Raw genomic sequence first — 57,671 nt, forward strand, 5'->3', positions numbered from 1 at the left:
GAAATGAAGAGGCAGCAAAAGCGATACAGCGGATTCAACAGCCTGCTTATATGATCGAAGCTGCAATGATGGGTTTCGATGGCATCCCGCAATTGACAGAAACCCTGCAGGAACTGCAGGGCTGTGATGAAGTTTTTTGTGGCTATTACGAGGAAGAGATGCTCCTGGGATTCATTTCTTATAAGAAAGAGCGTGGCGTACTCGATATCCACCGGCTCGTGGTGGATCCGGATCATTTCCGTAAAGGAATTGCCCGCAGGCTGATGACATTCATAATGGAGACTTTCAAAGATATGGATTTTACAGTCAGCACAGGCAAGGCGAATCTGCCGGCCCTAAATCTCTATAAAAATTTCGGGTTTATCGAAACGGACGATTTTGAAGTGGCACCGGATATATTTTGTACGCTGCTGGAGAAAAAACGATCAAATTCAGAGACGGAGGAATTTCAGATGGATTATTTGAATCACCCTTTTGCATCTAGACGGCATACTGTATTTTCAAAGAAAGGGATGGTGGCAACCTCTCAGCCGCTGGCAGCCCAGGCAGGACTGGAAATTATGCAAAAAGGCGGCAATGCGATTGATGCCGCGATTGCGACAGCCGCTGCATTGACTGTTGTTGAACCGACTTCGAATGGCATCGGTGGAGATGCATTCGCTTTAGTGTGGATAAAAGATAAACTGCATGGCCTGAACAGTTCAGGGCCAGCACCGCAGAGTATTTCTGCTGAAGCCGTAAAAAAACGCGGACATGATAAGATGCCTGTTCACGGCATGATTCCGATTACCGTTCCGGGTGTCCCGGCAGCATGGGCGGAATTATCGAAGAAGTTCGGGAAGCTGTCTTTGGCTGAAACGCTGAAACCGGCCATCCGCTATGCGGAAGAAGGTTATCCGCTATCGCCAATTCTCGGAAAGTATTGGAAATTGGCCTATAATAAATTCAAGCAGAATTTCACTTCGGAAGAATATCAGGCGTGGTTCGATCTGTTTGCGCCGAACGGAAAAGCGCCGGAAATCGGAGAGATGTGGGCTTCTCCCGGCCATGCCGCTACATTGAAGGACATTGGCGAAACGGACGCACGTTCATTTTACGAAGGGCCGATTGCGGAGAAAATCGATACATATATGAAACAGCATGGCGGTTTCCTGACGAAAGAAGACCTGACTGCCTACAAGCCAGAATGGGTGGAACCGATTTCCACGCATTATAAAGGGTACGATGTATGGGAAATTCCGCCGAATGGCCAGGGCATTGTGGCGCTCATGGCCCTGAATATCTTCAGTAAAATGAAACAGCCCGCGTGGCAGACTGCGGAAACGCTTCATGAGCAGATCGAAGCCATGAAGCTCGCTTTCACTGATGGCAAGGAGTTTGTCACGGAACCGCAGGCGATGCCGGTCGAAGCTGCTCATTTATTGTCAGCTGAATACGCTGGGAAACGTGCCGAAACGATTGGCGATCAGGCATCGGATCCGGTTCCATATGAATTGCCGAAAGGCGGGACGGTGTATCTTGCTGCTGCGGATGAAGAAGGCAATATGATTTCATATATCCAGAGCAATTACATGGGCTTCGGTTCAGGGATCGTCATTCCCGGAACCGGCATCAGCATGCAGAACCGCGGAGCGGATTTTTCATTGGAACCGGATCATCCGAATTTCCTGCAGGGCGGCAAACGGACATATCACACGATCATACCGGGTTTCCTGACGAAAGACGGGAAAGCGGTCGGGCCGTTCGGCGTCATGGGCGGTTATATGCAGCCGCAGGGGCATTTCCAAGTGGTGACGAACACCATCGATTATCTGATGAATCCGCAGGCGGCACTCGACGCCCCGAGATGGCAGTGGATTGAAGGCAAAACGGTGCTGGTGGAACCTGAATTTCCGAATTACCTGGCGCAGGCGCTTGCGAGGAAAGGGCACGCCATTCAAGTTGCCACAGACGGCGGCAATTTCGGACGCGGCCAGATCATTTGGCGCAATCCGGATACCGGCGTCCTGTCGGGCGGGACGGAATCGCGTACTGACGGAGCGATCGCTGCCTGGTGATAACTAGTTGAAAAAGAAAAAGGGGGGCCATATGTGAGTAAGTATACCGATTTGTTTGCCGCTTTTTTCCGCGTCGGCATGCTCGGATTTGGTGGAGGGCCTTCCGCTATTCCCTTATTTGAACAGGAAGCGGTCAAAAAATATAAATGGATGACGAGTGATGAATTTGGGGACACGCTGGCTTTGGCGAATACGATGCCCGGGCCGCTTGCGACAAAAATGGCGGGGTATATCGGCTGGCGGGTGAACGGCCTTCCGGGATGTCTCATCGCGATTTTTGCTTCTGTTGTACCGACCGTTCTGTTGATGATCATTTTGCTGGGGGTATTGCAGCAATACAAAGATGTCGCCTGGGTCAATGGCATGTCAGATGCAGTCGTCCCGGTCGTCGGCGTCATGCTCGCCATCCTCACGCTCGACTTCCTGAAAAAATCCGGCGATTCGCTCGGCTGGCTGCGTGCTGTGATCTACACGGTGATTTCCATCATACTGATGGAGGTGCTCGAGGTCCATCCTGCATTTCTGATCGTCGCCATTCTGGTGCTTGTATTCCTTCCGGTGAAAAAGGAAGGTGGCGCTAAATGATCATTTATTGGCATATTTTTCTGGCCTTCTTTATTCCCGGAATTTTAGGATACGGTGGCGGTCCGGCTTCCATACCATTAGTGGAGAAGGAAGTCGTCGACCGATACGGCTGGATGACGACGCAGGAATTCGGCGAAGTGCTGGCGCTCGGCAATGCTTTGCCAGGACCGGTAGCGACGAAGATGGCAGGTTATATCGGCTATATGGAAGGCGGCATACTTGGATCGGTCATTGCACTCTTCGCTTCTGTAGCTCCGTCACTCGTCCTCATGATCGCGCTGATGGTCACGCTGCTGAAATATAAGGATTCTCCGAAAGTGAAGAACATCACGAAGATGATCCGCCCGGTCATTGCGGTACTTCTGGGGGCGATGACGCTGCAATTCTTCATGACATCCTATGAAGTGTCCGGAAGCATCCAGACAATCGCCTTGATCGCCGTCAGCTACTGGCTGCTTGAAATCCGGAAATGGCATCCGGCCTACGTCATCCTGTTGGCGCTGGCATACGGCGCACTGACAAGCTTTTTCTGAAAGGAACCCTATCCGCGAATTGTGGATGGGGTTTTTGATGTCATAAAATCATTTCGTTGTCGCGACCCAGCTCTTCGGGTCATAAGCCAGCCTAACTGCGCGGTCAGGACCGCTACGTTATTCTGTCTTATGCCTGTCCCTGCTTGACGGGTGCCGTCGCTTTTCCTATAAGCAGATTTATTTACTTTTATTGTCTTACGTCTTAATCTGTATAAAGCTGTACATTGCTTTTGATGGGTTCAATAAACGACAAGTATCCGATGGAACGAATTGCTGGATGCTTGCAGTGAAAGGAAGAAAGAAATTGAGAGATTATTTAATAAAAGCTCTGGCTTTTGATGGCCAGGTTCGCGCATATGCTACAAAAACAACCGAAACAGTGAGTGAAGCGCAACGCCGGCATTACACATGGCCGACCGCTTCAGCGGCACTGGGCCGTTCGATGACTGCCAGTGTCATGATGGGCGCCATGATGAAAGGCGAGGAAAAATTGACGATCCGCATCAACGGCGGCGGACCAATCGGCAATATCCTTGTCGACGCCAATGCAAAAGGTGAAGTGAGAGGGTATGTTTCAAAACCCCAGACTCATTTTGATCTGAATGAAATCGGCAAACTCGATGTAAGGAGAGCGGTCGGCACAGACGGCCTCTTGACGGTATCCAAAGACATCGGCCTGATGCAGCCGTTCGTCGGACAGGTTCCGATCGTATCGGGAGAAATCGGAGAAGATTTTACGCATTATATCGTGACTTCAGAACAGGTGCCTTCATCTGTCGGTGTCGGTGTCATCGTCAATCCGGACAACACCATTCTTGCTTCAGGCGGGTTCATCATCCAATTGATGCCTGGAACACCTGAAGAAATCATCGTCGCTATCGAAGAACGTCTGGCATCCATTCCGACAATTTCCAAAATGATCAGTGAAGGAATGACGCCGGAAGATATCCTTCACGAAGTGCTTGGTAAAGAGAATGTGAAAATTCTCGATGAAATGCCCGTAACCTTCACATGTGAATGTTCACGTGACCGCATTACAAACGCAATCGTAAGCCTCGGACCGACAGAGATCATGGATATGATCGAAACAGACGGCCAGGCAGAAGCGGAATGCCATTTCTGCAATGAAAAATATCATTTCTCCAAAGAAAACCTGGAAGATCTATTGGCACAGACTTAATCACTCAAAGAAGCACCCGCTGGAAATCCGAGGGTGTTTCTTTATTGGAACAAATATTTTGAATTCGAGATAAGTTTCGTTTACGCTTAAGGAGGGAACGTGGAAAACAGAAGAAAATGTCTGGAGGGCTATTGATGAAACATATTTTTAAAGCCGGAAAAGATCCGGAGAAACCGGTACTGCTGCTGCTTCACGGAACAGGCGGAAACGAAAATGACCTGATGCCGCTCGCTGCGCACATCGACCCGGAAGCATCCGTTTTAAGTGTCCGCGGCAATGTATCGGAAAATGGCATGCCGCGCTTTTTCAAACGGCTGGCAGAAGGCGTGTTTGATATGGAAGATTTGGAATTCCGCACAGAAGAGCTCTATAATTTTATCGCTGAGTCAGCGATAACTTATGATTTTGACCGTTCCAATGTCGTCGCTGTAGGCTATTCGAACGGGGCGAATATTGCAGCAAACCTGCTGTTCACTTACAGTGATGCGTTGAAAGCGGCGATTCTGCATCATCCGATGGTGCCGAACCGTCATACGGAATTGCCTGCCTTGGCCGGTGTACCCGTATTCATCGCAGCTGGAACGAACGATCCGATCTGCCCGGCACAGGAATCGGAAGATCTCAAAGACTTTCTCGAAGGTGCAGGAGCAGACGTCAATCTGCACTGGGAAAATCACGGACATCAGCTTACGATGCCGGAAGTGGAAGCAGCCAAAGTTTGGTACGGCAAAATTTAGGGAAACTATCCTCCTGCAGGGCGCAGGAGGGTTTTTTTGTCCGGAATTCAGCGGCCAAGGCCACTTCGCTGATCTGTCTTATGCCTGTCAGGGCTTAACGGGCGCTTACGCTTTTCTTTCGCTTTTCAGTTCTTTTTCAAGCACAATGGAATCAATACATAATCAGTAGGAGGGGATCGTGTGCAAAACAATCCGAAAATTCAGGAACAGCTCGAACATTGGGTCGAAGAAAACAGGGGCCACGTCATACTCGGCACGACAGCCCAGTATATACCTGAACTTGGCAAAGCCGATCCGGCGAAATTAGGGATTTGTATGCTTGACGAAGAAGGGAATTACTATTGTGCGGGTGACACTGATGTGGAATTTACGCTGCAAAGTATTTCAAAGGCTTTGACCTTCATTGCGCTCAGCTGCCATTACGGATTGGATTTCGTTTTGGAGCGTGTGGATGTGGAGCCTACCGGTGAAGCATTCAACTCGATTATCCCATTTGAAATCCACCGGCCGAATAAACCTTTCAATCCCTTCATCAATGCGGGCGCCATCACGATTTCCGCGTTGCTGCCAGGGCAGACCAGCCAGAAAAAATATGAATACCTATTGAAGTTCCTTGAGGAGCTTGTCGGCCGTCCGCTTGAAATGGACCGGGCCGTCTATGATTCCGAATGGAAAGCATCACACCGCAACCGGGCGCTTGCGTATTACCTGAAGGAAGCCAACTTCCTTGAAATTGAAGTGGAAGAAGCACTGGATATCTACATCCGCCAGTGTTCCATCAAAGTCACCACAAAAGATCTGGCATTAATCGGCCTGATTATAGCGTATGACGGTTATAACCCGATAACGAAAGTGAAGCACTTCTCAGATGAAATCGCCCAGGTAGCGAAAGTCCTGATGGTGACATGCGGCATGTACAATTCATCCGGCAACTTCGCGGCGCATGTCGGGATTCCCGCGAAAAGTGGCGTTTCCGGAGGCATTTTAGGGGCAGTGCCGCCGAAGCTGCACTCCCAAACGTATGAATTCAAGGCAGGCGCTGGCATCGGCGTCTATGGGCCGGCGATTGATATCCAAGGCAACAGCGCGGCCGGCACGATGATGCTGCGCCAGATTTCGAAAGAATGGGACCTCAGCATATTTTAATCCGAAACCTTCAGCTAAAGCAGCTGGAGGTTTTTCTTATAAATATATGATTTGTTTGTCAATTTCAGTTTTCTTGAAGCTCCAGCGGGTAGGGTAATAAAAACGGTGAAAATTCACAAAAGGAGTGTAAAGATGGCGAAAAAAACGGATATCAATGAAAACAGCAAAAATGAGCAGCTGGAAAATTTCAGGACAGACGATTCGGGTAAAGCTTTGACGACAAATCAGGGACTGAAAGTGTCGGACGATGAGCATTCACTTAAAGCTGGTGTAAGAGGGCCCACACTAATGGAGGATTTTCACTTCCGGGAAAAAATGACGCATTTCGATCATGAGCGCATACCGGAGCGTGTCGTCCATGCAAGAGGTTACTCTGCCCACGGTGTATTTGAAACTTATGAGTCGATGGCCCATTTGACAAAGGCGAAGTTTCTTTCTGAAAAAGGCAAAAAGACGCCGGTATTCGTCAGGTTTTCCACCGTCCAGGGCTCAAAGGGGTCTCCTGAAACAGTCCGGGATGGCCGCGGCTTTGCGACAAAATTTTATACGGAAGAAGGAAATTATGATTTGGTGGCAAATAATATGCCGGTGTTCTTCATCCAGGATGCCATCAAATTTCCGGATTTGGTCCATTCCCTGAAACCGGAGCCGCACAATGAAATGCCGCAGGCTTCAGGTGCGCATGATACGTTCTGGGATTTTATTGCCAATAATCAGGAATCTGCCCATATGGTGATGTGGCTGATGTCTGACCGCGCTGTGCCACGCAGTTTCCGTATGATGGATGGTTTCGGCGTGCATGCATTCCGGTTTATCAACGAAGAAGGCAAAGCGCATTTCGTCAAATTCAATTGGAAACCGACGCTCGGGGTTCACTCGCTTGTCTGGGATGAAGCACAGAAAATAGCGGGTAAAGATCCTGATTTCAACAGGAAAGATTTATATGAAGCAATCGAAAACGGAGATTACCCTGAATACGAACTTGGGGTGCAAATCATCGCGGAAGAAGATGAACATAAATTTGATTTTGATGTTCTGGATGCCACTAAAATCTGGCCGCAGGAAGAAGTGCCGATGCAGATGATCGGCAAAATGACCTTGAACCGTAATGTCGACAATGTCTTTGCCGAAAATGAGCAGGTCGCATTTCATCCGGGTCATGTGGTGCCGGGCATTGATTTCTCCAACGATCCATTACTGCAGGGACGTCTGTTCTCCTATACCGATACGCAATTGATCCGTCTTGGCGGGCCGAATTTCCATGAATTGCCGATCAATCGGCCAGTATGCCCTTTCCACAACAATCAGCGGGACGGGTACAACCGCATGACAATCAATAAAGGACAGGTTGCCTATCATAAAAACTCCCTGGCGAATAATACCCCTGGTCCGGTAAGTGAGGCAGAAGGCGGATATGGCCATTACCAGGAAAAAGTGGAAGGGCGTAAAGTCAGGGCACGCAGTGAAAGCTTTGATGATCATTTTTCTCAGGCCGCATTGTTCTGGAACAGCATGTCCGAGCCCGAAAAGAAACATATCATCGAAGCATTCAGCTTTGAACTCGGAAAATGTAAGGAATTGACGATCCGAAAGCAAACAGTCGATATGTTTTCAAATGTAGACCTGAAAATGAGCCAGGAAATTGCGAAGAATATCGGCGTCGAACCGCCGAAAAGCGGAGCATCCCTGCCAGGCAAAACTTCACCGGCATTAAGCCAGGAAAACACGATTAAAACAGCTCTTACCCGAAAAGTGGGGATTCTATTGGCGCCGGATTTCAACGGTAAAGATCTGGAGAAAGTGCTGGATGATTTCAAAGAAAAAGGTGTCCAGTTTGAGATTATCAGTGAAATGCAAGGCTTGCTGGTTGGCTCCGACGGGATTACAAAGAAAGTGGATCATACCTTCTCCACTTCAGACCCGGTGTTATATGATGCCATATATGCGGTTGGCGGGCCGGTCATCACCAAGAAATTTGCAAAAGAAGGGGCCCGGTATATTGCAGAAGCATTTGATCACTATAAGCCGGTCGGCGCTACTCATGAAGGAAAGAAATGGCTTCAGAACTCTGAGATGAAAGAGCAACCGGGCGTCATTGCCGGTGATGATCCTGAACAATTCACAGACGAATTTCTGGAAGCCATCCGTGAACACCGTCACTGGAAACGTGTTATATAAAATCTGTTAGAAAGATGGTCTGAAAGTCGTGTTGAAGTTCCCTTATGTTTATGGATAGACTGTTCGGGTAAATCTTAGAGTAGACACACCATATACATCAGAAACATAAAAATTGGAGGAATTGCAAATGGCCAACAATAAATTTATGGGTACTTTTGACACGGAAACCGAAGTTTTACGGAAGATCGAAGAACTGAAATCCACGGGTTCCAGAGAAGAAGATATGTATGTTATGGCACGTGACAAAGATCAGATTTCAATGGTCCGCGGACGTACGGACGTCGATTACAAATCATCTGAAGGAAATTGGATGGATAAATTCATGGGCTTCCTGTCGGGAGACGATTCCACCCGTGAAGCGTTCTCCGGTATGGGACTCGATAAAGACGAATCGGACCGTTATTACAATGAAGTCCAAAATGGCAAGATCCTGTTGTTCGTAGACCGGGAGTTCGGAGCTTCCTATGAAGGCAATGCGCCATACGACAATCAAACCTATGGCAATACGGATGCAGCAGCAAGTTCAAACATGACTGATCCGACAACTCCAGGATATGTGGATACAGGTGTCGTGGCGAAAGACGGCATGACAGTCGATACAAATGATCAAAATGATGTTTATTATAATAGAAGAGATGGCGCTCTTACAGAAGGTGAGTCGTATGACCAGAAAGTGGCAGACGATGAAACTGCCGGAGTCAGCCATGACAGCGGCACGGGATTCGGCCTGGGTTCGCCTACGAAAGGGACCGAATATGCAGATACCGACAGCGACCGCACCGGCGCCGGTTTCACTGATTCGACGACAGGCAGCGACCATACGGAAGAAGAGAAATTACGCCTTCATGAAGAGCGGCTGCATGTCGATAAAGAGCAGGTTAAAACAGGTGAAGTGAATGTCGGCAAACATGTAGTGGAAGAAGAACAATCGATTGAAGTGCCTGTAGAACATGAAGAAGTGTATGTTGAACGGCGTCCGGTAGATGAAACGACGACGGATGCGGCGGATACGGGCTTCAATGAAAATGAAAACATCAATATCCCGGTTTCGGAAGAGCGCGTCAATGTGACTAAGAATGACGTGGTCAGCGAAGAGATTGTCGTCGGCAAACGCAAAGTTGAAGATGTCGAGACCGTACGCGACACGGTCCGCCGTGAAAAAGCGGATATTGATGAAGACACAAATTTGACTGACAGAAGCAAAGACCGCGATAACCGCGATCGTTTCTAAGGGAATAAAGAGAGAAAGGCGGAAAATTTCCGCCTTTTTCTTTGATTGCACTGAAACGGCACGGTGGATGAAAAGATGGTGCAGAATTTTGGGATTTTCGACATGGAGGGAGGACCTGCAGATGACTGAAAAAAAGAATACCGATAACAATGCGCAGGAAAAAGGGTTTAATTCGACAGCTGCCTATGGTGATCCAAAAGACGGAACTCACAAAAAACCGGATGCCGCTGAATTGGGAAGCGGCAAAGACAGTCCGTTCGAAAGGGATGCGGATGGAAATGTGAGGACAGGAGACAGCGGCGAAACAGGAACGGGCATCTATACAGGAAATGATGCAGCTGACATGGCTTCGCCGAATGACAGTTTATCTGATATCGCACATACAGGACGGAACCGCGGAAATGTGCCGCTGATGGACCGTCAAATGGAAGAAGTGCCTGCGAATGATCCGAATGCAGCAGACGCAGGGCCCGCAAATACAGACAGCGGAAGAGAAAACGTACGCACCACCTCTTCCGTGACGGATGATCTTGCCAGCATCGATGTATCCAGGGAAGGGGTCCCCGCGAATGATCAGGCTAAATCGGATATTCCGGAAGATCCGGCAATCAATGATGTGCCGGATGCGGACCGGAGCGTAAGGGAATCACCGGAACATCTGTCGCAGAATGCAGCGGACCGGACACGCCGGGATGACGGCAAAGAATAAGGTATAGGAAAGGCGGGGCACCCCGCCTTTTTTCATTTTCACGATAAAGAGGTATGATAGAGGAAAGAAAGGCGTGATTAGTTTGGACGGAAAGAAAAGAAGCGATATTAAACCGGGCATGGCCGTTAACGTAATCCTCAAGCAGGATCAGCGCAGCGGGAAGAAAACAGAGGGCATTGTCAAAGATCTGTTAACCAATTCCGCGACTCATCCGCACGGCATCAAAGTGCGCCTGGAAGACGGACAGGTCGGGCGTGTCTGTGACATCCTCTAAAGCCTGCGGATATTTATGCTGAATTTATTGCACCTCATCCAGCTCCCATGTTTTCTGCTCTTCAGCCAAGGGTAAAGTAAAGGAAAGCTTTGAGGAGTGATGATGTGGAGAGGAATTTTATCGAAACGTACGACACGGAAGAGGAAGCTTTGAGGCAAATTGAGCAGCTGAAAGATGAAGGGTATTCGGAAAGCGATATGTACATCATGACCCGGAACGATGATCAGCTGTCAATGATTCAAGGGAAGACGAATGTGGATAATTATGCCGAACAGGGCAATTGGATGGACCGCTTCACTTCTTTTTTGACAGGAGATAAACAGATGGAAACCGCGTTTCGCTCGATGCAGCTGAGCCGTCAGGAAGAAGAAAGATATTATAGGGAAGTGAAAGCAGGAAAGCTGCTGCTTTATGTCAATAAAGATTACGAAGCCCGTTTCAGAGAAGCCGGCGGAGATTCGTTCAAGCTTGGTGAAAAAGATAAAACAGAACTGCAGAACAGAAAAAAGCAGTCTGAAAATATTACTCCGTCCCGAATTGGAGAGGAAGAAGCCGTCACACTGGATGATGATAAATATGACGGCGGTAGTCCGGGACCTGTGCAGGGCGGTAAAAATTCGGATGACTGAAGTTTGATGTGAAATAGCGTAAAAGGACCCAGTTCCGTGGGTCCTTTTTTTATTGAGATTCCAGTGCCCGGCTTTTCGGGAGGTAGCGCAACTTTGATGATCTGTCTTAAATCTGTCGGAGCTGAACAGGCACTTCCGCTTTTCCTCTGTGTTAGAATAACAGTATTGAAAAACTCGGAGGAACAAGATATGACTGACTTTTTTGAACGCAAAAAACAGCAGCTCGGCGTGGAATTGAATAAGATTCAGCGGAAAGCGGTGGAACGGACGGAAGGGCCGCTGCTTCTATTGGCATGTCCAGGTTCAGGCAAGACGACGACCATGATCATGCGCACCGGCTACCTGATTGAAGAGAAGGGAGTTGCGCCATACCGGATCAAGGCGATCACTTTCAGTAAAGCTTCGGCTGTCGATATGCGCGAACGCTTTACGCGCTTTTTTCCTGAACTGCCGCCAGTGGATTTCTCCACCATCCACAGCCTTGCGTTCCGCATCACCCGTGAGTATCTGGCGGATTCAAGTTATATGATGATCGAAGGCAATGAAACGAACGGCCTTCATAAAAAGCGCTTGCTGAAGGAAATGTATCAGACGGAAATGGATGAACCTGCAACAGAAGACCAGTTGGATGAACTGATGTCGTTCATCAGTTTTGTCAAAAACAAGATGCTGCCGAGAGAACGCTGGTCCAGTTTAAAGGAGCCATTTTCCGGAGCGGCGGAAATCCTGAAGACTTATGAGGCATTCAAGGAAAATCACGACACACGGCTGGTCGATTTCGATGATATGCTGACACTGGCCAATGAAGCGCTGGAAAATGACCGGGCATTGCTGGCAAAATACCAGAGCAAATGGGATTACATCATGACCGATGAAAGCCAGGATACTTCCATGGTCCAGCATTCGATTGTGGAAAAGCTGGTGGCGCGCCATCAGAATTTATGTGTGGTGGCGGACGATGACCAGTCCATCTACACATGGCGGGCGGCGGAACCGACTTATCTGCTGAAATTCAAAGACGTATACCCCGACGCTTATATCATGAAGATGGAGCGCAATTACCGCTCATCCGGCACGATTGTCAGTGCGTCGAACCTGTTCATCAAAGCCAATAAAAAGCGGCATGATAAAAACATGTTCACTAAACAGCCGGCAGGTCCGCCCATCGTATTGAAACGATTGGCATCCGACGACGCGCAATTGAAATACCTGATGAAGCAATTGACGGAATTAGATCATTTTGGGGATGTGGCAATTTTATACCGGAATAACTCGTCATCAACATTATTGATGAGCGAACTCGATCGTCTCGGCATTCCATTCTATATGAAAGATGCGGATAATCGTTTCTTCTCTCACTGGATAGTCGAAGATATGTTGAACTTCATGCGCTTCAGCTTAAAGCCTGAACGCGTTGATATTTATTCTAAGATTGCTTCTAAAACAAATGCATACTGGTCTGGGAGCCAATTGCGCTTCATGAGCCGGATGAAAGCGGAGAGTACACACGCGCTGGATGAAATTCCGAGACACGTTACGATGAAGGATTATCAGCTGAAAATTGTCGGCGAACAGAAAAAGTGGTTTGAAGCGATGCGTACAATGAAGCCGCTGAAAGTCATCCGGACCATCAGGGCGGAGCTGGGATATGACCAGATGCTTGCAAGCCGGGCGGAAAAATTCGGCATGCGTTTGAAATACCTCTCGCAGATTCTTGTGACACTTGAACAAATCGCCGAGCCGCTGACAACGATGATCGAATTTGCAAAACGCCTGAAGGAACTTGAAACGGTGACGCAGCAGGCGAAAACTGAAAAGACGGATGAGATGCTGACGCTGTCGACTTTCCACAGCGCGAAAGGCCTCGAATTCGAACGGGTCTATATGATCGACCTTGTGGAAGGAGTCATTCCAACAGAAGAAGACGCCGAAAAACCTGGCACACTTGAAGAGGCGCGCCGCCTGTTTTACGTGGGCATGACACGTGCGAAATCCCATCTGGAGCTGATCAGCTACGGCAGCGGCTCCCGTTTTATAGACGAAGTGAATGAAATCATCCTGGCTGAAAAAACGCGGACGGCACCTAAGCGGACAATTGCAAGCACGCCGGTGAAAGTGAAGGTGCCTGATAATCCGAATGCTGTGGATGATCAGGAATTCCTGATTGAAGGGGCGAAAGTGCGGCACCGTGTTTTCGGCATCGGGGAAATTGTAGACCGTGACCATGAACGCATCTCGATCCAGTTCGCCAAAGAACGAAAGGATCTGATGATCGATATCTGCCTCAGCTATAAATTGCTGGAGCTGGTCAGCGGATGATAAAGATGGAAGTGTGACGTAAGAGACTAGAGAACGCGGGGAAACGAAGATGAAGATCAAAGATTGGAACAGAAGTCTGAAAGTGCGCTTAGTGGGCGAATTTTTTATGAATACGAGTTATTGGATGGTATTTCCGTTTCTCGCCATCTATTTTGCTGAAGAGTTCGGAAAAGGGATGGCGGGTCTGCTGCTCGTCATTTCGCAGGTGTTTTCAGTGGCGGCGAATCTGGTCGGCGGTTATCTCGCTGACCGCTACGGCAGACGACGGATGCTGATCATCGCATCGGTTGGCCAGGGCTTTGCGTTCCTGCTCTTTGCGTTGGCCAATTCACCGTGGCTGCAATCCCCTGAACTCGGTTTTGTAGCCTTTACGCTGGCGGGAATGGGCGGTTCGCTCTATTGGCCGGCAAGTCAGGCGATGATCGCAGATGTAATCCCGGAGAAATACCGGAGCGACGTTTTCGCGATTTTCTATACGACATTGAATATCGCGGTTGTGGTCGGCCCTCTGATCGGTGCTGTCTTATTCTTTTCCTACAGATTTGAATTATTGCTCATTGTGGCAGTCATTTCGATGCTGCTTGGTCTGGTGCTCCGGTTGTTTACAGATGAAACGCTGTCGCAGAAAATGGTGGACAAATGGGCGACAGAAGAAGCGGCCGGCTGGGTCGGAGCTGTTTCCAAGCAATTCAAGGAATACGGCATCATTTTCAAAGACCGGGTCTTTCTCTTGTTTGTCATCGCAGGTGTACTGGGCGCACAGACGTTCATGCAGCTCGACCTGCTGATCCCTGTCTATCTCAAGGAAACGATCGACAGCCAGACGATTGCTGCATTTTTCGGCAATGAATGGAAAGTGACCGGTGAAACATCATTCGGTATCCTGCTTGCGGAAAATGGTCTGCTGGTCGCTTTATTTACGGTATTCATCACGCGGTGGATGACGAGATACCCGGAGAAATGGGTGTTTTTCCTGTCAGCGATTCTGTATGGCGCAGCGATGCTGCTGTTCCCGGCCACTTCTTTCTTTTGGATGTTTGTCATTGCGATGGGGATTTTCACTCTGGCGGAATTAATGGTTGTCGGCATCCAGCAGAGCTTCATTTCAAAGCTTGCCCCTGAAGATATGCGCGGGCAGTATTTTGCCGCCGCCAGCATGCGCTATACTATCGGGCGGATGATTGCGCCAGTGGCGATTCCAATGACAGCCTGGTTTGGATTCAATTGGACTTTCGGTATTTTAGGGATCGTCGCCATGCTGAGCGGCGGCGTTTATCTCCTGATGTTCCGTGCTTTTGAAAAACGGCAAAGTGCAGAAGTATAATATAAATTGAAAAAGGGCGCCGGAGATTTTCATCCGGCGCCCTTTGATCTTAAGTTCCTTGATGCTATTCTTTTTGTACCATACGCAGCAGCATGTGGGCGAGCATATGTCTTTCCTCTTTTTCGCCGACTTTCCAAAGCTCCTGAAGAACCTGCTCTTCGCGGTTTTTCGGCTCCTCATTCTTCGCCAGATAGTCTGCTACTTTTTCAGTGATCTGAGCGAGGCGTTCTTCACTGAGACCCATTTTTTCACCGATTTCAACTTTGTCGCTTAAATATTGTTTAAACTGATTGAAATTCGCTAAAATGTCCTCTTTTTTCTCATCATCGAAATTCTTCAGTTTTTCATCAACTTTTTTATTTACGTTCTCCATTTTCCACACTCCTTAAATTTTTTATTGCTAATCCCTGTTTACCACCTGCAGAGAAAGCTAAACTTTTGAAAATTCTGTATTAAAAAATATCTTCAGTTTAAAATGGAAGTGTTGGGGTATTGAGGTATTAAGTAAGGAAATAGGGAGGATGATGAATGCATGACATTATACGATGAGATCCAGGAGTTAAAGAATTTCAAATGTGAAGACCGCTGTGTTTTGAGTGTCTATTTGAACACGAACCCTGCAGATTTAAATGCACAAAATGGCGCTTGGCGGATTCATCTGAAGAATGGCCTTAAAAGGATCGAAGAATATCTGGAAGCATCTGATGATGAAAAAGAAATTTCGAATTATAAGTCATTGAAGAAAAAAGTGGAACGGGAAATAAACGACAATCAGGACGACCTCCAAAAGGGTGTCGTTATTTTTGCATCTCCACATAAGGATCTGTGGTCCGTCCATTATGTGCAAGTACCGGTGAAAACCAGTTTCCACTGGGAAACGGAGCCCGCTCTCGACGAACTGAGATATATGTACAAAGCTTATCCGTATGCCGGTGTCATTCTACCGAGCTTCAAAGGCATCCGGATCCTGGACACTTCAATGGGTATCATCAATGAAGAGATTTTCTATGAGTTTGATCCAGGCTTGGACTTCTGGGTGGAACAAAAAGGTGTCCATTCAGCAAATCATACATCCGGCAGTAATACCGGATCCTTTGGCGGTGCCAGCCACGTTGGAGGGAATTCCGGAAGTGCGACAGACGATTTCCAGTTCCGCATGAAAGAGAACCTGGAGCGATTCTATAAAGACATGGGAAGCAAGATTGAAAAATTGAAGAAAGACCGGCACTGGGATGAAATTCACATCGTCGGCGAAGCGGAACATGCCAAATCGTTCTCGAAAGTTTTGCAGAAGAAACCTGAAAGCTGCGTATTCAAAAATCTGATCAACAGCTCACCTGCAACCATTTTGCACGAAGTATTCGAGAAATGACAGAAAGCCCCGGCCGTTTGCGGCTGGGGCTTTTTGCTGCTTTTATGAAAACCGGTGATGAAATCCAGATCCAGCATCGGTTCGACCCAAGTGGGCTGGCCACATTCTGTTGTCCAACTTACGGCTGCGGACAAAATGTGCATGTATCGAAATGCGGAAGTTCCTTATACAGGCAGCAGGTTTTCCGTAGAGGAGAAGACACCGCCTGTCTGAGAGAAGCGTCGCCAAGGAGACGCGCTGCGTGGGATTTTTTCATGGGCACCCAGTTACCGGCATCCAACAGCCATTCCAAATCTTCCGCGGCCCGCCTCGGATTCCGTTGCTCCAGGCCGGCATAGAACCAAAGAAGGGAACCCAGCACATTGTCCCACAAGATGAGGGGGGATATTTTCACGTGCTGCCGGAAAGAATCCATCAGCTCTGCGGTTTGGCGGTGCAGAATATGATGGAAGGCTTCAAATCGTTCATTTGGGGAAATTTCCTTGAAATAAACAGAGGAAACGTGGGCCTCCAACAGATTGAAGCCGTAATTTTGGACGCGGTTAAAATCCAGTTCTTCACCGGCGCAGTGAAAATAACCGTTATGATACGTAAGCAGCTCAAATTGGGCGGATACGAATAAAGCATATTGCCTGAAGAAATAAGAAACGGCGACTCCGCTGTTCTCTGTACCGCTCCAGCTTTTCATTTCTTCGATGCGCAGTTCGATATTGCGGGAAAGGGCGTTTGAAGCTATGCGGTCAACAGCCACCGCCTGTGAAGCCATCCTGATTTTCAATTGGTTTGGAAAAGCCATGGGCAGCCGGCCTCCTTTTTTCTTTTAATGCTACTGAAAGCTGGGCGAAAATGCAAAGTCATAAGAAACAGTGATGACGATCGATAACCATTACCATCTTTTATTTCATGAGCCGGTCGGGTAATCTGGAGTTGAAAGGGGTGGGGGTAATGGAATTTTCTATCGGAAAAATCGATCACGTTCAAGTCGCTGCACCAAAAGGGGGCGAAGCGGATGCCAGGCGCTTTTACGGCGATGCGCTCGGCATGAAGGAAATTCAAAAGCCGGAGCCGCTGAAATCCAGGGGAGGCGTCTGGTTTGGATTTGATGATTTCCAGCTGCATGTCGGCATCGACGAGCCGTTCGTTCCGGCTAAAAAAGCGCATCCAGCCTTCAAAGTATCCGGCTACGAAGCGCTCCAGAGACACTTGGAGAAAAACGGCATTACAGTCACTGCCGATACCAGCATCCCGGGTGTGGACCGTTTTTTTGTTTTCGATCCTTTCGGCAACCGGCTGGAATTTTTAAAATAAAGCGGCTGTTTGCTGCAATAATGTAGAAAAAGACCTGCCAATTGGCAGGTCTTTTCAGCTTTTTAAGATGTCTGCAAGGCCATAGCAGGTCCGAAGAATTCGAAATGGATCTGCTCGTCTGTCATGCCGAGGGCTCTCAGTTCAGTAATCATGCTTTCCATGAATGGAACTGGTCCGCATACATAAACTTCGCCGGTCACATCGACCATTTCCGCAAGAACTTCACGTGTAATGAACCCTTCCGGTTGGTCAGAGTACAGCGTTCTGTATTTTGCATGATCCATAGCAGCTGCATATTTCCGGATATCTTCATCGAACGCATGCAGACTTTCATTGCGTGCCGCATGCAGGAAAGCAGTCGGGCGCTCAGGAGTGGCAGTCGCCACTGTTTCGAACATACTCATCATCGGTGTGATGCCGACACCGCCGCTGACAAATGCGACTGGCGATTTTTTTGCAGTATCCAAAACGAATTCCCCGGCTGGCGCGCTTACTTCAATGACATCGCCTGCATTCACATGATCGTGAAGATAAACGGAAACCTGTCCGTTCGGATCATTATCACTTTCGCGTTTAACGGAAATTCGGAATTCATCCGGTCTTGCTGCTTGTGAAAGGCTATACTGGCGGTTGAACAAATACTGTTCCCCTGGGATGGACAGACGTATGGAAATATACTGGCCAGGTTCATAGGTTGGAACATTCGAACCGTCTGCCGGCTTCAGATAGAAGGACGTGATATTGCCGCTTTCTTTTTCTTTTCTGGCAACGGTGAAATCCTTGAAGAACTTCCAGCCGTTTTCCTGGCTTTCCATCTTCTCATACATGCCTTGTTCGACTCCGATGAATGCATCTGCAATAACCCCATATGCTTCGCCCCATGCCCCGATGATTTCGTCGGTTGCCGCATCACCCAATACTTCTTTGATCGCTTTCAGCAGATATTCGCCGACGATCGGATAATGTTCCGGCTTGATCCCGAGACTTACATGCTTATTGGCGATTTGTACAACAGCTGGAAGAATTGCCTCCAGGTTGTCGATGTGAACTGCAGCGGCGTAAACTGTATTCGCCAGCGCTGCCTGCTGACGTCCTTTTTTCTGATTGGCGTGGTTGAATATATTCAATAATTCAGGGTGCGCTTCAAATAAGTTCTTGTAGAAGACAGTCGTGATTGCAGTACCGTGTTCTTCGAGTACAGGGACAGTGGATTTAATGATTGTTTTTGTTTCAGGTGATAACATGGTCAATCTCTCCTTTTGTTTTCTATACTTTGACTATATTCCCTTTATCGAGTTAAAGATATATTTAAAATACATCTTTAAAATTTGGACACATTTGGATTCACAGAACAGTCACATAATCCTTATCCACCTATCGGCTGGAGGATGGCGCGCTATGGGAAAGGGTGGACCGAATCCAATCGCTTTCTAGAAATCCTGTCAATGGGTATAATAAACGGGCAGGGAAGGTGAAACAGATGAGATTGACTATGTATACAGATTTTTCTTTACGCGTGCTTATTTATCTGGGCACCAAAGAACAAGGGAAACTGGCGACGATCCAGGAAATTTCGGATGCTTATAATATATCGAAGAATCATTTGATGAAAGTGACTTTTGAACTTGGCAAAGCAGGTTTCATTCATACGGTCAGAGGACGGGGAGGCGGAATCCGTCTGGCTGATCTGCCGGAAAACATCAACATTGGCACGGTCGTCCGAAAGATGGAGGACGATTTCCATCTCGTCGAATGCTTCGACATGGAACACAACCGCTGCCCGATTGCCCCGGTCTGCGGACTCCGCGGAGTGCTCGGCAAAGCGCTTCACGCCTATCTCACCGTTCTGGACGGCTATACACTCGAAGATCTTCTGTTCAATAAAGAAGGGCTGCGTGAAATCCTGCAGCCATTATAAAAAGCGGCTCAGAAAATCGAGCCGCTCCTTTTTATTTCAGTTCAATATTCTGTGGCTCTTCCCCTTTTTTGTTCATCAGGCGCATGCGGGTCGGCTTGATGGCGATAAAGACGAGGTTGGGATCGTCCGGTCCGCTGAACCAGCCGGACAGGTGATCATTCCATAACTCTTCGAGTAAACTCCGGTCTTCATGCTCGGACATTTCGCCTTCGATTTCCAGGAACGTGTCACCGACGCCTTCGCCTTCATAGCCGAAAAGGACGTGGGCATGCGGGTTTTTTTCGATTTCATCCACTTTTTGTGTTTTTTTGCTGGTAGCTGTATAAAGCGTGAAATCCTTATGGAAAAAAGTCATGTAGCGTGAATGCGGCCTGTGTTCGGTAATTGTGGCAAGGACACCGACATAGCTGTTTTCCATTATCTCAAGAGCGGCGTTTTTCAATTCCTCCTGATTCATGTGATCACTCCTTTTCTTCCTGTTATTCCTCTTTAAACTTCCTCTAAACATAAAAGAAGACCCGCTACAGGAGCGGGTCTTCCAGTTTTTCCACAACTTTTGGCGTACGGTTGAAAAAGCTCGGCAGCATCATCCCGAAAAGGACGACCCCGATTCCTGCAATTTGCAGGATGGTCAACTTTTCATGTAGGATGATGACGGATGCGAGAATCGCAACAGGCAGCTCCATGGCACTCAGGATGGATGCCAGACCGGAGCCGACGCGCGGCACAGCCAATGAGAAAAGGTAGATCGGCATCACGATACCGAAAATACCGAGCAGCAATCCATAGACCCATAAGCCTTCCGCAAACATCCGGCCATTCCAGACAATTTCAGGTGTCTGAAATACCGTGATGACGATTGCCGCAAAAAGTGAAACATAGACAAGGCGCGTTGACGTATCGATGCCTTCCACTTGTTTGCCGTTGACAAACATAAAAGCGGAGAAGCAGAACGCGGCAGCGAGCCCCCAGGCCCATCCTTGCCAAGGGATGTTGCTGAGGTCAGCGTCAATGACACCGGCTGCCAAAATTGTTCCGCCGAATAGGAGCACAAGGGAAATCACTTCGATGCGTTTCAGCCATCTGCGGTTGGCGATGCAATCGAGGAACATGCCGATCCAGGTAAATTGGAACAATAAGACGACAGCGAGTGACGCCGGCAAATAATTGAGTGAATGGGCGTAAACCATTCCAGTCGCGGCCGTAAATGCGCCGGACAACATTAAAACCTTCCAGCCTCTGAGTTTCGGGAAGGTTCTATGGGAGACAAAATAGATCAATACCGCCAGGATGAAACCGATATAGTACTGACTTGTCACAGCTTCTGCTGCCGTAAAGCCATTGCCCATGGCGACTTTGATGATTGTCGAGAGAATTCCATAACTGGCCGCTCCAATGACGACCATTACAGGGTAAATCCAGGTTTGCAAATTCTTCACTTCCGTTTCCATTATCCATCATAACAAAAAAGAACTGTTTGACAGAGTCAAACAGTTCGTAAAAGCTAAAGTTCTAAGAATCGGAATATTTCTCTTCGCTTGAAGAATTACTTTTCGTGTCACGCGGATTTTTCTCTTCCTGCTGTTCCTGTTTTAAATCTTCCAATGGAATCGTATCCACATTCATTTCTTCCTCATGCATTTCAGTCAGGGATTCTTTATCCGTCTTGGATTGTTCAGGATTATCCATCGAAGCGCCTTTTCTTTCTTCACGGTCGCCTTCCGTAAAATGTTTTTTATCCGACATGTTGAAACACCTCTTTCGATTTGTCTTAACTTTCTATTCCTTCAATCCGTCATTTCGAAACATGACAACAGGGTTTCTGTGATCCAACCTGATTTACTGACTGCAAAAAAAATACGTATCCTTCAAGAGAATGTTTGAATATATGGTAAAATGGATGCGCAGAACGGAAGGAGTTTTCACATGACTATTCACCAATCCATAAATGTCGGCGGTTTAAATTTTGAGTGGGACCTTGAACAAGGGAAGTTTCTGTTCGAAGGCCGGGATTCAATCCTTTTTTGGACAGCCTCAGCAATGAGGATGTTCTTTGATACGATCGAGGAAATAGCAGGTGAAGATGCAACAGGCGTTGTGATGGAAACGACAGGTTACCGGCAAGGTGTCGTCGTGGGCGAGTATTTTTCGGGGATGGATAATGTCGATATAGCCGGAGCGGCCGAACGGATTGCCAATACATATGCATCCGCCGGTTGGGGCTTGGCTCAAATACATAACTTGGATGAAGAAAACGCCACACTGGAAGTCCATCTGAAAAACAGCTGGGAATATAAGATCAATGTCGCGCAAAATAAGAAAAAGGGAGGCCTATTCCTGCCTGCCCATTACGCCGGGATCTTCACGAAGCTTTTTGGAAGAAACATCTGGTATAAAGTGGAGCAATATCAGATCGAAGGTTTTGAGGAAAGCATCATCCGCTATTTCCCGTCGGATGAAACGATTGAAGAAAACATTCACAGGCTGGCGCGTCTCAATGAAGCAAGACAGATCCGGCAGCTTGAAAATCTGGTGGAGGAAAAAACGGTTGAGCTGAAGATGCTCGTCAAAGAAATTTCTTCACCGATCATTCCTGTTCTCGAAGGGATCGTGGTAGTGCCGCTGCTTGGTACATATGATGAAGAGCGGGCCGATGAGCTGATGATCAAGACGCTTCAGAACCTGCCGAAATATAAGGCGGAATACTTAGTGCTTGATCTGACCGGTTTGAATAATAACTTTACACAACAGGCGGCTTCGCTGATTGAAAAGTTGGGAGCGACAGCCCGCATGATCGGAACTGAAACAGTATTAGTGGGTATTTCCCCGAAAATGAGTATGGTCATTACAGAAAGCGGCATCGATATATCAGGATTCAATTGCTTCCAGACTCTGCAGCATGGCATCCATTTTGCACTTGCCCAAAAAGGGCGCAGCATCCTTTAAAAAAAGCGCCTTGAAGTGAATTCAAGGCGCTTTTCGTTATTTTACGGTTTTGGCAATCTCGACAATCAGTTCGGTTGCTTTTTCCATATTGTCAGCGGAGATGAACTCGTATTTGCCATGGTAATTTTCCCCACCCGTAAAGATATTCGGTGTCGGCATGCCCATGTACGAAAGCTGCGAGCCGTCTGTCCCGCCCCGGACTGGGACGATGTTCGGTTCGATGCCGAGCGTTTTCATGGCCTGCTCCGCCGCATCGACGATTTCCATCACTGGTTCGATTTTTTCTCTCATATTATAATACTGATCTTCCAGTTCCAGTTTGACTGCATCCGCTCCGTGCTGCTCCTGGAGTTTTTGTGCAGTCTGTTGCATGTGGGCTTTTTTCGCTTCAAACGAATCTTTGTCAAAATCACGGATAATGTAGCTTAGGACGGCTCGTTCAACATCACCTGTAAAACTGTTCAGGTGAATGAAACCTTCATAGCCTTCTGTTTTTTCCGGAACTTCATCCGCCGGCATCGCGTTATGGAATTGAATGGCGATGGCAGAAGCGTTCACCATCTTGTTTTTAGACGAGCCGGGGTGGACGCTCACGCCTTGGACAGTCAATTTGCCTGCCGCGGCATTAAAGCTTTCGTATTGCAGTTCACCGAGCGGCCCGCCGTCCATCGTATAGGCATAAGCTGCACCGAAACGTTCAACATCGAATTTATGGGGGCCACGCCCGATTTCTTCATCAGGTGTGAAAGCGACCCGGATTTTCCCGTGTTCGATAGCGGGATTTTGGATAAGGTATTCCATGGCTGTCATGATTTCAGCGATCCCGGCTTTATTGTCTGCACCGAGCAGCGTCGTGCCATCGGTTGTGATGAGTGTGTGGCCGATATACTTTTTGAGGTCTGGGAAATCTGCCACAGTCATCGTCACGGCATCATTCAATGGAAGATCGTTTCCATCGTAATTATCGACGCGTTGGGGATTGACGTTTTTGCCTGTGAAGTCGGTCGCTGTATCGACGTGGGCCAAAAAGCCGATTACCGGAAGTTCTTTTTCCGAATTTGAGGGAAGTGTTCCGAAAAGGTAGCCATGGCCATCCATTTCGACTTCCTCGAGGCCGATTTCCTTCATTTCTTTTTCTAATTCACGCAGCAAATCCCATTGGCCGGGAGTGGATGGCGTTTCGTGATTTTCAAAATTCGATTGTGTATCGATTTTTGCATAGCGGGTCAAACGTTCGATTAAAGTTTCGATCATGGATAAAGACCTCCTGAAGTATGTAATGCTCTTATTTTAGCACGAATGGCTGAATTGCATTGAATTTCTATAAAAAGCCGAACGCTGCCTTTCCGCTTTTCTGTCTTATGCCTTTCAGAGCTTATCGGGCGCTTGCGCTTTTCTGGTCCAGACTCCAGCGGCCCAGCTCTTCGGGTCATAAGCCAGCTCAGCTGCATGGCCAAGGCCATTCCGCTTTTCTGTCTTATGCCTTTCAGAGCTTATCGGGCGCTTGCGCTTTTCTTACGAAAAACAGCAGATACTTTTGTCTCGGTGCCATTCTTTATTCGTTGGATATTTTCGAGATGCTTCCACAAAGCCATTGCTACTAAAGCAAATGCAATGATGTATGGTGAGATGCCGTCAGCGGGCCAGAAAGCGATAAGGATGAATACGGCGTACAGAGCGAGCACCCCGATGACGAGATAGTCGGTGGTGATAGCGATGATGACCATCAGCGCAAGTCCCAGCAGGCCGAGCTTCCAGTCGAGTGCGATCATCACCCCGATGACTGCCGCAGTTCCTTTGCCGCCATTGAATTTCATATAGAAGGGGAAATTATGGCCGATCACCACACCGGCGGTAATCAGGAAAAGAATCGCCCAGACGGTTTCTCCCGACAGGCTGCTGCTGCCGAGCAGCAAGCGCATGGCCATTACAGCTGCAAAGCCTTTAAAGATATCGATGAAAGCGACAAGCGCGCCGTATTTCCAGCCAAGGACGATAGCGGCATTTGAAGCTCCGGAATTTTTGACACCTGCCGATTTGATATTAATGCCGGAAATCAGTTGTGCCACAAGTGAACCGTGCAGGCTGCCGATCAGATAACCTGAAATGAGTGCTGAAAAAATCCATAGAATCATAATATGTCCTGCCTTTCCTGCATGGATGAAACCAGGGATAAAGCAAAAAATCGAAATTATTAGACAGTATCCTTGACAAAATAGTCTATCATTATTTATACTCTTCAACAAGATGGAAAACTGAATCTGAATACTCTTATCAAGAGTGGCGGAGGGACTAGGCCCTATGATGCCCGGCAACCACCAAGCTATCCGGCTTGGAAAGGTGCTAATTCCTACAGACTGGATCGACGGTCTGGCAGATGAGAGGAGGAAACTCCGTAACTTACGGCCCTCTTCTTTATGAAGGGGGCTTTTTTCTATTCCCTCATCACCCTTTTTATCCATCTAAAACAAACTTGGAGGAATGAAAAATGACGAATTTCAAAGCAGAGACATTATTACTTCACGGAGGACAGCAGCCGGATCCGGTGACAGGTTCAAGAGCTGTGCCGATCCATAAAACAACTTCCTATGTATTCCGTGACACGGAGCACGCGCAAAATCTGTTCGGCTTAAAAGAGGCGGGAAACATCTACTCACGCATCATGAATCCGACAGTCGATGTGTTTGAACAGCGCGTGGCTCTGCTTGAAGGCGGATCGGCAGCGGTGGCATTATCATCGGGCATGGCAGCCATCGCGTTTTCCATTCTCAATATCGCAGAAGCGGGGGATGAAGTGATTGCTGACAGCAACCTTTACGGTGGCACTTATAATCTTTTTGCGAATACATTGCCGCGCTACGGCATCACGGTGAAATTCGTGGATGGCACAGATCCTGAAAATTTCCGTGCCGCTGTAACGGGTCAGACAAAAGCGTTCTTCGGAGAAACGATCGGCAATCCAAGTTTGAACGTTTTTGATATTGAAGCTGTGGCAGCGATTGCCCATGACTATAATATTCCTTTGTTGATCGACAATACTTTCTCCTCTCCTTTTGGGAGCAACCCGATTGCTTTCGGTGCAGATGTGGTAATTCATTCTGCGACCAAATGGATTGGCGGCCACGGGACTGCGATCGGCGGGATTGCAGTCGACGGCGGCAAATTCAATTGGAATCATGAACGGTTCCCGAATTACACGGAGCCGGATGCGAGCTATCACGGTATCCGCTATGGTCTAGACGCAAAAGGTGCATCTTTCGCAACGAAACTGCGTGTACAGTTATTGCGTGATTTCGGTCCATCACTCAGCCCTGACAGTGCACACGTATTTCTTCAAGGCTTGGAGACCCTGCATCTGCGTTTGCCGAGACACGGCAGCAATGCGGCAATTATTGCAAAATATCTGAAGGATCATCCGCAGGTCGAATGGGTCAATTGGATCGGATTCGAAGATCATCCATCCCACGCCCTTGCAAAGAAATATTTGAAGGATACATTCGGCTCCATCGTGAATTTTGGCATCAAGGGCGGCAGGGAAGCTGGGCGGAAAGTCATCGACAATGCAACTTTATGGTCGCATGTGGCGAACGTCGGCGATGCGAAGTCGCTGATCATCCATCCGGCATCGACAACCCACCAGCAATTAAGTGCTGAAGAGCTGAAAGGATCTGGAGTTACGGAAGAATTGATCCGGCTGTCTGTCGGACTTGAAAATCCGGAAGATCTGATTGCCGATTTGGAGCAGGCGATAAAAGCGGCAGCGGTTCAGGAAGTTTAGGAGGGGAAGGACATGCAGACAGTGGCCATCGGTGATTTGGAGCTGGAATCCGGAACAGTGCTGCGGCAGGTGGAACTGGCATATGAGCGATCCGGCAATCCGGACGGCCCGGCAATTCTGATTTGCCATGCCCTGACGGGGGATCAATATGCTGTCGGCAGCACTGAGCGTCCTGGCTGGTGGAGCGGTCTCGCTGGTCCTGGCAAAGTTATCGATACCGAATGTTTCCAGGTGATTAACTTTAATGTGCTGGGGGGCTGCAGCGGTTCGACAGGGCCGCTGTCTGTGAACCCGGCAACCGGCGCTCCCTATCGCTCGGATTTTCCGCTATTGACGATAAGGGATATGGTGCGTGCGGAGTACAAAGCGCTGGTGGAACTTGGCGTTCACGGAGTGGAAGCTGTGATCGGCGGGTCACTCGGCGGGATGAAGGCTCTCGAATGGGGCGCGCTGTATCCGGAGTTCACACGCTCGATAGTACCGCTTGCGATAACGCCTTCTTTCAGCAGTTATGCGCTCGCATTTAACCATATCGGCATCCAGGCGATTGAAGGAGATCCCGATTTCCAGAATGGACAATATACCGGTACTTCCGATTTCCGGGGATTGCAACTGGCAAGAATGGCAGGCATGATCAGTTACCGGAGCGGAAGAATGTTCAATGGACGTTTTGGGCGTGCCGAAAACAACAGCAGTTTCGAAGTTGAATCGTACCTGGATTATCAAGGGGAAAAGCTGGCTCAGCGTTTTGATGCAAACAGCTATCTGATTTTATTGAAAGCCATGAACAGCCACGATTTGGGGGAGCGGCCCTTAAAGGTGCCGATTTTTTCTCTTCTATATACTCATGATCTGCTGTATCCGGCGGAAGAAATGATCCCTTGGCTGGAGCGGCAGCCTCGTGCAGCCTGGAAAATCGTGGAGACGGATTTTGGGCATGACGGCTTTCTGGTGGAGTTTGAAAAATGGGGAGGTTTTATCCGGCAGTTTTTGCAGGAAAAAAAGCAGATTGAAGCTATTCGATGAGAAAAAGCATCCCACATGGGGATGCTTTTCTCATGGTTTTGCGGGAATCGACGATAAACCCTCAAAAACCGACGATAAACCATCAGGCTTAACCGATGTTTTCGCATTTCGTTTCAATCTTCGTCCTTAATATCCACATCATCCGGAATAGGGGTCGCTTTCCATTCTTCCAGCTCCTGTTTAACCAGTTCCAATTGTTGGAAGTGCGTGTCGAACTGAGAAGTATTGACCATGTATTGTTCTCCATCGTGCACTGCTTTGATACGCCCTTCCAGTATATATCTGGTGACTTGTTCTTGCGGCATCGACAAAAAAGCAGCAGTTTCCGGGACAGTCATATACATAAGATCGCCTCCTCATTTTCTTTTATTATAATTGCTCGGGAGCAGTATCTCAAACGATTGGAATAGTGGTATGTTAAATGATAGAGGGAAACTCGATTCAATAGAATTTTACGGACCGTCAACAGGTACGGGACAAACGAAATCAGAGGTGCAGGGACATGAACGGCATTCCATACATACTGGTGCTGTTGGCCGCCATTCTTTGGGGGACGACAGGCACCGCTCAAAATTTCATATCCGGTGAAGCACATCCGCTGACAATCGGTGCTTTCCGTCTGATGATCGGCGGATTTTCGCTGATGCTTTTTGTACTGCTTACAAAAAGCATCATGTTCCGCGGCATCCTGTGGAGATCCACGGTCTTGTCTGCGGTCAGCATGGCATTGTTTCAGCCGCTATTCTTTTCTTCCGTCCAATTGACCGGTATTGCAATCGGAACAGTGGTGGCGATCGGCAGTGCTCCCGTGCTCGCCGGTCTGATCGAATGGCTGTTTTTGAAAAAGCGCCCCGACAGTGTTTGGTTTGCAGCCACACTCATGGCCATCATGGGATGCATCTTGCTGTTCGCCAATAAAGGCGGAGCGGATGTCGATCCGCTGGGTGTTGCGATGGCGCTCGGAGCTGGGCTGGCTTTCGCTCTTTATGCGATCGCGAGCAAGACAGTGCTTGCTACGATGGAAGCCGTCCCAGCAGTAGCCCTTATTTTTTCAATCGCTGCGGTGCTACTGATGCCATTCCTGTTCTTTTTTGATCTCTCCTATATGCTGGTTCCGGCTGATGCAGGAATTATCCTCTATCTGGGAGTTGCAACTACAAGCCTTGCTTATATACTATTTTCAAAAGGGTTGAAAAAGATCCCGTCTTCATCCGCTGTCACATTATCACTGGCGGAGCCTCTTACAGCGGCTGTTCTGGGAGTGCTGATTGTCGGGGAAACGCTGAGTGGCCTGTCATGGACAGGGATCGTCCTATTGCTGGGCGGTATCCTGGTCCTGACTTTAGGGAAACAAAGGAAAGCTGAAGAAGTAATTGAGACTTCTTAAGAATTTCTTCATATTTATCCTAGCATCAACTTAAGATTTCATCTTTATTATATGGAGTAAGGAGAAAGAAGGTGAAGGAATGACGCAATTTACTGTATTGGTGACCGACGACGATCAGGATATCCGCGACGGAATTGAAATCTATTTGAAGAATGAAGGCTATCGCGTACTGAAAGCTGAAAATGGACTCCAGGCGATTGAGTTGCTGGAAACCAATGAAGTTCATGTCATCATTCTGGATATTATGATGCCGACACTTGATGGCATATCTGCCACTTTCAAAATAAGGGAACAGCGGAACATTCCGATCATCATGCTCAGTGCCAAAGCTGAAGACTCGGATAAAATCCACGGCTTGTCAGTGGGAGCGGATGATTACGTAACAAAACCGTTTCACCCGATGGAATTGGTGGCCAGAGTGAAATCACAACTCAGACGCTACGTCAGTCTTGGGACTTACCAGGACAAATCGCAGCGCATAGAAATCGACGGCCTTGTATTGGAAGCGGATTCGAAAGAAGTGCTGCTCCACGGGGAATCAGTGAAACTGACCCCCATCGAATTCAAGATCACTGAACTGCTGATGGTAAACGCAGGACGTGTATTTTCAATCCGCGACATCTATGAACGGGTCTGGAATGAACCGGCGTATAACGCAGAAAATATTGTGGCTGTCCATATACGCAAAATACGTGAAAAAATCGAGGCGGATCCGAAAAATCCCAGATATTTAAAGGTGGTGTGGGGCATTGGCTACAAAATTGAAAAATGATATATGGTCACTTATTGCGATCGGTATCGCTTTGTTCAGTCTCCTTTATTGCCTGTCGTTTTTTGCTGACGTTGTCTTTAAAAGTCCTGCGGCAGATTTATTGGCATCGCTCCGGTCGATGTCCAGAGGGGATCTATAATCATGAAAAAATGGCTATGGCTTACAACAATCTCAATTGTTCTAATCGGTATCTTCAGCGTCATGGAGCTGGGTCCGAAATATTTCGGTAAATCCTATCTCGATACCGCAGATTTTAAGCAGGAATATGATGACTTTACCAACCGGCTGATTGCTTTGGAATTGGATCCGCCAAAAGAGGAAACAGAATTCACCGTGACAGATGACGAAATAGAAGAATACCGGACGCGTTACGGAACACTCGCCCAGCAGATCCAAAGTATACAGGAACAATACAATCCCGATATCGAAGAGGCGCAGGCGAATGGCAACGACAGCCTCGTTGAAATTCTGACGGAAGAGCGCGATGGCAAAATGGATGCGATCCGGGATAATTTCGCAGATGATGAGATTGTCAGGCAAAAAGTCCGGGAAGAAAAACAGCGGGCGGCACAGGTGGCCATCAATGGGCTGAAAAACAACGAAGGCAGTTTTAACAACCTCTATCCTTATTATGTCTACGAGCTGACAAACAAGGAAACGGGGGAGACCTTTTCGAAAGGCGACTTGAGCAACCGCGCATATTTCAAGAAAGAATACACGGATTCCATGCCGCTGCGCTCAACTAACGATGAACTTTACTACACAAACTATAACGGCACGAATATGCGGATTGCTCCATCGAATTCAGAATTCACGGGAGTCGTCCAGATTGACCGTGCGCTCCTTGCGGCAAGTGATAATGGTTCAAGTATCGTGCGGCATCAGTTGATCCAGAACTTCCTGTATATCCTGGGTGCATTGAGCATAGCGGGAATTGTCTTGTTATTTACAAAGCTGCGCTTTGAGCAAAAACATTACCTGAACATGCCATTCTATGAAAAATGGAAAGGCTGGCCATTGGAAGTCAAAGCTGGCCTCCTGATTTTAGCAGTGCTGTTTGCGTTGCCATATGGCTTGGTCAATGCCTTGGGCGTATTGGAATTGGTCTATTACGGTGATATCGGCACCACCATCCTGGAAAGTGGGAAAAATTTCCTTCTGACGCTGGTATTCATGGTTTTGGCGATTCTGCAGGGAATCTGGTTTTATTCCTATTATAGAAACAATGATTTGCTTCTGGTGAATTTCAAGAACAGCTATTTGTATAATGCCTTGTGGATGGCTGGCAATGCATTTTTGAAGAAAAGAATCGGCGTGCAGATGCTGCTTCTGCTGGTCGTGATCTTTTTCTGGGGATTTGGCACGGCGCTGCTGTTCATGGTGCCGCAGGGGATCATTTTATGGGTTCCCGCCACTTTATTCATCGGCTTGCCGGTTCTCCTGTTCTGGCTGAGCCGCTTCGGTTATTTGAATGTGCTGATGAACAGAACAGAGGCGATTGCGGCAGGCAGTTTGAATGAACAGGTTCCAGTCAGGGGCAGATCACCGCTCGCACAGCATGCGATCCAGTTGAACCTCCTGAAAGAAGGGGTTCGTGAGTCGATGTCGGAGCAGGCAAAAAGTGAAAGGCTGAAAACGGAATTGATCACCAATGTCAGCCATGACCTCCGGACACCGCTGACATCCATCATCACCTACACGGATCTTATGAAGACGCCGGATCTGTCGGTGGATGACCGCTTGGCCTATGCCGAGATCCTGGACCGCAAATCGCAAAGGCTGAAAACACTTATTGAAGATTTATTCGAAGTATCCAAAATGGCCAGCGGCAATATGGAGCTGCATCGTCAGCGTGTTGACTTTACGCAATTGATGACCCAGGCATTTGCGGAACACGCAGAAGAGATTTCGACATCAGGGCTTGATTTCCGTATTTCAACACCGGAAGAGCCGGTTTATATCATGGCGGACGGTCAAAAATGGTGGCGCGTAATGGATAACCTGATTTTAAACGCCATCAAATATGCTATGCCCGGAACGCGGGTTTTTGTGACGCTGAAAAATACTGAAGGCCAAACGGAGTTTGTGATGAAGAATGTCACCCGCTATGAATTGGGGGAAAATACCGATGAGTTATTCGAGCGTTTCAAGCGGGGGGATGTTGCCCGCCAGACGGAAGGCTCAGGGCTCGGTCTTGCAATCGCACAGTCGATAGTCGATCTGCACGGCGGTATGATGAATATAGCGGTGGACGGCGACTTGTTTAAAGTCACCGTGTCACTTCCAAGTGCATAGAAAGTTTAAAGCGGCTGCTCCCAAATGGGAGCAGCCGTTTTGTTTTCGGAAAGAGTGTCTCGGTGTCCAGACTCCAGCGGCCCAGCTCTTCGGGTCATAAGCCAGCCCAGCGGCCGTGGCAAAGAGCGCCACTTCGCTGGTCTGCCTTATGCCTGTCAGAGCTGAACGGGCGCTGTCGCTTTTCTCGTGTCCAGACTCCAGCGGCCCAGCTCTTCGGGTCATAAGCCAGCCCAGCTGCCGTGGCAAAGAGCGCCACTCTGCCGGTTCGTCTTATGCCTTTCAGAGCTGAACGGGCGCCGTCGCTTTTCGGTCCGTGTTTTGAAAGAGAACATCTAGGGGATATGAGTAATGACAACATTAATATGAATGGAGGCTGAAAAAATGGACACAAGACTTTATTTCAATAATTTCATGAGCGGGCTACCTGAAATACTCCTGGCGATTCTTGTACTTATCATCGGTTATATTGTAGCCAAGGCAGTAGAGAAAGCTGTTTATAAATTATTGGATAAATCGAAGCTGGATGAAAAGGCGGGCATGAAGCAACAGAAATACAGCCTGTCCAAAATGATCAGTAAAGTTGTATTCGTACTGATCCTATTGTTTGCGCTGGCAATATTCTTCAATATCCTGAACCTGGGGGCAATCGGAGCGCCGTTCATGGGTATCTTCGACAATCTGTCAGCAGCATTCCTCGGCATTCTGAAAGCCGGCCTGATACTCCTGTTGGCATGGGTACTGGCCACGGTCGTGAAGCGCCTGATTTTGATGGCCGGAAGAAAGTTCGATTTCGGCAAGGTGACCAAAAAGACAGGTGTTTCTAAAGACGATACAGTGAAATGGACAGAAACAGCGGCAAACATTGCATTTTACCTGATCCTGTTATTGTTCCTGCCGGCGGTTCTCAGCGCTTTGAATATTCAGGGCTTGAGTGAACCATTCGCGGATATGCTGGCAAGCGTCTTGAATTTCATTCCGAAATTAGTCGGGGCAGCCATCATCTTTGCAATCGGCTGGCTGGCAGCGACGATCGTCCGGAAAGTTCTTTCCAAATTCCTGGAGTCGATTGGCACGGACCGGTTGGCGGCCAAACTGAAAATCTCCCAATTTTTTAACGGGACAAGTGTCTCCAACGTTATCGGCATCATCGCATTTGTACTGATCATGCTGCCTGTGACGATTGCGGCACTGGAGGTTCTGGCACTTCGCGGAATTTCGGGTCCGGCAATCGCGATGCTGAATGACATCATGGCGATGATCCCGAATATCATTGTAGCGATTCTGCTGGTTCTTGCGGGGATCGTCATCGGACGCTGGATCAAGGATTTCGTTGTCCAATTGATGAAAAATCTTGGAGCAGACTCCATCACTGAAAAAATGGGCATGAACAGCACAGCAGACCCCGATACGGAACCATCGGCTTATTCAGTCGCCAAAATTGCCGGCGTAGTTGCTCAAACAGTGATCGTTCTGTTATTCACTGTCGAAGCATTGCAATTACTCGGTCTGGCATTCATGGTTTCATTGGCTACCGGAATTTTCGCTTACATCCCGGCAGTCATCGCAGCATTGGTCATCCTCGCTGTCGGTTTCTGGCTGGCAAATTTAGCCGAAGACTTTATCGGCAGTGTCTTTAAGAAATCTTCCGGCGGACCGCACGTTCTCCGCTACGTAGCAAAATATGCGATTCTGGCATTCGCCTTCTTTATGGCACTTGATCAGCTGGGCATCGCAGCTTCGATCATCAACTCGGCCTTCATCCTGATCCTGGGTGGAGCGGCACTGGCATTCGGCCTGGCGTTCGGTCTGGGCGGCAAAGAACATGCTGCTCGTTATTTGGATCGCATGGAAACGAGCCTGAAAGACACGGAAGTGGATAAAGAGGAATGGGAAGAGAAGAAGCGTGAGGCGGAAGCCCAGAAAGTCGGGCTTGAAAAAGAAGCGAAAGCGGCTGTCGATCCGATCGTGGAAAAAACTTCGCCTGATGAAAGACATCCGTTTGAAGGGCCGACAGACACATCGAACCGGAACACCCCAAACGAGCTGCCGAAGAATTTCAATAAAGATGCACATGACAATTGGAATGGGCACAGCCGCAATATGGACGATCCGTTCAACGATAAATAATAAGCACACAAAAAGGCGGCCGCGGCCGCCTTTTTGTGTGTAATGTTATTCTGGGGGAGCGACGAGCTTATGCTGGAATGCATAAATCACTGCCTGCGTCCGGTCATGCACTTCGAGCTTTGACAGCAGATTGCTGACATGGGATTTCACTGTTTTTAATGCGATGAAAAGTTCATCCGCAATTTCCTGATTCGTATAGCCGTGGGCAAGCAGCAGCAGAATCTCCATTTCCCGTTCGGTCAGCTCTTCATGGAGCACGCGTTCATGGCGCATCTGTTTCATCATTTTGCTCATCACTTCAGGCTCCAGCACCGGAGTGCCGTTCATCGTTTCTCGGATAGAATCGGCGATGCGTGAAGCTTTAGAGGTTTTCAGGATATAGCTGACTGCACCGGCTTTCAGCGCAGGATACACTTTATCGTCATCAAGGAAGCTCGTGACGATCATGATCTTTGCTTCCGGCCATTCTTCGATGATGGCTTTCGTTGCCTCAGCCCCGTTCATGACCGGCATGACCATATCCATCAGGATGACGTCAGGCCGCAGTTCCAGTGCCATCTTGACAGCATCTTCACCATTTGCTGCTTCACCGGCCACTTCCATATCATCCTGGGCCTGCAGATAGGCAGAAACGCCGATTCGGACCATTTCATGATCATCCACTAACAGAATTCGTATCATCCGGAATCCTCCTTTCGATGGGTACTTTCACTTCTACAATGGTTCCTTCAGATGGAACCGACACGATTTTACTTGTTGCGCCTATTTCAATGGCGCGTTCTTCGATATGCTTCAATCCGTAGGAAGCTGATTTCGACTGCTCGCTTTCAAAACCGACACCGTTGTCCTGTATGCGTAAAATGGCAAAATTATCACGTTCGATGAATAGGATGTGGACTTCGGTCGCTTTGGAATGACGGAGTGTATTCGACAGCGTTTCCTGCGCTATGCGGAACAGATGGTCTTCAGCCCCTTTTTGCAAAGGCACTTCCTCCAGTTTATGTTCAATCGTAAAATAGACTTTTTCCTTCAATTCGGATACCAGTTCAAATAATCCCTGCCGCAGACTTTTATCATGCAGGGCAGCCGGCCGCAGATGGAGGAGCAGCGCGCGCATTTCAAGCTGTGCCTGCTGTACCATCTTCTCGGTCTGCAATAAACCGGGGGAGGCTTCTTTTCCTTCAGTCATGGAAGACAGCAGCATGGAAGCGGCGAATAATTGCTGGGAAACGGAATCATGCAATTCCCTTGCCAAGCGCTGCCGCTCCATGACCAGGCGTTCCTGTATCAGCTGATCTTGCGTTTCGGCCCGTTCGTTGGCGATCCGTGCGAGGCTTTTCCGCTGTGACTCGAGTAATTTTTGGAGTTTTATAATCGAACCGGAGAGTTTTGGCGGCAAGGTCTGCATATGTGCCGCTTCAATGACGGTCTGATCTTCGTTGCGCAGCAATGCTTCGAAAATTTCCTCGATGTCCTGTACTTTAGAGCGGGACAGCGATTCGGTCCACCAGGAAATTCCGGCAGACAGCGTAACCAGCAAAACGAACAGCCAGACACCGAACGGCAGACCGGCCACAAAATCTTCCCACAGGACCGACCAGGTCTCTACCGTTGGCAAGCCGAGCAGGGCGATAAGGATACTGAAGATGATGGCCGCGAATAACGACATGAAAAATAAGCTGCGGGGCAGGATCCTTTTCATCGGCGGATCACCTCGACATCTCCCATCCAAGTGGTGACCGTGACGATCAGTTCCGTTTTGATGTCTTCAGTTTGTTCATAGCCGTCCTGCGCATGGACAGAGCCGTACCAGATCCGCTGTTTTTCGCCATTGAAAAATCTTGCATCCCCGAATACCGTCGAATAATAAACACGCACGGGCACTTCGTAAGGTAAAATCAGTTTCACCCGGCCGAAGCCCTGGCGAATCGAAATCAGCGACGTTTTTTTCGGCAAAACGGTCTGAGTCGCATCTATAAGTAAATCGCCGACAAATCCCTGAACATGGATATCTTTCCATTCATAGGATTCGATGGGGGTAGCCTGTGCCGAAAAGAATTTATTCTGGATCAGGCCTTTATCAACTGCGCCTTTCAACGGCACCTGCTGCTGCCATTCTTCACCTTTCCAAAGACGGACAAGCAGATAGATCGCGGCCGCCATGATGAACAGGCGGAGCGTCCACATCGATAAAATGGAGATGCCGATCAGGATAAAGCCCGACCAGAAATAGGATTTCCGGCTTTTAGGGCTGCTTTTATTGCTGTAATAAATGAGTCCGATGCCAAGAAGAACCAAAAATACACTGCCGTTTCCGAGAAACGCAGCTTCCACGAATATGAGGAATAAAGCACTCAAGGCAAAAAATGCCTGTCTGTTGGTCGAGAAAATATTCATCGCAGTTTTTGCCTCCTTCTTTGCAGCAGAAAAGTAAGAGGGGAAGAATCCCTCTTACTCAAGCTTACACAATTTCTTCATTTTTCGCGCTGTTTTTTTCAAGCATTTCCAGTCTGCGCTCCATTGTAGAACGTTCATGGCGCTCTTCGACCTTCGTGCCGAGCGATTTGATGTAATTAGCCATGTCATCATATGAACCCATGCGCTCTGCCACAAGTTCCGGACTTAACACTTTATCCATCTGATGATGGGCGCGGGTCGCATTTTCTTTACCCATCAATTGAAGCTGACGGACTTTCATGTCTTTCACTTTATGTTTCATCTCTTCGTAGCGCTGTTCCAATGCCACATTTTCTGCCGTATTCTCCGCGATTGTCTTGCTCAGTTCATCAACCCGGAATTGATACGCGGCTACTTCCTGTTCGGCAAATGCAGACAGATCGCTTTCACCTGCCGCCAATGCCAGTTTAGCTTGTTCTTTACGCTTGTCAAGAAAACTTTCCGCTTCCTGGAGCTCTTTTTCCAGTTTACTTCCAAGAGTGGTTTGGCGTTCAAGCCATTTGCCGGCCATCTCCGTTTCCTTCTCGGCTTCCTGGATGTATTTATTCAATAGGCCGAGCGGGTTCTTTTCCTCTTTCTTCTCAAGTATTGCATCCACGTCTGTTGCCACTGCGAATTTTAAACGCTGCCATAATGTTGTCATTTTTGTTTTCCTCCTTATTTTGTAAGCTTGTTCCATTCTTTTTCAAAGTTTGTAAAGGGATCGTTTTTTACTGGTGCTGAAAATTTTTCTTCGTTCCAATTTTTATAGACATACCATAATACCGCGAGTGCCAGGACTCCGAAGATGGCTGGTACATTGGAAACTGCTGATATGGCGCCTGCCGCTGCTACGAATCCCCACCAGATTTTTGCACCGGTTGAACCGGCTGTCAGGTAATATTTAACCCCGATGTAAATGATGAGCCCGGAAAAAGCGAGGCCGATCATAGGACCCAGATTCGAAAGGGCGATTATTCCGGCGATGATGCCGATGATTGTCATCCAAAATTTGTTCAATTTGTTTCCTCCTCTCAATTTGTAACTCCATCTTATCAAGCAGAGAAAAAAGGCAACACGGTCTGCTACTGCATCTTTTACTCAGACCTGAGGCTTAGGAGGCACCGGGCAGTTAGCTGAGCGCTTGTTGGGGGTATAGTGTAAAAGTTGGTTTGAAAGAGGTGCGTTCACTATGAAGCAAGTAATTGCCGGAATCATCGCATTGATGATTTACAGCGGTCTCGCAGGATATACAGGATGGACTGTTTTCGTTTGGCTGCAAAGTCTTTCGCTGCCGTTGAACGGCTGGTTCTTCGCATTTTTATGGACAGTTTGGGCATTCAGCTTCTTTATCGGCAGATTGGGGCATAAATGGCTTGGCTTTACGATTGCGGGTTCCTATTGGCTCGGCTTTTTCCAATATGCGCTTTTACTGTTCCCGCTCGCAGCTTTATTGGTTCTATTGATCGATCATCCTAGGGATGTTCAAATCACCGGTTCGGTCACTGCTCTTATTTTCCTGTCGCTTTTTCTGGTTGGCACGTTTCTTGCGTACAGTCCTGCAGTGCGGAATAAGGAAATTAATATAAAAGGGAACGGCGAAGATCTGACTGTCGTCATCGCTTCCGATTTCCATCTCGGTGTTCTTTCAGGGAAGCGTCATCTGAAGCGGTTCGTGACGATGAGCAATCGGCTGAAACCTGATTTGGTCCTGCTTGCAGGCGACCTCGTCGATGACGATCCCATCTGGTATGTGCGGTACGGGATGTCCGAAGTCATGAAGGAGCTGACGGCGAAATACGGCGTCTTCGGTGTATTGGGCAATCATGAATATTATGGCAAGAAAATCCCCTTGCTCGTCCGTGTCATGGAAGCGTCAGGCGTTCAAATCTTGCGTGATGACACAGTTAATATAGAAGGGAAATTTCATCTGACAGGAAGAGAGGACCCCACAAACGGCAGGAGGCATTCACTGGAAAACCTGAAACCTGAAGGCGGACTGCCATGGATCGTCATGGACCATACACCGACTGATTTGAAAACACCGGTGCAGCTGGGGGTGGACCTGCATATTTCGGGTCATACGCATAAAGGGCAGATGTGGCCGAACCGCTTCATTACCAAAAAAGTCTTTGATCTGGATTATGGTCATCGGCAGAACGGGGATACACATTTCCTGGTCTCATCCGGATTCGGATTTTGGGGGCCTCCCATCCGGATCGGCAGCCGATCGGAATTATGGATGGTTCGTATAAAGTATGGAAATAACTGAGTGAAAGAGTGAACGGAATGGAAGCATGGATAACGTCAGTGATGGAAAGTTACGGATATGCGGGGATATTTCTTCTGATTTTACTGGAGAATATCTTTCCGCCGATTCCTTCTGAAATCGTATTGACTATTGGCGGTTTTATGACGACAACGACGGGTCTCAGCCTTTTTGGCGTGATAGCAGCTTCAACAGCGGGATCAGTTGCGGGGGCGGTCATCCTCTACTATATCGGCAGGTTTCTAAGTGTGGAACGTTTGGAAAGCATAGTCGGGAAATATGGGAAATGGCTGAGGCTGACTAGTAAGGACTTACATAAGGCGGATGCATGGTTTGACCGGTACGGTATGTGGACCGTATTTTTCGGCAGGCTGATTCCTGTGGTCCGCAGCCTGATCTCGATTCCGGCGGGGATGTCCGGGATGAAGCTGAAATGGTTCCTGCTGTTCACGGTGGCAGGGACGCTCATCTGGAATACCATCCTGGTCATTGTGGGAGCGGCAGTAGGTGAGAACAGGGATGTTATCATGAGGCAATTGGAAATCTATTCGAATCTCGTCTATGCAGTGCTCATCATGGGAGCGATAGCTGGAATCTGGTATTTCCTCAGGAAAAAGCGGGAAGCTTAAAGAGCGGGGACAGTGCATTCATTGCCGCGATTTTTTTTAATTGTTATAATAGTTCCATAATAAGATTGGAGGATGTTGTTTATGAAGCCGATTGTTTACATCACCCGGAAATTGCCCGATGAGGCAGTGAAGGGACTGGAAGATGCCTACGAGGTGAGGATGTGGCAGGAGGAAGAACAACCGGTGCCGCGTGAAACCCTGTTGGAAGAAGCCAGAAAGGCATCAGCTTTGTGGACGATGCTTTCTGATCAAATCGACCGGGAATTAATCGAGGCAGCTGAAAACCTGAAAATCATTGCCAATTTGGCGGTAGGCTATAATAATATCGATCTGGATGCAGCAAGAGACCGCGGCATTGCGGTCACCAACACACCGGATGTCTTGACTGAAACAACTGCGGATCTGACATTTGCCTTACTGTTGGCTACGGCCAGAAGATTGGTCGAAGCGGAAAAGACGGTTCGTTCAGGAGACTGGAAATCATGGACTCCGATGGGCATGACCGGTCAGGATGTGTTCGGTGCGACTTTGGGCATCGTCGGCATGGGCCGGATCGGTGAAGGGGTCTGCCGGAGAGCGAGCGGCTTTGATATGAAAGTGATGTATCATAACCGGTCGCGCAGAAGCCTGGAAAATGTGGAGTATGCTGAACTTGATGAGTTATTGGCGAAATCCGATTTCGTGGTGATCCTTACTCCGTTGACAGAAGAAACCAAAGGGATGATCGGGGAGCGCGAATTGGCCCTGATGAAAGAAACCGCCTGCCTCATCAACGTCGCCAGAGGCGGAATTGTGGATGAAGATGCTTTATATGAAGCGTTGAAATCGAAAACGATTTGGGGAGCGGGGTTCGATGTCTTTGAAAAGGAACCGTTGCCGCTCGATTCGAAACTGCTTGAACTCGATAACCTGACGGTGCTTCCGCATATCGGCAGCGCAGGCATCCGGACGAGAATGAAAATGATGCAGCTGAATGCAGAAGCGATCGGCTCATGTCTCGGCGGGCAGTCCATTAAGAATAGAGTTTGCTAAGAGCAGCTGCATCTGCAGCTGTTTTTTATATTGAACATTGGATAAGTTGAATTAAAGAAACAATATTTATATTTCGCTTCGGCGCTATGGACCAAGCTCCTTCAATAAGCCGAGAAGAACACGCGTCTTCTGCTCCACTCGGGCGAAGTGAAACGAGTACGAGTTAGCTCAGTGCAAGCAGCCAGGAAAGCGAGCTGTTTTGCGGAATATCGACTTCTGCAGAGTTTTTAGTTCAACTTATAAAGTTGATAATTACTGTGTTTTATTGTAAAATGGTTGAGGTTTTCGAAGTCTCTTTGACTGAAAAAGCAAATTGAAAGAATAGGGGGTATGATTCATGCAAAATCATACACACAACGTTTTACTTTATTACCTATATACACCTCTCGAGGATCCTGAAACTTTTGCGGCTGAACATTTGGCGGCGTGCAAGGAGCTCGAATTGAAAGGCCGTATCCTGGTGTCCCACGAAGGCATCAACGGTACATGTTCAGGCACTGTTGAACAAACGGAAGCTTATATGGAAATGCTGAAAAATGATGAACGTTTTTCGGATATCGTCTTTAAAATTGATGCGGCTGAAGGCCATGCATTCAAAAAAATGCACGTCCGCGCGAAAAAGGAAATCGTTCACCTGGGTCTCGAAGAGGATATCAATCCGAACGAACTGACGGGAACTTACCTGGAGCCGGCTGAATTCTATAAACGCATGCAGGATCAGGACACGATCGTTCTGGATGCACGCAATGATTATGAATATGATCTTGGCCATTTCCGCGGCGCTATACGCCCGGATATCGAAAACTTCCGCGATTTACCGGAATGGGTCAAAGAAAACAAAGAAATGTTCGAAGGCAAGAAAATCCTGACGTATTGCACAGGCGGTATCCGCTGTGAGAAATTCTCCGGCTGGCTGAAGCGGGAAGGGTTTGAAGATGTAGCGCAATTACACGGCGGCATCGCAACTTACGGCAAAGACCCGGAAGTCAAAGGACAGCTATGGGATGGACAGATGTATGTCTTCGATGAGCGCATTGCCGTACCGGTCAACCAGGTGGAGCATGTGATTGTCGGAAAAGATCATTTCACTGGTGAACCTTGTGAGCGCTACGTGAACTGCGCAAATCCTGAATGCAATAAAAAAATCCTGGCTTCTGAAGAAAATGAACATAAATACATGCGTTCATGCTCTGATGAGTGCCGCGAACATCCGCGGAACCGCTACGCTTTCGAGCATGGCTTGACCGGGGCTGAAGTTCAGGCAAGACTGGATGCACTAAAAGAAACAGCAGAAGTATAATTTATAAAGAGAAGCAAAAGAAAAAGCTGCCCAATGCGGGCAGCTTTTTTGTTTGCTCATTTTTCTTCCGCTTCTTCCGCACATTCTGAACAAAGAAGTTCACTGTTTACATAGGCACCATCAAGAAAACCATCCCGGCAATAAACTTCCTTACCGCAGCTGGCGCATGTGCCGACCAATTCAAGCATCGGCTAAACCGTCAGCGAATATGTACATGGCATCCTTCAGGTATTCCGATAATCCGGCTCCGTGGCGGTCAATGTTCTTGGCGAATCGACTGTCTGTGGCATACAGATCCCCGAGCCCGCGGAACATCTTCGGCGAACAATTATAGAAACGGTCCAGCAATGTGTAATAAGCTTTCATCTCCACCTGGACTTCCGGGGAAGCAGGAGGGAGATGCATCAAATTGGAAACGGCATTGTATATCCGTTCGCCTTCGCGGTTGATCTCTTCCAGATCCTCTTCTTCTTTCTCAGGTTTCGCAGATGCAGCTCCGTCATTTACAGGAATTTCCTGTTCAGCCTCTGGTTCCGGTTCTGTAAAATTGACTTCCTCCAGAACTTCATCCGGCTCCGAGAAATCTTCATAAGCTTCTTCGTCGCCTGCAGCCGATTGCTCCGGAACATCCAGATACATTTTAATATTGTCATCCGTCTGTTTAATGCCGAACGCTGCAAAACGCTCTACATTGGATACTTCCCTGGCGTCAGCATATTCCAGCTGAGTCATTTCGGCATTCTCTATCAGCTTTTCAATGCGCTCTTTCTTTTGGCGCAAAAGTTCTGCATGCTGTGAAAGCGCATATGCAGCGTCGAATCCTTCTGCCACCAGTTCCTGTATCTTCTTGAGTGAAAAACCTAATTCTTTGAAAAATAAGATGTGCTGGAGCAGTTTCAAATCATCGTCATTATAATAGCGGTAGCGGTTCGAACCGATATTCGAAGGTTTCATCAAACCGATGCTGTCGTAATGATGGAGAGTGCGGACACTGACTCCTGCTATCGTTGCCACTTCCTGTACTTTATACATACTGATCACCTCTTCCCTTTGATTAGACTATGACGTTCCGTAAGTGTCAATACTTTTCGGGAGAGTTTTTAAAAATGTTACTTTCAGCACGCAAAAGCAAAAAAGGGGATATATAAGTTGAACTGATAATCTTCAATAATCGATATTCCGCAAAACAGCTCCGCTTTCCGGGCTGCTTGCGCTGAGCTAACTCGTGCTCGTTACACTTCGCCCGAGTGGATCTCAGCACTTCGCCGGGTCGCCTGGGAGTCTTCGCTGTTTTGCTCCATATCTTAGAAATCCTTCTTTTGCCTAAGCCGTTTTCACAAGCGAACTCGGACCTTCGTCCGAGTGTGTGCTCAACGCTGTGCTGACAATGTAAGGAGTCTTTAATGCTTCACTCGATATCCAGAAGTGGACCTAAGCTGAGGCGCGGCTCAGGACTGGGTGAAGCAATAAGACGAGTGTTCTTCTCGGCTTATTGTGGGAACCTGGTCCATAGCGCCGAAGCGATATTTCTGTTATTTCTCTAGTTCAACCTATATAGTTTCTGAACATTAAAGACCGAAAAGTTAAATTATTCTGAAGAAGGGCTGGGAATCTCCAGCAGGATGTGAAATAATGGATATGAAAGCGCTTTCTTTAATTTGGATAAATAGCTTTGAATGAAGGGAGAAAGAGAAGATGAAATTAACGAATTATGTAAATGGGGAATGGCAGGAAGCGGCTGATGCGAAATTCACGGCTGTGACCAATCCGGCAACAGGCCAGGAACTGGCACAGGTCCAGATGTCTTCAAGGGAAGATGTGGATAGAGCGGCGGCAGCAGCAAAAGCGGCGCAGAAATTATGGGCGAAAGTTCCGGCGCCGAAGCGGGCGTCGTACTTATATGAAATCGGTCGGATCATGAAGGAACGGAAAGAGCATCTGGCGCAAGTGTTGACGAAAGAAATGGGCAAAGTGATTGAAGAAGGACGGGGAGAAGTCCAGGAAGGCATCGATATGGCTTTTTATATGGCAGGCGAAGGAAGACGCTTATTCGGTGAAACGACACCTTCTGAACTGGCGGATAAATTTGCGATGAGCGTGCGGGCGCCTATTGGTGTAGTCGGATTGATCACACCGTGGAATTTCCCGGTGGCGATCGCTACATGGAAATCGTTTCCGGCAATTGTAGCAGGCAATACGTTCTTGTGGAAACCTGCCACGGAAACGCCGATGATGGCTTATGAAATGGGCAGGATATTCGAGGAAGCGGGATTGCCGGAAGGAGTAGCCAATATTGTATTCGGTGCCGGGTCTGAAGTCGGTACAGCAATGATCGACCATCCGGATATCCGGGTCATTTCCTTTACAGGCTCAACGGATACAGGCAGGAAAGTGGCTGAAGCAGGGGGGCGCAACCTCAAGAAGGTCTCACTCGAGATGGGCGGAAAAAATGCCGTTATCGTCATGGATGATGCGGATCTGGATTTGGCTGTTGAAGGCATTTTATGGAGCGCTTTCGGAACTGCCGGCCAGCGCTGTACGGCATGCAGCCGCGTCATTGTCCACAAAGATGTAAAAGAAGATCTCCAAAACAGGCTGCTTTCGAAAATGGAAGGTCTGACGATTGGAGATGGTTTGGATGAAAACGTTAAAATCGGTCCGGTCATCAATAAGAAGGCACTTGAAAAGATCCATTCCTACATCGGGATCGGTCAGGAAGAAGGCGCAACCCTTCTTGCCGGCGGTGAAATCCTGACAGGCGGCCATTATGATAAAGGAAACTATTACGCACCGACATTGTTTACCGACGTAGACGCTTCCATGCGGATCGCCCAGGAAGAAATATTCGGACCGGTGGTTTCAATCATCGAAGTCGACAGTTTTGAAGCGGCAATTGAAGTGAATAATGGGGTCATTTACGGACTCTCCAGTTCGATTTATACGCAGGACGTGAACAGGGTATTTAAAGCCCAGCGTGATTTGGATACGGGAATCGTCTATATCAATGCCGGGACGACGGGGGCGGAAATTCATTTGCCGTTCGGGGGAACCAAAGGGACAGGCAACGGCCATCGGGATTCCGGTGTTGCAGCTCTTGATGTATTTACAGAATGGAAGTCGGTCTATGTCGACTTCAGCGGAAAGTTGCAGCGTGCGCAAATCGATAACGATATTTGATTTGAAAGGGGAGGATCGAGATGAAAGTAGCAGTACTCGGAGCAGGATTAATGGGGATGCAGGCGGCAGGGGATCTCATTCGGAGCGAAGGGGTCGAACGGATCTATCTGGCTGATGTCGATACGAAGAAAGCTGAAGAGTTCAAGCGGAACATGAACAGCGACAAGCTGGAGATCGTCTATCTTGATGCCAATGACGAAGGATCGATGGAATCGGTCATCTCAAAGGCGGATGTCGTGATCAACGCACTTTTTTACACATTCAATGTGAAAGTGGCAGAAATTGCACTGAAATGCGGCATCCATTCGGTCGACCTTGGAGGACATATCGGTGGAGCAACGGATGCGGTGCTGGAACTGCATGACCAAGCGATGGAAAAAGGGGTGACACTCATACCGGATCTTGGTGTGGCACCAGGCATGATTAACATTCTAAGCGGTTATGGTGCAGGAAAACTGGACCGTGTCAGTGATATCAAAATTTTGGTCGGCGGCATTCCGGTCCATCCCGAACCGCCGCTCGAATACAATCATGTATTTTCGTTGGACGGGGTTTTTGATCATTACACGGATCCTTCCCACGTTCTGAGAGACGGTAAATTACTGGAAGTCGCTTCATTGTCGGAAATTGAACATGTGGAATTCGAAGATTTCGGCGAATTGGAAGCCTTCCACACGTCTGGCGGCACTTCCACCTTAACGGATACATTCAGCGATATCCAAAACCTGGAATATAAAACACTCCGTTATAAAGGGCATGCAGAAAAATTCAAGCTGCTTGTTGACCTTGGATTGACTGACCGCGAGAAAACAGTCAATATCGATGGCCAGCCAATCAAACTTCGGGACGTCTTGAGAGAAGTGCTGACGCCGATCACTGAACTTGGTGAAAAAGAGGATGCAGTCGTATTGCGGGTGAGTGTAACGGGGACGAAAGATAGTGAAGAAATTACTTTCTCCTATGATATGGTGACGCGCAAAGACCGGCAGTCCGGAGTGACGGCGATGGCACGTGCCACAGCGTATACGATTTCGACAGTTGCACAGATGATCGGCAGCGGCGTAATCGATAAACGGGGCTCATATCCGCCGGAGCTGATCGTGCCGGGAGATGAATATATCAAAGAAATGGCGAAGCGTGGCGTAGATATCGTTGAGACAGTAAAAGGGACGGCACTTCAGCAATAGAATTTCTGCACCGGGAGGTTATAGAGGATGAACTTCGACTTTTCAGATGAACAGACACTGCTGAGAAAAACTGTGAGGCAATTTGTGGACAATGAAATTATTTCCCATATCAGTGAATGGGACAGCAAAGGCGGTTTTGATCCGAAAATATGGGACCGTCTCGCTGAACTCGGGCTCATGGGAGTCTGCATTCCTGAAAAATACGGGGGCAGCGGCATGGATTATAATTCACTTGCGATTGTCTGCGAAGAACTGGAAAGAGGCGACACCACTTTTCGGACAGCAGTTTCGGTTCATACAGGCTTGAATTCGATGACCCTGCTGCAATGGGGGACGGAAGATCAAAAACAGCGGTTTTTAATCCCTCAGGCAAAAGGCGAGAAAATTGGCGCATTCGGATTGACCGAACCGGGAGCAGGTTCGGATGTCGCGGCACTTTCAAGTACAGCTGTCCGCGATGGCGATGAATATATTCTAAATGGCCAGAAGACATGGATTTCGCTATGTGATGCAGCTGATCATTTCATCGTTTTTGCGTATACCGATAAAGAGAAAAAACATCAAGGCATCAGCGCCTTTATCGTCGAACGCGACCGTGAAGGATTTTCTTCCAAAGCGATCAAAGGGAAATATGGCATCCGCGCGGGCAATACGGGGGAATTGTTCTTCGAAGACGTCCGGATTCCTGCGGAAAACAGGCTGGGTGAAGAAGGGGAAGGTTTTAAAATAGCGATGGCTTCTCTGGATAACGGCCGCTTCACAGTAGCCGCGGGTGCCTGCGGCTTGATCAGCGCATGCCTGGAAGAAAGCGTGCGCTATGCCCAAACCCGCCAGACATTCGGTAAAATGATCGGAGAACATCAATTGGTCCAGCAGATGATTGCCCGCATGGAAGCCGGTTATCAGATGAGCCGTCTGCTCGTATACCGGGCCGGTGAGCTGAAAAATGCAGGCGTCCGAAATACCAGGGAGACATCACTCGCAAAATGGCAGGCATGTGATTTCGCCAACCAGGCAGCGGACGACGCTGTGCAGATCCACGGCGCATATGGCTATTCGGATGAATACCCGGTTGCCCGGTTCTTAAGAAATTCTAAGGCACCGGTAATATATGAAGGAACGCGGGAAATCCATACCATCATGCAGGCTGAATACGTCCTTGGAATGCGGGAAGATAAAAGCCTGAATAAGATGCTTCCAAAATGGCCGTTCGAAGAATAACCTGCCGTTAAACCTCATAAAGGCGCGAAGAAAATGACATTCTTCGCGTCTTTATTTTTTTGGAATAAATTCATAGGTGCTCAAAAGGTTGCCTCTTCCTGTCTGGGCACGAACATTTTTAATTTTTTTGGAAGAATTTCGATATCCACCGGGGTCTTTAAATAGATTTCCCCATCCGTATCTATATCCATGGGTTCATCTGTGGCAATGCGGATACGCTGGCCCTGATAATGCTTGATATGGGCAAGTTCCTCAACTGCCAGATCCGGTTTGGATAGCGAAAACCATTCCATGATTGCGGCGATCGAAGAGTTCTGGATGATGAAAACGTCCAGCAGACCATCGGACGGATCAATGGAGTCCATTGGAAACGCATGGGTTCCAATCGACTTGCCGTTCATCACAAGCGCAAGTACGCCGCTTTCTTCATATTTCACATCATCTATCGTCAACTCGATCCGGAAAGGTTCGGTCTGGCGCATGGACTGCAGGCCGCTCATGAAATAACTGATCTTGCCGTAGCGCTCCTTCAATTGGGGGTCGATATTCGTCGAGGCGTCCGTGATGATTCCGATGCCTGCAAAATTCAAAAAGGAATGGCCATTGATGCTTGCGGCGTCGATATCTTTTATGACGCCTTCTGACAACGCTTCCGAAGCAAGCATCAAATCCATTGGAATATCCAAAGTCCGGGCGAAGTCATTGCACGTGCCGCTCGGAATGATGCCAAGTGGCGGAGGAACCGGTACATCAGACAAAGCCTGGACCGCATCGTGAACTGTGCCGTCCCCGCCTGCCACGAATAATGCGTCCACGTCAGCGATCGCTCCTTTACATGCTGCTGCAAATTCTTCGGGGCTGTTTGTCTGCACAAGCTCCAGTTTCTCTGAAGCCGCCGCCAGTGCTGGAGCTGCCAGCGCTATAACCGAGTCTGACGTGGACGCCCCTGCCTGTCCGTTATACAATAAAACTGAACGCTTGAATTTCGGCACGGTGAAACCTCCTTAAAACGATCTTATTCTTATAATTCCACTTTAAGCTTTTCTGTAAACAAATCAGACAGCTTATGTGAAAGGCAGGCAGAATGATGACAGAAAAAATATATTATCAAGATGTTTCAGTCCACACATTCGAAGCAGAAGTGATGGCTGCTGGCACAGACGCCAACGGGCATTATGTCATCCTGGACCGGAGCTGCTTTTATCCGGAAGGGGGCGGTCAGCCGGCAGACACGGGAACCATCGGAGAGATGGAAGTCCTGGACGTCCAGGTGACCGAAGGAGAAATCCGGCATTATACGCCACAGCTTCTGAAGAAAGGGAGATTCACAGCGTCGATCCATTGGGAGCGGCGTTTCGACCATATGCAGCAGCACACGGGCCAGCATTTGCTGAGTGCCGTGGCGGAAGATGATTTTGGCATGGTGACCACCAGCTTCCATCTGGGAGAGGAAAGGGTCACGATCGATTTGGACTTTCCAAAGATATCAGCCGATCAGCTGAAGGCTATAGAGCTGCGGGTCAATGAATTGATCTGCAGCCAGCTTCCGGTTCAAACACATTGGGTGTCCCGTCAAGAAGCGCTGGAGCTGCCTTTGCGGAAACCGCCCGCTGTTGAAGGCGAAGTCCGTTTGGTTGAAATAGAAGGGATCGATCTGAACGCTTGCGGCGGTACCCATCTGCAAAATACGGCCGAACTGGGATTGCTTAAAATAATCCAAGCGGAGAAATCCAAATCAGGAACCCGCGTTTATTTCCTGTGCGGTCACCGCGCAATGGAGCATTTCAATCTGCTTCAATTGGTTACGGATCAGCTGACCCGCACCTTGAATGCACCGGCGGCAGAATTGCCGGATGCAGCAGTGGCCGTGCTGGCTGACCGGAAAGAAAAAGAAAAGCAATTGAAGAAATTGACTGCGGAGCTAATCGAAATGGAGGCTGGGAGCCTTCCTTCGGAAGGTAACCTGATCATCAAAGAAATTGAAGGGCGGCCTTTCAAAGATGTCCAGCAATTGGCAAGGCTGGCTGTCAAAAAGAATCCTTCATCTTATGTACTGTTCGCAGTTCCGGAATCTGAAACGCTCCGCCTCGTGGGTGCGAAAGGCAAGGATACTCCGGGAAATATGACGGAAGTTTTCCGTAAGATGATGGAAGCTGCTGCTGGAAATGCCGGCGGGAATGAAGAATTCGCTCAGGCTGGCGGCCTGTCGGCGGCGGACCTGGATATATATATAACTGCTTTCCGAAGCCTGATAAAAGATATTACATAATTGCTGTAACTTTTTTGTAATATTACTGTCTAATCAGTAAAAGCTGGCTGAGAAGGAGTGGATGGAACATGAAGAAAAGAAGTTTATGGCTCGTTGCGGCTGTGCTTATTGCAGCTATAGGAATCGGATTTGCGTTTATGATCGATAAAGTTTCAATAAGTGCATCATCCGTCGCTTTGGCAGAGCAGGGATGGAGAGCCAATTTTTCTTCAGCACTCCATTCAGACGCAATTACAAAAGGGAATATCTATTTGACTGACGCGGAAAATGAACCGGTGGAAACGGAAATGGTGCTGCTTGAAAATGGAAAGACATTGGAGATTCCGCAAATTTCAACAGGCAGCTATATTCTTCATATCAAAAAATCGGCTATTAAAGGGAAATACCTGAAAAGCCTGCCGACCGATGAAATTGCGTTTTCGGTGCAGGAAAAGATTACAGCTCTTTCGACTGAAGATGAGCTGGAAGCCTATTTCAGGCAATTGCTGGAATTGCAGAAAAACAATGAACGCTACGGTGCATTTGGTGAAGGAGGAGGAATGGAGACGGAGGAATCCGTATCCAGTGATTCGGCAGGATCCGGCGATGGAGGCAATTATTCTTCGACGAATAACCAGGTGGAAGGCGTCGATGAAGCGGATCTTGTGAAGACGGATGGCTCCTATATTTATTCCATCAGTGACTCGCGGGTGCTTGTGACGGATGCCCGAAACCCGTCGGATCTGAAAATTGCTGCTGATCTGTCGTTTGACCCTGAAATGTATCCACAGCAATTGTTCCTGTCGGATAACACATTGGTCGTGATGGGCAGTGAATACAATTTCATGGATGAAGGGACGCAGGAGGAGGAAATGCAGCATATCTCCATGACCAGCCTGTATCTGTATGATATCCGTGACCCTTCATCTCCACAGCTTCTTCGGAAGATCGGTACAGAAGGCAATTTGAATGGAGCCCGTCTTACGGACGGCATCCTCTATTATGTAACGAATGTGTATCCGCAGATCTGGATGATGGAGGAACAGGAAGATATCGAACTGCGGCCGAGAACATTCGATTCGAAGGATGGCGAAGAATTGTCAGTACTTCCTTTTGATAGGATTTCCATTCTCCCGGGCACGATGGAAGGCAGCTACAGCATCGTTTCAGCGATCGATCTTGCTGATCCGCAGAAAAACGAACTGTCGACTGACGGTTTTCTAGGCGGCAGTGAGCAGCTTTACATGACAAAGGAAAGCTTGTATCTGACGGCGGCAGCCTATGTGCCGATGGATGAAATGGAGACAGAAGATAACGTCTCGATGGATATCTGGATTCCGCAATTGGCCAATACGGAAATCTTTAAATTCGCTTTGGAAGGCACCGCGGTAGAATTTGTTGCATCCAGTCAAGTGAAAGGGACGCTGCTGAATCAGTTCTCGATGGATGAATACAATGGTTATTTCCGCATCGTTACAACCGAAGGCTTTGCCTGGGATGAAGCGGCCCCTTCGAAAAATCATCTGTTCATCTTGAATGGCGGGATGGAACAAGTAGGCTCGGTGGAAGATCTGGCTCAAGGCGAAAGAATCTACTCGGCACGCTTCCTGGGCGATAAAGCTTATATGGTGACATTCAAAGAAACGGATCCCTTGTTTGTCATCGATGTCTCAACTCCATCAGCGCCGGCAGTTCTTGGTGAGCTGAAAATTCCAGGGTTCTCCAATTATTTGCATCCCCTCGGTGATGACCATCTGATCGGCTTCGGTTCCGATACCCATCTGGTCCCATCAAAAGAAGGGGAGGCACGAGTGGTTACAGGCGGTATGAAGATATCCTTGTTCGATGTAAGTGATTTTGAGAATCCGCTTGAAAAAGATACGGAAATCATCGGAGGCCAAGGGACGAGTTCAGCCCTTCAGTACGACCACAAGGCTTTATTCACCCATCAGGAAAAAAACCTGTATGGTTTCCCGATCAATATTTACCGGGAAACAGCAGGGGACTTCATCGAATTTGAAGGGCAGGGCGCGATGATCTACACCATCACGCCGGAAGGGATAAGCCAGACGGCGAATCTTCTGAAGGAAGGGTCAGGACAGTATGAAGACTGGGAAAGTATGATCCAGCGAATCATTTATATCGATGAAACACTCTTTACGATCGCTAACAGCGAGATCAAGAGTTATGATCTGAATACCTTCGAGATCCAGGATGCAATTGAATAGTAAGATTGTACAAATGCGTGTCAGGAAATTTATCCTGGCACGTTTTTTTTTTGACAGAAAAGGGAAGAATAAGAGTATTCTGAAAAAACACTGGAGGGATAGTAGATGAAGGCAGTTACGTTCCAAGGGGCAAAAGATATCCAAGTAAAAAATGTCAAAGACCCGGAAATCGAAAAGAAAGACGATATCATCATCAAAATTACTTCCACCGCGATTTGCGGATCCGATTTGCATATCTACCAAGGAGCTTTACCGACGCATAAAGACTATGTGATCGGCCATGAACCGATGGGAATCGTAGAAGAAGTTGGGTCTGAAGTGACCAAAGTGAAAAAAGGGGACCGTGTGGTCATTCCTTTTAATATCAGCTGCGGCCAATGTTTCTTCTGTGACCACGATATGGAGAGCCAGTGTGATAATTCGAACAGCAATCCGCATTTCGATACAGGCGGCTATTTCGGCTTCACGGAGCGCTACGGCAATTATCCAGGGGGACAGGCGGAATACTTGCGCGTGCCTTACGGAAATTTCATGCCGTTCGTCATTCCGGAATCTTCAGAGCTTGAAGATGAATCTGTCTTATTCCTTTCCGATGTATTGCCGACAGCCTATTGGAGTGTTGAAAATGCGGGAGTGAAGCAAGGTGATACCGTTGTTGTCCTTGGCTGTGGACCGATTGGACTGATGACGCAGAAATTCGCCTGGATGAAAGGTGCAGCGCGTGTCATCGCAGTTGATGAACTGCCTTACCGCATGGAACGTGCGAAACGTATGAACAATGTGGAAATTGTCGATTTCAGCCAGCATGATAATACAGGAGCCTTCATCCACGATCTGACAAACGGCGGTGCACGCATCGTCATCGACTGTGTCGGAATGGATGGCAAGAAGTCACCGATGGAAGCGGCGCAGCAAAAACTTAAATTACAGGGCGGTACATTGAGTGCCATCGATATAGCGAAAGACGCGGTCAGCAAATTCGGTATCATCCAATTGACGGGTGTTTATGGGTTAACTTATAATATGTTCCCGCTCGGCAATATCTTCGAGCGGAACGTGACGATGAAAATGGGGCAGGCGCCGGTCGTCCACCTTATGCCGAAACTCTTCGAGATGATCGATAACGGTGAATTCGATCCGCGAGAAATCATTTCACATATCATGCCAATGGAGAAAGCAAGTGACGCTTACCAAATTTTCAATGATCACGTGGATGAATGTACGAAAGTCGTATTGAAACCGTGATTTACAACTTAATCAGCTGAAACAGGAACGCTCCGCCTGGGCGGAGCGTTTTATAGCTTGCTGAGAAAGAAGTAAAGACAGGTAAACGATATTCCGCAAAACAGCTTCGCTTTCCTGGTGGCTTGCGCTGAGCTAACTCGTGCTCGTTCGACTTCGCCCTAGTGGATCTCAGCACTTCGCTCGAAACGGAGTTGGCTTTCCAACTCCGTTTCTGCTCATCTGGGAGTCTTCGCTGTTTTGCTTCATATCTCATAATTATCTTCTATAAAGAAGAAATTCAAGAAAATGGGTCCGTTGAAAAAAGGTATCCAGCCTGCCTAAAGAATCAGAATGGAGTAGCAGTTGGCGACTCCTGCAGGAAACAGAGCGTGTCCTGAGACCCCGCAGGAGCGAAGCGACGAGGAGGCTCAGGCCGCTCCCTGCGCAAAGCGTCCAACTGAGACGGAATGATTGAAGCAGATGATGTTTATTGATAATCTGAGGAACGCTCCGCCCAGGCGGAGCGTTTTAATTTTTGTCCGGGTGCTGTATGATTAGGGCAAGTGGAGAGGGGGGGTAAAGTGACTCAGATTGTTGAAACCAGGAGGGAATTGGCACTGGATTGCTTTCTTCTGGCAGGAAAAATCATGATGGAAAGCGGCGCAGAGACTTACCGGATTGAAGATACGATGATCCGGATGGCTGCTTCCCAGAAAATGATGGATTGCCATTGTTTTATAACGCCTACAGGCATCATGTTCTCTCCGAGTGATGAATTGGCGACAAGATTTGTCCGCATCAACAACCGCCGCACGGATCTGGAGCAAGTGGCACTTGTAAATGCCGTATCCAGAAAGCTGGTTGCTGGCGAGTTGACGCTGCAGCAGGCATATGAAGAAATGCAGAGGATCGATCAAAACGATTACATGTTTCCGTTGCAGCTTCAGGTGTTGGCGGCTGCCATGGCAAGCGGCTGTTTCCTGATTCTGCTGGGCGGAGGCTGGGCAGACCTTCCTTTCGCTTTTCTGATCGGAGGCACTGCATTTTATATTGTGGAAATGATCCTGGAAAAGACCAGGGTGAAATTTTTTGCTGAATTCATCGGGGCCCTGGCTATCGGGGCCTCAGCATCACTTGTCATTTATGCCGGTCTTGGACAGGATCTGGATACGATCATGATCGGGTCCGTAATGCCGCTTGTGCCGGGCTTGCTGATCACGAATGCGGTAAGGGACCTGATGGCCGGCCACTTCGTTTCCGGATTATCCAAAGGTGCAGAAGCTTTTCTGACGGCTTTTGCCATTGGGGCGGGCATCGCACTTGTACTGTCATTTTAAAGGGGGAATTGGATGAATTGGCCATTGGAAGCCTTTCTTAGTTTTTTGGCGGCCGGTGCATTCGGTGTCGTTTTTAATGCACCGCGCCGGACACTCATCAGCTGTGGGTTGGTCGGCATGAGCGGCTGGCTGATTTACCGCGCATATTTCCTGGCGTTTGATGATTCGGTCCAGGCAACTTTTGCCGGTGCATTCGCAGTGGCGCTGGTCGCCCACATCCTCGCGAAAAAGTTCAAGATGCCTATGATTGTATTCAGTGTTGCAGGCATCATCCCGCTAGTTCCAGGGAGTAAAGCCTATAACGCGATGCGCAATATTGTGGAAAATAATTACCTGGAGGCCATGGCATTTGCTGCAGATGCTTTGATGGTATCCGGCGCCATTGCAATGGGGCTGGTGTTTGCGGAAGTTCTCATGCAGATGGTTTTCAAGCGGCAAGCAAAAAGGATCCAAAAGAAAATCGGTATGACACAGAACTAGCATCTGTGGCATACCGATTTTTATTTTATAATTTTCAGGCTTGTTTCAGCCAGCTTTCAAGTTCAGTGGCAGCCATCGGATGTCCTGTGATATAGCCTTGAATGCTGTCACATTGCATGGCTCTCAGCAGCTCGAGCTGTTCTTTCGTCTCTACCCCTTCAGCAACTACCTGAAGATCAAGTGATTTACCAAATTGGATCATCCCATTGATGAGCTTCTGCATTTTCTCCTGCTGGGTAATCGACTGGATAATATCTTTGTCGATTTTCAGGCTGGAGATCGGCAAGAGCAGCATATAACGGAAAGAGGCATAGCCGGTACCGAAATCGTCCAGTGAAAATGAAATCCCTTTTTGGTTCAATTGCTTCATCTGACGGACGATGGAATGCTCCGCTTCCGCTTCAAGCGCAAATTTCTCGGTGATTTCTATGGTCAGGCGATTGGCGTCACAGCCATGCAGGGTCAATTGCTCCATGAGCTGGCGTGACATATCTTTGTCGCGGAATTCACGGATGGAAGAATTGATGCTTACGTTCATCGGGATGTTGCGGGAACCCCAGTCTTTCAGCTGGCGGCAGACCGTCTCGACGACAAACTTTCCGATTTCATGGATCATGCCGTTTTCTTCGGCGATCGGGATCAATTCATCAGGCGATACGATTCCAGCTTCTTCATCCTGCCAGCGAACAAGCGCCTCAACACGCTCGACCTCACCGGTTTTCAGGTTGATCTGCGGCTGATACAGAACTTCCAAATTCTTTTTATCAAGCGCATGGATCAATCGGCGCTCGATAAGCGCTTTCCGGTTAAGCCGTTCATGGTCATCGGCTGTCAGTGCAGAAATGGCACTGCCTCCGCGTTCTTTCACCTTTTTGATCGTAGCGTGTGAAGCCTTCATCAGATGGATGAAAGTTTGCTGATCTTCAGGATACCGGGTCACTGCTCCGCTGACAGTCAACGGAATGGCTGCACCTTGAATATAGATCGGGTGCTGCTGCAGATACGACAGGAAGCCTTCGATGAACCACTGGCTCAGTGGAGTGACCAGTGCAAATTCATGCAAACCGGTTCTCGTGATAAGCGAATCGGAAAAGTATCTTCGCAGCCGTTTCGTGAATTCGATCAGCAATTCTTTTTCCGTATCGGTGTTCGAGACATCACGCAAAGTATAGAAGTGGTCGATATCAAAGAAAACAAATGAAAAATGCTTGCGTTCCTTGATGAACTCATTGACTACGAGCTCCAGGCGATGGCGGTTTTCCAAACCTGTAACCGAATCGATAAAAGCGATTTCCTCCAAGTGGTGCTGGGTGGCTTTTGCTTCGGTGATATCTTTCTCAAGGAATATATAATAGGTTTCAGCACCGGCCAGTATAATCGGGATGGCAGTGAGATCCACCCAGTAAATTTCACCGTCTTTTTTCACTTTTTTAGCTTCGCCGTTCCAGACCTCGCCTTTTTGCAGCGTGTCCATCATAGCTTCGATCATTTTATGGTCTTCTTCAGAATCTCTGAACATTTGCCAGATCGGTTTCCCCAGAATGCGTTTTGGCGTCCACTTGCTCAACTTCAAAAACAGCGGGTTAGCATATGTAATGAGAAATTCTTCATCAAAATACAGCATCATAAAGGAATCGTCCAGTCCACTCCGCAAACTCTCAAGCTCACGCGAAGGGGAATCAGCCTGCTGCGCTTCATCCATCTCAAAAATGGTTAGAACGAATTTCTCTTTTCCGGATATGAAAACTTTATTGACGACAGTCGTATAAGCCAATGTGCCGTCACCCAGTTCAACTTCTACCTCTTCAAGGCGAACCGGTTCTTTGCTGTTAACCATCTTTTCCCATGAACATTTATAGCGAGCAGCTTTTTCAGGGTTCATATAAGGGCTTACCTGGCCCTTAACGGCCTCTGATTCTATATTGAAAACTCTTTCAGCATGGCGGCTGCACCAAACGGTTTGGCCGTTTTCGTTCATTATGATTATGGGAAAAGGGATATGGTTGAAAACGAGGTTATCAGCCAATAATTCTTGCAATTCACTCATTCAGCAACGCTCCTTTTCCTGGGTCTAGTATTATTATAGGTGAGAACATGCTTGTCGTCATCCTTTTCAAAACATTCATTTTTTATTTTATGGCAATAATGAATTAAAAGCCAACTAAAACAAGTAAAATCTTGGGAAATTATGTAGGAGTAGCGAAATGGCTGCCAGTATCTCTAATTTCTTGCGGGTCTTTTTTTGGTGATTCCGATTAAATGACTACCCGTTATCAAAATATTATGTAATAATAGGCTTCATAAAAAGATTCGAGTTTCGAAATGTTCAGGAGGCAATTCTGTTGAAAACTGTTTTTTCCTACGCTAAACCCTATTCGTTCTATATAGTCATCGCTTTAATACTCATGCTTCTCGAATTGTTTGTGGAATTGATCCAGCCGCTTGTCATTGCCGGCATCATCGATAACGGGATTGTTGCCGGTGACCGTGAAGTGATCATCCAGCTGGGCATCTTGCTGATGGTGCTGTCACTGGTCGCATTTGCTTCAGGTGTCGCCAATTCCTATTTTGCAGCCCATGTGTCGCAAAGTTTTTCGTTTGATCTCCGGAAGGCGGTTTATGGACGGATCCAGTCGTTTTCGCTTGCGATGTTCAATAAATTCCCTGCTTCCGGCCTGATTACAAGGCTTACGAGTGATGTTACGCTCGTCCAGCAAATCCTGTTCATGAGTTTACGGATTATGCTCCGTGCACCGCTGCTGGTCATCGGAAGCATGATCATGGCGTTTATCGTCAATCCGAAACTGGCGATTTATCTGGTTGTTGTATTCCCTGTATTGCTGGCTTTCCTCTATATTATGGTCAAAAAAGGAGTTACTTATTTCAGTTTCGTGCAGCAGCGGCTTGATCGGGTGAACCGGATGGTACAGGAGAACCTTCAGGCTGTCCGTCTGATCAAAGCTTATCTGCGGGGCAAATATGAAGCCAACCGCTTTTCTGAAGTGGCGGGTTCCTTGAAAACCGATACGGTGAAAGCGTTCCGGATCATGGAAATCATTCTGCCGATCCTCT

55 protein-coding genes, 1 pseudogene and 1 riboswitch (1 of these 57 only partly in view) are annotated in these 57,671 nt (G+C 48.0%); of the genes and pseudogenes, 38 read left to right on the forward strand and 18 right to left on the reverse strand.

The genetic code is table 11. The annotated features are described in order from the left end of the window. Positions 1–68: 68 nt before the first annotated feature. The 14 genes and pseudogenes from IQ294_RS16380 to IQ294_RS00390 form a co-directional block, all read left to right on the forward strand. Positions 69–365 (forward strand): annotated as a pseudogene (locus IQ294_RS16380) (GNAT family N-acetyltransferase); the annotation flags it as partial. 87 nt (positions 366–452) lie between these two features. Further along, positions 453–2,057: a gamma-glutamyltransferase family protein gene (locus IQ294_RS00330; protein ID WP_238942604.1), complete on the forward strand. Its 1,605-nt coding sequence runs from the start codon at positions 453–455 to the stop codon at positions 2,055–2,057. Positions 2,058–2,090: 33 nt separating this feature from the next. Next, positions 2,091–2,642, forward strand: a complete 552-nt coding sequence (locus IQ294_RS00335) for a chromate transporter (protein WP_349291308.1) — start codon at positions 2,091–2,093, stop codon at positions 2,640–2,642. Continuing rightward, positions 2,642–3,175: a chromate transporter gene (locus IQ294_RS00340; RefSeq protein ID WP_203332720.1), complete on the forward strand. Its 534-nt coding sequence runs from the start codon at positions 2,642–2,644 to the stop codon at positions 3,173–3,175. Before IQ294_RS00335 ends, IQ294_RS00340 begins: the two co-directional genes overlap by 1 nt. A gap of 304 nt (positions 3,176–3,479) precedes the next feature. Next, positions 3,480–4,355: an Hsp33 family molecular chaperone HslO gene (gene hslO, locus IQ294_RS00345; protein ID WP_284699711.1), complete on the forward strand. Its 876-nt coding sequence runs from the start codon at positions 3,480–3,482 to the stop codon at positions 4,353–4,355. A 134-nt stretch (positions 4,356–4,489) separates the two neighbouring features. Then, complete coding sequence (locus tag IQ294_RS00350) at positions 4,490–5,092, forward strand: alpha/beta hydrolase (protein ID WP_203332029.1); 603 nt, start codon at positions 4,490–4,492, stop codon at positions 5,090–5,092. 180 nt (positions 5,093–5,272) lie between these two features. Next, positions 5,273–6,238: a glutaminase A gene (glsA, locus tag IQ294_RS00355; protein WP_203332030.1), complete on the forward strand. Its 966-nt coding sequence runs from the start codon at positions 5,273–5,275 to the stop codon at positions 6,236–6,238. 132 nt (positions 6,239–6,370) lie between these two features. Beyond that, positions 6,371–8,416: a catalase gene (locus IQ294_RS00360; RefSeq protein ID WP_203332031.1), complete on the forward strand. Its 2,046-nt coding sequence runs from the start codon at positions 6,371–6,373 to the stop codon at positions 8,414–8,416. 127 nt (positions 8,417–8,543) lie between these two features. Continuing rightward, positions 8,544–9,647, forward strand: coding sequence for a YsnF/AvaK domain-containing protein (locus tag IQ294_RS00365; protein ID WP_203332032.1), 1,104 nt, complete (start codon positions 8,544–8,546; stop codon positions 9,645–9,647). Positions 9,648–9,768: 121 nt separating this feature from the next. After that, complete coding sequence (locus tag IQ294_RS00370; protein ID WP_203332033.1) at positions 9,769–10,356, forward strand: hypothetical protein; 588 nt, start codon at positions 9,769–9,771, stop codon at positions 10,354–10,356. Positions 10,357–10,438: 82 nt separating this feature from the next. Continuing rightward, positions 10,439–10,630, forward strand: a complete 192-nt coding sequence (locus IQ294_RS00375) for a YwbE family protein (RefSeq protein ID WP_203332034.1) — start codon at positions 10,439–10,441, stop codon at positions 10,628–10,630. A 104-nt stretch (positions 10,631–10,734) separates the two neighbouring features. Continuing rightward, on the forward strand, positions 10,735–11,259 hold the full coding sequence (locus tag IQ294_RS00380) for a general stress protein (protein WP_203332035.1): 525 nt from the start codon (positions 10,735–10,737) through the stop codon (positions 11,257–11,259). A 189-nt stretch (positions 11,260–11,448) separates the two neighbouring features. Next, positions 11,449–13,578, forward strand: coding sequence for an ATP-dependent helicase (locus IQ294_RS00385; protein WP_203332036.1), 2,130 nt, complete (start codon positions 11,449–11,451; stop codon positions 13,576–13,578). A gap of 49 nt (positions 13,579–13,627) precedes the next feature. After that, positions 13,628–14,902, forward strand: a complete 1,275-nt coding sequence (locus IQ294_RS00390; RefSeq protein ID WP_203332037.1) for an MDR family MFS transporter — start codon at positions 13,628–13,630, stop codon at positions 14,900–14,902. Positions 14,903–14,966: 64 nt separating this feature from the next. Here the strand turns inward: IQ294_RS00390 and IQ294_RS00395 are convergent, their stop codons facing one another. Continuing rightward, positions 14,967–15,275: a DUF3243 domain-containing protein gene (locus IQ294_RS00395; RefSeq protein WP_203332038.1), complete on the reverse strand. Its 309-nt coding sequence runs from the start codon at positions 15,273–15,275 to the stop codon at positions 14,967–14,969. Positions 15,276–15,434: 159 nt separating this feature from the next. On the opposite strand from IQ294_RS00395, the gene IQ294_RS00400 reads away from it, so the two are divergent. Then, entirely contained in the window at positions 15,435–16,274 is an 840-nt protein-coding gene (locus IQ294_RS00400) for a VLRF1 family aeRF1-type release factor (RefSeq protein WP_203332039.1), read from the forward strand. A gap of 118 nt (positions 16,275–16,392) precedes the next feature. On the opposite strand, the gene IQ294_RS00405 is transcribed toward IQ294_RS00400, so the two are convergent. Next, the gene (locus IQ294_RS00405; RefSeq protein ID WP_203332040.1) at positions 16,393–17,070 is read right to left on the reverse strand and encodes a hypothetical protein; all 678 of its coding nucleotides are present in this window, start codon (positions 17,068–17,070) and stop codon (positions 16,393–16,395) included. 149 nt (positions 17,071–17,219) lie between these two features. Between IQ294_RS00405 and IQ294_RS00410 the strand changes: the two genes are divergently transcribed. After that, the gene (locus IQ294_RS00410) at positions 17,220–17,582 is read left to right on the forward strand and encodes a VOC family protein (RefSeq protein WP_203332041.1); all 363 of its coding nucleotides are present in this window, start codon (positions 17,220–17,222) and stop codon (positions 17,580–17,582) included. A gap of 62 nt (positions 17,583–17,644) precedes the next feature. On the opposite strand, the gene hmpA is transcribed toward IQ294_RS00410, so the two are convergent. Continuing rightward, on the reverse strand, positions 17,645–18,826 hold the full coding sequence (gene hmpA, locus IQ294_RS00415; RefSeq protein WP_203332042.1) for an NO-inducible flavohemoprotein: 1,182 nt from the start codon (positions 18,824–18,826) through the stop codon (positions 17,645–17,647). Positions 18,827–19,062: 236 nt separating this feature from the next. On the opposite strand from hmpA, the gene IQ294_RS00420 reads away from it, so the two are divergent. After that, positions 19,063–19,500 carry an RrF2 family transcriptional regulator gene (locus tag IQ294_RS00420; RefSeq protein ID WP_203332043.1) on the forward strand — a complete coding sequence of 146 codons (438 nt, stop codon included), beginning with the start codon at positions 19,063–19,065 and terminating at the stop codon, positions 19,498–19,500. A gap of 31 nt (positions 19,501–19,531) precedes the next feature. Here IQ294_RS00420 and IQ294_RS00425 read toward each other — a convergent pair whose 3' ends face one another. The 3 genes from IQ294_RS00425 to IQ294_RS00435 form a co-directional block, all read right to left on the reverse strand. Beyond that, on the reverse strand, positions 19,532–19,957 hold the full coding sequence (locus tag IQ294_RS00425) for a pyridoxamine 5'-phosphate oxidase family protein (protein WP_203332044.1): 426 nt from the start codon (positions 19,955–19,957) through the stop codon (positions 19,532–19,534). Between the two features lie 64 nt (positions 19,958–20,021). Next, positions 20,022–20,939, reverse strand: coding sequence for an EamA family transporter (locus tag IQ294_RS00430; protein WP_349291309.1), 918 nt, complete (start codon positions 20,937–20,939; stop codon positions 20,022–20,024). Positions 20,940–21,012: 73 nt separating this feature from the next. Next, complete coding sequence (locus IQ294_RS00435; RefSeq protein ID WP_203332046.1) at positions 21,013–21,246, reverse strand: hypothetical protein; 234 nt, start codon at positions 21,244–21,246, stop codon at positions 21,013–21,015. Between the two features lie 180 nt (positions 21,247–21,426). Between IQ294_RS00435 and IQ294_RS00440 the strand changes: the two genes are divergently transcribed. Then, positions 21,427–22,446 carry an STAS domain-containing protein gene (locus tag IQ294_RS00440; protein ID WP_203332047.1) on the forward strand — a complete coding sequence of 340 codons (1,020 nt, stop codon included), beginning with the start codon at positions 21,427–21,429 and terminating at the stop codon, positions 22,444–22,446. Positions 22,447–22,482: 36 nt separating this feature from the next. On the opposite strand, the gene pepT is transcribed toward IQ294_RS00440, so the two are convergent. Both pepT and IQ294_RS00450 read right to left on the reverse strand, forming a co-directional pair. After that, entirely contained in the window at positions 22,483–23,700 is a 1,218-nt protein-coding gene (gene pepT, locus IQ294_RS00445; RefSeq protein WP_203332048.1) for a peptidase T, read from the reverse strand. 239 nt (positions 23,701–23,939) lie between these two features. Next, a complete protein-coding gene (locus IQ294_RS00450) occupies positions 23,940–24,581 on the reverse strand; it encodes a glycerol-3-phosphate acyltransferase (protein WP_203332049.1) in 642 nt (213 codons plus the stop codon). 133 nt (positions 24,582–24,714) lie between these two features. Beyond that, positions 24,715–24,830, forward strand: a riboswitch (SAM riboswitch). Positions 24,831–24,934: 104 nt separating this feature from the next. Between IQ294_RS00450 and IQ294_RS00455 the strand changes: the two genes are divergently transcribed. Both IQ294_RS00455 and metX read left to right on the forward strand, forming a co-directional pair. Further along, positions 24,935–26,224 (forward strand): O-acetylhomoserine aminocarboxypropyltransferase/cysteine synthase family protein, encoded by a 1,290-nt coding sequence (locus tag IQ294_RS00455; protein ID WP_203332050.1) that lies wholly within the window; start codon positions 24,935–24,937, stop codon positions 26,222–26,224. Between the two features lie 12 nt (positions 26,225–26,236). Then, the gene (gene metX, locus IQ294_RS00460) at positions 26,237–27,250 is read left to right on the forward strand and encodes a homoserine O-acetyltransferase MetX (RefSeq protein WP_203332051.1); all 1,014 of its coding nucleotides are present in this window, start codon (positions 26,237–26,239) and stop codon (positions 27,248–27,250) included. A gap of 113 nt (positions 27,251–27,363) precedes the next feature. On the opposite strand, the gene IQ294_RS00465 is transcribed toward metX, so the two are convergent. Beyond that, positions 27,364–27,594 carry a helix-turn-helix domain-containing protein gene (locus tag IQ294_RS00465; RefSeq protein WP_203332052.1) on the reverse strand — a complete coding sequence of 77 codons (231 nt, stop codon included), beginning with the start codon at positions 27,592–27,594 and terminating at the stop codon, positions 27,364–27,366. 158 nt (positions 27,595–27,752) lie between these two features. Here IQ294_RS00465 and IQ294_RS00470 point away from each other — a divergent pair, with 158 nt between their 5' ends. The 5 genes from IQ294_RS00470 (at position 27,753) to IQ294_RS00490 (ending at position 33,831) form a co-directional block, all read left to right on the forward strand. Continuing rightward, complete coding sequence (locus IQ294_RS00470; RefSeq protein ID WP_203332053.1) at positions 27,753–28,637, forward strand: EamA family transporter; 885 nt, start codon at positions 27,753–27,755, stop codon at positions 28,635–28,637. 79 nt (positions 28,638–28,716) lie between these two features. Then, positions 28,717–29,409 carry a response regulator transcription factor gene (locus IQ294_RS00475; RefSeq protein WP_203332054.1) on the forward strand — a complete coding sequence of 231 codons (693 nt, stop codon included), beginning with the start codon at positions 28,717–28,719 and terminating at the stop codon, positions 29,407–29,409. Next, a complete protein-coding gene (locus IQ294_RS00480) occupies positions 29,387–29,548 on the forward strand; it encodes a hypothetical protein (protein ID WP_203332055.1) in 162 nt (53 codons plus the stop codon). The genes IQ294_RS00475 and IQ294_RS00480 overlap by 23 nt, the downstream gene beginning before the upstream one ends. 2 nt (positions 29,549–29,550) lie before the next feature. After that, on the forward strand, positions 29,551–31,704 hold the full coding sequence (locus tag IQ294_RS00485; RefSeq protein ID WP_203332056.1) for a sensor histidine kinase: 2,154 nt from the start codon (positions 29,551–29,553) through the stop codon (positions 31,702–31,704). A 381-nt stretch (positions 31,705–32,085) separates the two neighbouring features. Then, a complete protein-coding gene (locus tag IQ294_RS00490; protein ID WP_203332057.1) occupies positions 32,086–33,831 on the forward strand; it encodes a mechanosensitive ion channel in 1,746 nt (581 codons plus the stop codon). A gap of 45 nt (positions 33,832–33,876) precedes the next feature. Here IQ294_RS00490 and IQ294_RS00495 read toward each other — a convergent pair whose 3' ends face one another. The 5 genes from IQ294_RS00495 to IQ294_RS00515 form a co-directional block, all read right to left on the reverse strand. Then, a complete protein-coding gene (locus IQ294_RS00495) occupies positions 33,877–34,512 on the reverse strand; it encodes a response regulator transcription factor (RefSeq protein WP_203332058.1) in 636 nt (211 codons plus the stop codon). Next, on the reverse strand, positions 34,487–35,533 hold the full coding sequence (locus tag IQ294_RS00500; RefSeq protein ID WP_203332059.1) for a sensor histidine kinase: 1,047 nt from the start codon (positions 35,531–35,533) through the stop codon (positions 34,487–34,489). Before IQ294_RS00500 ends, IQ294_RS00495 begins: the two co-directional genes overlap by 26 nt. Then, complete coding sequence (gene liaF / locus IQ294_RS00505) at positions 35,530–36,228, reverse strand: cell wall-active antibiotics response protein LiaF (protein WP_203332060.1); 699 nt, start codon at positions 36,226–36,228, stop codon at positions 35,530–35,532. The genes IQ294_RS00500 and liaF overlap by 4 nt, the downstream gene beginning before the upstream one ends. Before the next feature lie 64 nt (positions 36,229–36,292). After that, entirely contained in the window at positions 36,293–36,931 is a 639-nt protein-coding gene (locus tag IQ294_RS00510) for a PspA/IM30 family protein (RefSeq protein ID WP_203332061.1), read from the reverse strand. A gap of 14 nt (positions 36,932–36,945) precedes the next feature. Continuing rightward, positions 36,946–37,287, reverse strand: coding sequence for a lmo0954 family membrane protein (locus IQ294_RS00515; protein WP_203332062.1), 342 nt, complete (start codon positions 37,285–37,287; stop codon positions 36,946–36,948). A 172-nt stretch (positions 37,288–37,459) separates the two neighbouring features. On the opposite strand from IQ294_RS00515, the gene IQ294_RS00520 reads away from it, so the two are divergent. The 4 genes from IQ294_RS00520 (at position 37,460) to trhO (ending at position 41,497) form a co-directional block, all read left to right on the forward strand. Beyond that, positions 37,460–38,539, forward strand: a complete 1,080-nt coding sequence (locus tag IQ294_RS00520) for a metallophosphoesterase (RefSeq protein WP_203332063.1) — start codon at positions 37,460–37,462, stop codon at positions 38,537–38,539. Between the two features lie 17 nt (positions 38,540–38,556). Beyond that, entirely contained in the window at positions 38,557–39,165 is a 609-nt protein-coding gene (locus IQ294_RS00525) for a DedA family protein (protein ID WP_203332064.1), read from the forward strand. An 81-nt stretch (positions 39,166–39,246) separates the two neighbouring features. After that, positions 39,247–40,197 carry a 2-hydroxyacid dehydrogenase gene (locus tag IQ294_RS00530; protein WP_203332065.1) on the forward strand — a complete coding sequence of 317 codons (951 nt, stop codon included), beginning with the start codon at positions 39,247–39,249 and terminating at the stop codon, positions 40,195–40,197. 337 nt (positions 40,198–40,534) lie between these two features. After that, positions 40,535–41,497: an oxygen-dependent tRNA uridine(34) hydroxylase TrhO gene (trhO, locus tag IQ294_RS00535; protein ID WP_203332066.1), complete on the forward strand. Its 963-nt coding sequence runs from the start codon at positions 40,535–40,537 to the stop codon at positions 41,495–41,497. Between the two features lie 56 nt (positions 41,498–41,553). Here trhO and IQ294_RS16385 read toward each other — a convergent pair whose 3' ends face one another. Next, a complete protein-coding gene (locus tag IQ294_RS16385; RefSeq protein ID WP_255536141.1) occupies positions 41,554–41,685 on the reverse strand; it encodes a hypothetical protein in 132 nt (43 codons plus the stop codon). Further along, positions 41,678–42,529, reverse strand: coding sequence for a MerR family transcriptional regulator (locus tag IQ294_RS00540; protein WP_203332067.1), 852 nt, complete (start codon positions 42,527–42,529; stop codon positions 41,678–41,680). Before IQ294_RS00540 ends, IQ294_RS16385 begins: the two co-directional genes overlap by 8 nt. A 663-nt stretch (positions 42,530–43,192) precedes the next feature. Here IQ294_RS00540 and IQ294_RS00545 point away from each other — a divergent pair. From IQ294_RS00545 to IQ294_RS00555, 3 genes are read left to right on the forward strand one after another with little or no spacing between them, the layout of a single operon-like run. Continuing rightward, positions 43,193–44,674, forward strand: a complete 1,482-nt coding sequence (locus IQ294_RS00545) for an aldehyde dehydrogenase family protein (RefSeq protein WP_203332068.1) — start codon at positions 43,193–43,195, stop codon at positions 44,672–44,674. A 20-nt stretch (positions 44,675–44,694) separates the two neighbouring features. Further along, the gene (locus IQ294_RS00550) at positions 44,695–45,861 is read left to right on the forward strand and encodes a saccharopine dehydrogenase family protein (protein ID WP_203332069.1); all 1,167 of its coding nucleotides are present in this window, start codon (positions 44,695–44,697) and stop codon (positions 45,859–45,861) included. Positions 45,862–45,888: 27 nt separating this feature from the next. Continuing rightward, positions 45,889–47,082: an acyl-CoA dehydrogenase family protein gene (locus tag IQ294_RS00555; RefSeq protein ID WP_203332070.1), complete on the forward strand. Its 1,194-nt coding sequence runs from the start codon at positions 45,889–45,891 to the stop codon at positions 47,080–47,082. 80 nt (positions 47,083–47,162) lie between these two features. Here IQ294_RS00555 and IQ294_RS00560 read toward each other — a convergent pair whose 3' ends face one another. Beyond that, entirely contained in the window at positions 47,163–48,074 is a 912-nt protein-coding gene (locus IQ294_RS00560) for a YegS/Rv2252/BmrU family lipid kinase (protein WP_203332071.1), read from the reverse strand. 95 nt (positions 48,075–48,169) lie between these two features. Between IQ294_RS00560 and IQ294_RS00565 the strand changes: the two genes are divergently transcribed. The 5 genes from IQ294_RS00565 (at position 48,170) to IQ294_RS00585 (ending at position 54,599) form a co-directional block, all read left to right on the forward strand. Then, on the forward strand, positions 48,170–49,351 hold the full coding sequence (locus IQ294_RS00565; RefSeq protein ID WP_203332072.1) for an alanyl-tRNA editing protein: 1,182 nt from the start codon (positions 48,170–48,172) through the stop codon (positions 49,349–49,351). A gap of 68 nt (positions 49,352–49,419) precedes the next feature. Beyond that, a complete protein-coding gene (locus IQ294_RS00570) occupies positions 49,420–51,558 on the forward strand; it encodes a beta-propeller domain-containing protein (RefSeq protein WP_203332073.1) in 2,139 nt (712 codons plus the stop codon). A gap of 105 nt (positions 51,559–51,663) precedes the next feature. Continuing rightward, positions 51,664–52,803: a zinc-dependent alcohol dehydrogenase gene (locus tag IQ294_RS00575; RefSeq protein WP_203332074.1), complete on the forward strand. Its 1,140-nt coding sequence runs from the start codon at positions 51,664–51,666 to the stop codon at positions 52,801–52,803. A gap of 560 nt (positions 52,804–53,363) precedes the next feature. Continuing rightward, a complete protein-coding gene (locus IQ294_RS00580) occupies positions 53,364–54,119 on the forward strand; it encodes a threonine/serine exporter family protein (RefSeq protein ID WP_203332075.1) in 756 nt (251 codons plus the stop codon). 12 nt (positions 54,120–54,131) lie between these two features. Beyond that, positions 54,132–54,599, forward strand: coding sequence for a threonine/serine exporter family protein (locus tag IQ294_RS00585; protein ID WP_203332076.1), 468 nt, complete (start codon positions 54,132–54,134; stop codon positions 54,597–54,599). 34 nt (positions 54,600–54,633) lie between these two features. On the opposite strand, the gene IQ294_RS00590 is transcribed toward IQ294_RS00585, so the two are convergent. After that, on the reverse strand, positions 54,634–56,646 hold the full coding sequence (locus tag IQ294_RS00590; RefSeq protein WP_203332077.1) for a sensor domain-containing protein: 2,013 nt from the start codon (positions 56,644–56,646) through the stop codon (positions 54,634–54,636). A gap of 295 nt (positions 56,647–56,941) precedes the next feature. On the opposite strand from IQ294_RS00590, the gene IQ294_RS00595 reads away from it, so the two are divergent. After that, positions 56,942–57,671, forward strand: the start of a protein-coding gene (locus IQ294_RS00595) for an ABC transporter ATP-binding protein (RefSeq protein WP_203332078.1). Its footprint extends 998 nt past the window's final position; only the first 730 of its 1,728 coding nucleotides appear in the window; its start codon is at positions 56,942–56,944; the stop codon falls past the right edge of the window.

The sequence above is a fragment of the Planococcus beigongshangi genome (assembly GCF_016820495.1).
GTDB lineage: Bacteria > Bacillota > Bacilli > Bacillales_A > Planococcaceae > Planococcus > Planococcus beigongshangi.

Excerpts from the sequence above, each read along its gene's own strand:
- IQ294_RS00330 (WP_238942604.1), top strand. The coding sequence starts at position 453 with ATGGATTATTTGAATCACCCTTTTGCATCTAGACGGCATACTGTATTT.
- IQ294_RS00350 (WP_203332029.1), top strand. The coding sequence starts at position 4,490 with ATGAAACATATTTTTAAAGCCGGAAAAGATCCGGAGAAACCGGTACTG.
- IQ294_RS00360 (WP_203332031.1), top strand. The coding sequence starts at position 6,371 with ATGGCGAAAAAAACGGATATCAATGAAAACAGCAAAAATGAGCAGCTG.
- IQ294_RS00365 (WP_203332032.1), top strand. The coding sequence starts at position 8,544 with ATGGCCAACAATAAATTTATGGGTACTTTTGACACGGAAACCGAAGTT.
- IQ294_RS00370 (WP_203332033.1), top strand. The coding sequence starts at position 9,769 with ATGACTGAAAAAAAGAATACCGATAACAATGCGCAGGAAAAAGGGTTT.
- IQ294_RS00385 (WP_203332036.1), top strand. The coding sequence starts at position 11,449 with ATGACTGACTTTTTTGAACGCAAAAAACAGCAGCTCGGCGTGGAATTG.
- IQ294_RS00390 (WP_203332037.1), top strand. The coding sequence starts at position 13,628 with ATGAAGATCAAAGATTGGAACAGAAGTCTGAAAGTGCGCTTAGTGGGC.
- IQ294_RS00395 (WP_203332038.1), bottom strand. The coding sequence starts at position 15,275 with ATGGAGAACGTAAATAAAAAAGTTGATGAAAAACTGAAGAATTTCGAT.
- IQ294_RS00400 (WP_203332039.1), top strand. The coding sequence starts at position 15,435 with ATGACATTATACGATGAGATCCAGGAGTTAAAGAATTTCAAATGTGAA.
- IQ294_RS00405 (WP_203332040.1), bottom strand. The coding sequence starts at position 17,070 with ATGGCTTTTCCAAACCAATTGAAAATCAGGATGGCTTCACAGGCGGTG.
- IQ294_RS00410 (WP_203332041.1), top strand. The coding sequence starts at position 17,220 with ATGGAATTTTCTATCGGAAAAATCGATCACGTTCAAGTCGCTGCACCA.
- hmpA (WP_203332042.1), bottom strand. The coding sequence starts at position 18,826 with ATGTTATCACCTGAAACAAAAACAATCATTAAATCCACTGTCCCTGTA.
- IQ294_RS00420 (WP_203332043.1), top strand. The coding sequence starts at position 19,063 with ATGAGATTGACTATGTATACAGATTTTTCTTTACGCGTGCTTATTTAT.
- IQ294_RS00425 (WP_203332044.1), bottom strand. The coding sequence starts at position 19,957 with ATGAATCAGGAGGAATTGAAAAACGCCGCTCTTGAGATAATGGAAAAC.
- IQ294_RS00435 (WP_203332046.1), bottom strand. The coding sequence starts at position 21,246 with ATGTCGGATAAAAAACATTTTACGGAAGGCGACCGTGAAGAAAGAAAA.
- IQ294_RS00440 (WP_203332047.1), top strand. The coding sequence starts at position 21,427 with ATGACTATTCACCAATCCATAAATGTCGGCGGTTTAAATTTTGAGTGG.
- pepT (WP_203332048.1), bottom strand. The coding sequence starts at position 23,700 with ATGATCGAAACTTTAATCGAACGTTTGACCCGCTATGCAAAAATCGAT.
- IQ294_RS00450 (WP_203332049.1), bottom strand. The coding sequence starts at position 24,581 with ATGATTCTATGGATTTTTTCAGCACTCATTTCAGGTTATCTGATCGGC.
- IQ294_RS00455 (WP_203332050.1), top strand. The coding sequence starts at position 24,935 with ATGACGAATTTCAAAGCAGAGACATTATTACTTCACGGAGGACAGCAG.
- metX (WP_203332051.1), top strand. The coding sequence starts at position 26,237 with ATGCAGACAGTGGCCATCGGTGATTTGGAGCTGGAATCCGGAACAGTG.
- IQ294_RS00465 (WP_203332052.1), bottom strand. The coding sequence starts at position 27,594 with ATGTATATGACTGTCCCGGAAACTGCTGCTTTTTTGTCGATGCCGCAA.
- IQ294_RS00470 (WP_203332053.1), top strand. The coding sequence starts at position 27,753 with ATGAACGGCATTCCATACATACTGGTGCTGTTGGCCGCCATTCTTTGG.
- IQ294_RS00475 (WP_203332054.1), top strand. The coding sequence starts at position 28,717 with ATGACGCAATTTACTGTATTGGTGACCGACGACGATCAGGATATCCGC.
- IQ294_RS00485 (WP_203332056.1), top strand. The coding sequence starts at position 29,551 with ATGAAAAAATGGCTATGGCTTACAACAATCTCAATTGTTCTAATCGGT.
- IQ294_RS00490 (WP_203332057.1), top strand. The coding sequence starts at position 32,086 with ATGGACACAAGACTTTATTTCAATAATTTCATGAGCGGGCTACCTGAA.
- IQ294_RS00495 (WP_203332058.1), bottom strand. The coding sequence starts at position 34,512 with ATGATACGAATTCTGTTAGTGGATGATCATGAAATGGTCCGAATCGGC.
- IQ294_RS00500 (WP_203332059.1), bottom strand. The coding sequence starts at position 35,533 with ATGAAAAGGATCCTGCCCCGCAGCTTATTTTTCATGTCGTTATTCGCG.
- liaF (WP_203332060.1), bottom strand. The coding sequence starts at position 36,228 with ATGAATATTTTCTCGACCAACAGACAGGCATTTTTTGCCTTGAGTGCT.
- IQ294_RS00510 (WP_203332061.1), bottom strand. The coding sequence starts at position 36,931 with ATGACAACATTATGGCAGCGTTTAAAATTCGCAGTGGCAACAGACGTG.
- IQ294_RS00520 (WP_203332063.1), top strand. The coding sequence starts at position 37,460 with ATGAAGCAAGTAATTGCCGGAATCATCGCATTGATGATTTACAGCGGT.
- IQ294_RS00525 (WP_203332064.1), top strand. The coding sequence starts at position 38,557 with ATGGAAGCATGGATAACGTCAGTGATGGAAAGTTACGGATATGCGGGG.
- IQ294_RS00530 (WP_203332065.1), top strand. The coding sequence starts at position 39,247 with ATGAAGCCGATTGTTTACATCACCCGGAAATTGCCCGATGAGGCAGTG.
- trhO (WP_203332066.1), top strand. The coding sequence starts at position 40,535 with ATGCAAAATCATACACACAACGTTTTACTTTATTACCTATATACACCT.
- IQ294_RS16385 (WP_255536141.1), bottom strand. The coding sequence starts at position 41,685 with ATGCTTGAATTGGTCGGCACATGCGCCAGCTGCGGTAAGGAAGTTTAT.
- IQ294_RS00540 (WP_203332067.1), bottom strand. The coding sequence starts at position 42,529 with ATGTATAAAGTACAGGAAGTGGCAACGATAGCAGGAGTCAGTGTCCGC.
- IQ294_RS00545 (WP_203332068.1), top strand. The coding sequence starts at position 43,193 with ATGAAATTAACGAATTATGTAAATGGGGAATGGCAGGAAGCGGCTGAT.
- IQ294_RS00550 (WP_203332069.1), top strand. The coding sequence starts at position 44,695 with ATGAAAGTAGCAGTACTCGGAGCAGGATTAATGGGGATGCAGGCGGCA.
- IQ294_RS00555 (WP_203332070.1), top strand. The coding sequence starts at position 45,889 with ATGAACTTCGACTTTTCAGATGAACAGACACTGCTGAGAAAAACTGTG.
- IQ294_RS00565 (WP_203332072.1), top strand. The coding sequence starts at position 48,170 with ATGACAGAAAAAATATATTATCAAGATGTTTCAGTCCACACATTCGAA.
- IQ294_RS00570 (WP_203332073.1), top strand. The coding sequence starts at position 49,420 with ATGAAGAAAAGAAGTTTATGGCTCGTTGCGGCTGTGCTTATTGCAGCT.
- IQ294_RS00575 (WP_203332074.1), top strand. The coding sequence starts at position 51,664 with ATGAAGGCAGTTACGTTCCAAGGGGCAAAAGATATCCAAGTAAAAAAT.
- IQ294_RS00585 (WP_203332076.1), top strand. The coding sequence starts at position 54,132 with ATGAATTGGCCATTGGAAGCCTTTCTTAGTTTTTTGGCGGCCGGTGCA.
- IQ294_RS00590 (WP_203332077.1), bottom strand. The coding sequence starts at position 56,646 with ATGAGTGAATTGCAAGAATTATTGGCTGATAACCTCGTTTTCAACCAT.